Source organism: Polynucleobacter sp. HIN9, assembly GCF_030297635.1.
Lineage (GTDB): Bacteria > Pseudomonadota > Gammaproteobacteria > Burkholderiales > Burkholderiaceae > Polynucleobacter.
In genome coordinates this window covers 514,061-571,731 of the sequence record NZ_AP028140.1, presented here as the reverse complement: position 1 = coordinate 571,731, position 57,671 = coordinate 514,061, and the positions used below count along the sequence as shown (strand labels likewise).

Here is a 57,671-nt window from a genome sequence, read left to right as displayed (position 1 = left end):
ACACCCACATATGGCCTTGGTAGTGTTATTTTTATCGTTTTTATCGTCTGCTTGCTCATGCACATAAACACGCAAGACTTTTGCCATACGCTTCAATTCGTCCTTGTCAAAAATTGGACGTTTCAAAGCCATGTCACCAGCGTCAATAGGCTTTAGCTTTTTAAAGTCAAACGCTTCAATGTAAGTCTCGTTGCGTTTAAACAACCAAGAAATCATTGCATTAATAGTGCTCTGTTCATTAACAATTGTTGATTGACTGATTTTTATTTCATTGCGTTTCTTAGTTTGACGGCGCTCATTAAAGTAGTTCTCACAATCAGTCCTAGCAAGCTCTTTAAGCTTTGTATCCTTACCAATAAATTTAAGGAAATGATTAAGGTGGGTGACGATAGTCTTATAGCGTCCCTCTGTAATCAACTCGGCCTTGATATCTTTCTTGCGTTGCTCAAGCCATAGCTCAACGCCTTGCTTTGTTGTGAGGGAGAAGTAAGTCTTGCCAGCAAGCTCGCCAGCCTTTAGCTCGTGGTAATACTTTTTGGCTTTATCAATAGCCGTGTCACGGTTACGAGTTTTGAGACTAAAACGAGCGTACTTGCCTTCTTTAACAAGCCACATACGCATCTGCCAGTAGTCACCACGCTTGTGTATGACTGCTTCGTCGTAAATTGGAATTTCGTCGTCAGCGTAAAACGTTTTTTTATTTGGCATTTTTGGGCGCAGGAGCACTTACGAAAATCAATAAGCACTTTTTTGTGCAAGTTTTTGTGCAACTATAAAACCTGCGCCCAGCAAAATCAACAACTTATTTTGCTGTGTGTCACTTTTGTGTAACTTGAAAATCTATATAAATCAACAACTTACGTGAGAAAAATTACTCCCACTCGATTGTGGAGGGTGGCTTCCCACTGATGTCAAAGACCACACGATTAATACCGCGCACTTCATTAATGATGCGATTTGATACCTTACCTAGCAGTTCATGTGGCAGATGCGCCCAATGCGCAGTCATGAAGTCTTGGGTTTGGACTGCGCGCAGTGCAACGACGTATTCATAGGTACGTCCATCGCCCATGACCCCAACCGATTTCACAGGTAAAAAGACTGCAAATGCCTGACTCGTCAATGCGTACCAAGATTGCTTGGTGCTTGGATCAATCGTATTACGAAGTTCTTCGATAAAGATGGCATCCGCTCTGCGCAAAAGATCGGCAAACTCAGGTTTAACCTCCCCTAAAATTCGGACGCCCAGTCCTGGGCCTGGGAAGGGATGGCGATCGACCATCTCTTTTGGCAAACCTAGCTCAACGCCCAAGGCTCGCACTTCATCTTTAAATAACTCTCGTAATGGCTCAAGAAGTTTGAGGTGCATATCCTCAGGCAATCCACCAACATTGTGATGGCTCTTAATGGTGTGGGCACTATTTTTACCCTGACCTGCTGACTCAATGACATCCGGATAAATCGTACCCTGGGCAAGCCACTTGGCATTTTTGATCTTGCCAGACTCGCGCTGAAATACCTCCACAAACTCTTTACCGATGATTTTGCGCTTTTGCTCCGGATCGGTCACACCCTTTAACTGGGACAGGAACTCATGCGAGGCGTCCACATGAATCACCCTGACCCCTAAGTTCCGGGCAAACATATCCATCACCATCTTGCCTTCATGAAGGCGCAGCAAGCCATGATCGACAAATACGCACGTTAGTTGAGGTCCAATGGCTCGATGAATCAGGGCTGCAGCCACGCTGGAGTCCACGCCGCCCGACAGACCCAAAATAACTTCATCACTACCGACCTGCTCCTTGATCTTCGCTACTGCTTCAGCAATGTAGTCACCCATCACCCAATCAGCTCGGCATTGGCAAATGTCATGTACAAAACGATTTAAGATCTCTTTGCCCTTTAAGGTGTGAGTTACCTCAGGATGAAATTGCAGGCCGTAGAAATGTTTTTCTTCATTGGCCATTCCTGCAATCGGGCAGGATGGCGTCGAGGCCATTAACTTAAACCCTGGAGGTAGCTCAGTAACTGAGTCGCCATGACTCATCCATACTTTGAGAATTCCATGCCCCTCGGCGGTGCGATGGTCCTCAATGCCATTTAGCAAATCCGTATGGCCCCGGGCACGCACCTCGGCATACCCAAACTCACGTGCTTTTCCCAAAGACTCGGCTGAAGCAACCCGACCGCCCAATTGGGTGGCCATCGTTTGCATGCCGTAACAAATACCTAGAACTGGAACATTAAGTTGAAAAACAATCTCAGGGGCCCTGGGGCTATTTGGCTCCGTTACCGAACTTGGCCCACCCGAAAGAATGATTCCTTTGCAGCGACGCTCTTGAACAAATGTTTTGATTCGTTCCGGATCCGAGTCATACGGCCAGATCTCAGAATAGACTTTTGACTCCCGCACACGGCGGGCAATCAATTGGGTAACTTGCGAACCAAAATCCAGAATCAGAATCGTATCGTGCACAGTTTTGCCCAAGCGACTCTTAGTCAATGTGATAGTTAGGGGCTTCCTTCGTGATCTTCACATCATGGACGTGCGACTCTCGTACGCCTGCAGAAGTAATCTCCACAAAACTGGCCTTCTCATGTAATTCCGCAATGGTTTTGCAACCACAATAGCCCATCGACGAACGAATACCACCACTCAGTTGATGCAAGATACTCAGGACACTTCCTTTGTAAGGCACCTGCCCCTCAATCCCCTCGGGGACTAATTTCTCGGCATTGGCTGCGCTGATATCTTCTTGGAAGTAGCGATCAGCAGCACCATCGGCCATGGCGCCTAATGAACCCATGCCACGATAACTCTTATAGGATCGTCCTTGATATAAAAAGACCTCACCAGGGGCTTCTTCCGTCCCAGCAAACATGCCACCCATCATGACGCTATTGGCACCCGCAGCAAGGACTTTTGCAACATCTCCTGAGTAGCGCACACCGCCGTCTGCAATTAATGGAATACCGCTTCCCTTAAGCGCATTGGCAACATTCACCACGGCCGTAATTTGTGGAACCCCGACGCCCGCCACGATGCGGGTGGTGCAAATCGAGCCCGGACCAATGCCGACTTTTACACCATCAGCACCATGGTCTGCGAGTGCTTTCGCAGCCTCGCCAGTCGCTATATTGCCGCCAATCACTTGAACCTGAGGGTAGTGCTTCTTGACCCATTTCACACGATCGAGAACGCCTTGACTATGGCCATGTGCGGTATCGACCACAATCACATCAACACCGGCCTTCACCAGCAGCTCAACACGTTCATCGTTATCCGGGCCCACACCGACGGCAGCGCCAACGCGCAACTTACCCTCACCATCTTTAGCAGCATTGGGATGCTCGGTCGCCTTCAGAATATCCTTAACGGTCACTAAGCCGCGTAACTCGAAGGCATCGTTCACAACGAGTACGCGCTCTAAGCGATGCTTACTCATTAAGCGCTTGGCCTCCTCAAGGCTTGCGCCCTCCTTCACGGTGATAAGACGCTCACGCGGAGTCATCTTGGTCTTCACGCTTGCATCTAAATCCTCTTCGAACCGAAGATCGCGGTTGGTGATGATGCCAACTACGGTTTTTCCTTGCAGCACGGGGAATCCTGAAAAGCCATGCTCCCTCGATAGAGCAATCACCTGACGGACGGTCATTTCTGGAGTAATCGTGATGGGGTCGCGCAGGACTCCCGACTCAAAACGTTTTACTTTAGCTACTTCTTTGGCCTGCTCGGCAGGCTTGAGATTTTTGTGGATGATTCCGATACCACCCTCACTTGCCATGGCAATCGCGAGCCTACCCTCAGTGACCGTATCCATCGCGGCCGATACCAAGGGAATATTGATCGTAATATCGCGAGTTAACTGGGTGACCAAACTGGTGTCACGAGGAAGGACGGCCGAGTAGGCCGGCACAAGGAGCACGTCATCAAAGGTCAGTGCTTTTTGTATGAGTCGCATGCAAAACCCCTAGTCGCAAAATCCGATTATAAAGGTTCTGGGTCGAGGACTCCTTTAAGGTCTCGGTTTCGCAGCTTGCCGGCGCATGGCTTTGGCCTTTAAAAGGCTATCTTTATCGCGATTGGCCTTCTTTCGTCTGGCTAATTTAGGGTCAATGCGTAATGGTGCATAGAGCTCTAAACGGTCGCCGGCATATAGCGGGCTACTCCAATCCTTGCGCTTACCAAATACCCCATAGCAGCCCTTACGGCTAATCACTGGATCATCTTGATCTTTGGCAATGCCCAAGCTTTGAAGCGCCCAACCCACCGTGGGCTTTGTAACACCATTTAACGGAAGATGATGAATTTGAAGTAATGGCGGATCCTGGCGCGCATCGCATAAAAGTATTTCCATGGTCTGCGCTTTAGTGGCCATAGAGTTGCTCCGCACGCTTTACAAAGCAATCCACAAAGGTGCTGGCGATGTAGGAGAACACCGGACCAATAATCTTATCCAAGATGGCACTTTTGAACTCCCAGTGCAAATTGAACTCAATCTTGCATGCATCATCGCGTAAGGGAATGAAGCGCCACTGGCCAGTGAACTTTTTAAATGGACCATCAACAAATTGCATATCAATCGAATCAGGGCGATGGTTGGCATTTCGCGTATGAAAGAATTGCTCAATCCCTTTAAAGTGGATCTTAATTTTGGCATCGAGAACCGTTTCGGTTTGCTCATAAATATCCACACCGCCGCACCAGGGTAAAAACTCTGGATAGCGCGCAACATCCGTTACTAGGCTGTACATGCGGTCAGCGGATTGACCAATCAAAACCGTCTTATTGACGTCTGCCATAATGAAACCGTGGAACCTATAAAAACTCTAAACCATGAGTATCGTCGATAACAAAAAAGCCTTCTTTGATTATTTTATTGAAGAACGCTATGAAGCGGGCCTTGTCCTCGAAGGGTGGGAGGTTAAGGCAATTCGTGCTGGTCGTGCGCAAATTAAGGAAGCGTATGTCGTAGTGCGTAATGCTGAAATTTATTTGATTGGTTCTCACATCAGTCCACTCTCCTCGACATCGACTCATATTCATGCCGACCCCACCCGAACCCGCAAGCTCCTCTTAAATGAGAGCGAGATTCGGAAACTCATCGGCAAAGTTGAGCAGCGAGGCTATACCTTGGTCCCGCTCAATTTGCACTTCTCAAAGGGTCGAGTTAAATGTGAAATTGGGCTTGCCCGCGGAAAGAAACAACACGATAAGCGCGAGGCAAGTAAAGAGCGCGACTGGGAGCGAGAAAAAGCCAGAATCGTGCGCGGTCAACTCTCATAATCCTGTTTCTTGCACCATTTAGGTGCATATTTGCACCAAGCCATGCCAATCTACGGATGATTTGTCATTCGAGCGTAATACCGTAAAGACTATGAAAACCCCGTATGACGAAATGTTTGATGTGCATGGTGCGGCTAGACCCCACTACGCCATCTTTCAGCAATGGCTAACTGAGCAAAGTGATGCTCTGATGGCCCTTAAACGGGCTGAGGCCGACCTCATCTTTCGTCGGGTTGGCATCACCTTTGCAGTCTATGGTGATGATTTGGGGACTGAGCGCACTATTCCATTTGACCAAGTCCCACGGATATTCACAGCAGAAGAATGGTCGACGCTTGAAGCAGGTCTGCGACAACGCGTGACCGCACTCAATCACTTTATTCATGATGTCTATCACGACGAAGCAATCATTAAAGCTGGGATTATTCCCGGGGAGCAGATTTTTAATAATGCTCAATATCGACCGGAAATGCGCTATATCGATGTACCGCGGAATATTTACGCCCAAATCGCTGGGATTGATATTGTGCGCGCTGGTGCAGGTGAGTTTTATGTCCTAGAGGACAATCTGCGCGTACCATCTGGCGTGTCCTATATGGTCGAAGATCGCAAAATGATGATGCGCCTCTTTCCCGATCTATTCCAGCGCTATCGAGTTGCTCCTGTAGAGCACTACCCTGACCTTCTGTTGGAATGCCTGAAGTCCGTCAAGCCCGAGGGAGTAAAAAAACCAAATGTGGTTGTTCTCACCCCAGGCATGTTTAACTCGGCCTACTTTGAACATACTTACCTTGCTCAACAAATGGGTGTCGAACTAGTCGAAGGTAAGGACCTTTATGTCAAAGATGAAGAAGTGTTCATGCGAACCACCCAAGGGCCTCAGCGGGTCGATGTAATCTATCGACGTATTGATGACGACTTTTTAGATCCCTTAGCATTTCGATCCGATTCTGCTTTAGGCGTAGCCGGCTTACTCAATGCCTATCGTGCGGGCAATATCACTCTAGCCAACGCGATTGGCACTGGAATTGCGGACGATAAATCCATTTATCCGTATGTGCCGCAAATGATTGAGTTCTACTTAGGTGAAAAGCCGATTCTTAACAATGTACCGACTTATCAATGCCGCAAGGCCGAAGATCTGGCTTACACCTTGGCTCATCTTGATGAGCTGGTCGTCAAAGAAACTCATGGCGCTGGTGGCTATGGCATGCTGGTAGGTCCAGCATCCACCAAAGAGGAAATTGAGCGCTTTCGAGCGAACTTAATTCAACATCCAGATCAATATATTGCTCAACCGACGCTATCTCTATCAACCTGTCCAACCTTTGTTGAGTCTGGAATTGCCCCGCGCCATATTGATCTACGACCTTTTGTGCTCTCTGGCAAAACCATCAAGATGGTTCCGGGAGGCTTAACTCGCGTTGCCCTCAAGGAGGGTTCTTTGGTGGTGAACTCTTCACAAGGTGGTGGCACCAAAGATACTTGGGTACTGGAGGATTAATCCATGTTAAGCCGCACCGCCGATTGCCTCTACTGGATGGCTCGCTATACCGAGCGGGCTGAGAATACCGCGCGCATGCTCGATGTGAACTATCAAACCTCTTTGCTACCGCAACCCTCTGAATACCGAGACCAAAGTTGGCGTAAGTTATTGACCATCTCTAAATTAGAACCGGCATTCCTCGCGAGCCACTCGCAGATGAATCAGGAATCCATTTTGCGGTTCATGATCGCTGATGCGAATAATCCATCGAGTATCGTGTCTTGCTTGCGCGCCGCGCGTGAAAACGCACGAGCGATTCGTGGACGGATTACATCTGAGCTGTGGGAAACCCAAAACACGACCTGGCTGGAGTTAACGCAATTACTTGCTAAACAGGATTATGCGGATCCCAGCAGCCTCCTAGACTGGGTTAAATATCGCTGCCACCTCTCGCGGGGGGTCATGCATGGCACGATGCTGAAAAATGAGGCCTATTACTTCATGCGCATTGGCACCTTACTAGAGCGCGCCGATAATACTGCTCGCATCCTAGAAACCAAGTACCAAGATCCAGCAAGCTTGCGTCAATTAAAACCCATTCAAGATATCCATGAGGAGGCGGATTCAGCATTCTTTGATTTCTATCACTGGGCTGCCCTGTTGCGATCTGTATCTGCTTTTGAGATCTACCGCCAAATTTACTCAGACCAAATTACCCCGCAAAAGGCAGCAGAGTTGCTAATCTTTAATCAACAAATGCCCCGTTCATTGCGCTATTGCGTGGGTGATTTAATTGTGCTGTTAGGTGAAATTCGGAATCAGAACTCCAAAGAGATTGAACGCCTTATCGGCAAACTCCAAGCAGACCTTGATTATTCTGATATCAATGAAGTCTTTCATATGGGTCTTGAAGAGTTCACGAAGCAGTTTTTAAAACGAATTAATCACATTGGTGACGAGCTCAGTAATGCATACCTCATCCCCCTTGCCGTTGCCTAAGATGAAATCGATGCACTTACAAATTGAGCACCATACCGAATACCAATACGACAATCCAGTTCGCTATTCGATTCAGGAGTTAAGACTAAGCCCACTAGATAACAAAGGGCAAACGATTGTAAAGTGGCAAATTCAGTCGCCCGTCAAAGCCAAGTCCACTCAAGACACTTTTGGTAATACCTGCCAAACATTAGTACTCGACACGCCCTATAAATCAATGAGCATTACTGCCAAAGGAGAAGTCAAGAGCCATGGATGCTATGAGTACCAGGATGATACCCATGCCGTGTCCCCTTACTATCTGCTACAGCCAACCACCCTCACACAAATATCAGAACCAATGCAATCGTATTTTGAATCGGCACTTCCTAAAAAACGTGACATTGATTCTGTTTTGGCTCTAGCCGATGCGATTCGTGCCGGCATTCGTTATCAAGCAGGTGTCACGACCTTTGCAACGACAGCAGCTCAATCATTTGCGATGCAGACTGGGGTCTGCCAAGATCATAGTCACATCATGCTAAGTCTATGTCGGTTTGCCAATATTCCAGCGCGCTATGTTAGCGGCTACTTCTTTGCCGAAGAATCTCCAAACCTAGCAAGTCATGCCTGGGTAGATGTTTGTTTGGATGCAGATCAAGGTCGCTGGATCAGTATTGATGTAACCCATGCCTGCCTGACGGATCAACGGCATATTCGCTTGGCCATTGGAAGGGATTATTATTCAGCTGCACCCATCAAAGGAATCCGTTCCGGTGGTGGCCAAGAGGAGCTACGGGCTCGCATTGCCATACAACAAGTGAAAGTGCTGTAACCATGACCTATTGCGTTGCCCTTTGCCTCGATGAAGGCCTAGTGTTCTTAGCCGATACTCGAACGAATGCGGGAGTTGACCAAATCGGCACCTTTCGTAAGATGGCCCTCTTTCATCAAGACCGAGAGCGTTTTTTTGTTCTCATGAGCTCGGGTAACTTAGCCATTACCCAAGCAGTCAAAGAAATTCTCCTCCAAGGTGAAATGTTCGATGGCATCAATCTTTGGAATGCCAAAAGCTGTCATGAAGCAGCGACGGTGGTTGGTTCGGCCGTCAAAAAAGTACGGGAGCGTGATTTTGAGGATCTGCAAAAGTCAGGAATTGAGTTTAATTGCAACTTAATTTTTGGTGGACAAATCCAGGGTGAGAAACCTCGTTTATTTAATATTTACGCTGCCGGTAACTTCATTGAAACTACGCCGGAGACTCCGTACTTTCAAATTGGAGAATCCAAATACGGTAAACCCATTCTCGATCGGGTGATTCGTTTTAATACCCCGCTTAATTTAGCGACCAAATGTGTCCTGATCTCGATGGACTCGACTATTAAAAGTAATATTTCCGTTGGCTTACCGCTCGATCTCTTGGTCTATGAGAAAGACTCTTTCAATTTAGATAGATTAATCACGATTGATGAAGATAATCCCTACTTCGAAATGATGCATCGAATTTGGGGTGAGAAACTAAAAGAAGTGGCACTCAGCATTCCAGAACCCAGTTGGAATGGCTCTAAGAAAAGTATTTCGATTCTATCGCCGTCAAAGAAGCTGGGCAGCGTACCTGTCCATAAACCTAAAACTAAACCATTAGGTCGCTCTAAACCAACAAAAAAGGTATTAGGATCAAAAAAATAAGGCGGGGAGCGGCCGCCTTATTGGTCTCATTGGATCGAGCCTAGGATCCGTTATTCGCCAAAAACTCCCAGGTTTGTACGACACTATCTGGGTTGAGTGAGATTGAGGTGATTCCTTTTTTGACCAGCCACTTGGCAAAGTCTGGATGATCAGACGGGCCCTGTCCACAAATACCGACATACTTGCCTTGTTTGACGCAGGCATCAATCGAGCGCTCGATCATGAACTCCACCGCAGGATCGCGCTCATCGAAATCAATCGCTAAGAGCTCCATGCCAGAGTCGCGATCAAGCCCCAAGGTTAACTGGGTCATATCGTTTGAACCAATCGAGAAGCCATCAAAATACTCCAAGAATTGATCGGCCAGAATGGCATTCGATGGAATCTCGCACATCATGATCAATTTCAGGCCATTCACTCCACGTTGCAGACCAAACTTAGCCATCATGTCAATCACGCGCTTTGCCTGGGCAATCGTGCGCACAAATGGCACCATGATCTCAACATTATCTAAGCCCATTTCCTCGCGCACCCGCTTCATCGCCGCGCATTCAAGAGCAAAGGCCTCGCCAAAATCCTCCGACACATACCGCGATGCCCCCCGAAAACCGAGCATGGGATTCTCTTCATCTGGCTCGTAACGAGACCCACCAATCAACTTCTTATACTCGTTGGACTTAAAGTCTGACAGGCGCACAATCACTGGCTTGGGATAGAAAGCCGCAGCAATCGTTGCCACACCTTCAACTAATTTATCCTCATAAAATGCTCGAGGACTTGAATAGCCACGCGCTACACTCTCCACTGCTCGCTTTAGATCAGCGTCAATATTGGGGTATTCCAACACTGCGCGGGGATGCACGCCAATGTAATTGTTGATAATGAATTCCAGACGAGCTAGGCCAACCCCTGCATTCGGCAGTTGGCAGAAATCAAACGCTAATTGAGGGTTGCCGATGTTCATGGTGATCTTGACTGGTATGTCTGGCAGAACTCCGCGCTTTACCTCAGTAACCTCGGTTTCAATCAGACCGTCATAAATGCGTCCTTCATCACCCTCGGCGCACGAAACAGTAACAACCGCACCATCTTGTAAGACATCGGTTGCATTACTACAGCCCACAACTGCAGGGACCCCCAACTCGCGCGCAATAATCGCGGCATGGCAGGTTCTGCCACCTCGATTGGTAACAATCGCTGAGGCCCGCTTCATGACGGGCTCCCAATTTGGGTCGGTCATATCAGCCACCAAAACATCGCCAGGCTGAACCCGATCCATTTCGCTGGCGTCCCGAATCACACGTACCGGACCGCCTCCAATTTTTTGACCAATGGCTCGGCCGGTTGTAATGACTTTTGAATTTCCCTTTAAGCGATAGCGAAGTTCCACTTGATCTGCCGCTTGGCTCTTCACGGTCTCTGGACGGGCTTGAAGGATGTAGATCTTGCCATCCACACCGTCTTTGCCCCATTCGATATCCATGGGTCGACCATAGTGCTTCTCGATAATGACTGCATACTTGGCAAGCTCAGTAACATCTTCATCAGTAATCGAGAAACGATTGCGTTCTTCAGGGCCCACCTCAACAGTTTGTACACGCTCTGCGGATCCCTGGGGAGCAAATTGCATCTGAATTAATTTCGATCCTAACGACTTCCGGATAATCGCTTTTTTACCTTTTGCAAGAGTCTCTTTGAAAACATAAAACTCATCGGGATTAACTGCACCCTGCACGACGGTCTCGCCCAAGCCATAGCTTGAGGTAATAAAAACCACTCCTGGAAAGCCAGACTCTGTATCGAGAGTGAACATCACGCCTGCCGCTCCAAGGTCTGAGCGCACCATACGCTGCACACCCGCAGAAAGAGCCACATCTGCATGGGCAAATCCTTTGTGGACACGGTAGGAAATCGCACGATCGTTATACAGGGATGCAAACACCTCACGGATCTTTTTTAATACATCATCAATACCCGATACGTTCAAAAAGGTTTCTTGCTGACCTGCAAATGAAGCGTCAGGTAGGTCCTCAGCCGTTGCCGAAGAGCGGACCGCAAACGATCCTTTGCCGGATGCATCGAGTTTTTGAAAAGCTGCTCGTATTTCGGCCTCTAACTGAGGTTGAAAGGCAGCTCCTTCGATCCACGAACGAATCTGCGCACCCGCTTCTGCCAAAGCACGAACGTCATCAACATTGAGCTTGGCAAGCCGCTCTGAAATTTTTTGATCGAGTTGATTGTGTTTTAAGAAATCCCGAAATGCGATGGATGTGGTGGCAAAACCGGTTGGCACACGGACCCCTGCAGATGCCAATTGTGAAATCATTTCACCCAGTGAGGAATTTTTACCGCCTACCGACTCAACATCGCCGACACGCAGCTCCTCAAAAGGCAAAACATAGGCGTTTTGCTTATTTTGCATAGACATAAAGACTCTCGTAAAGTTAAAAAACTGACTAAAGCGTTGCCCCTAAAATCGGGCATACTTGAATGATCAATATTGTATTACTGGACCTTAATTTGCCTATTTTTTAATCAATCTTTATCGCAATAACCACCATGACTCTTCCGGCCAATACTCTACCTCGCATTGTTTACATCGTCTCTGATGGAACGGGTATTACCGCTGAAAACTTTAGTCAATCGATCCTAGCGCAGTTCGAGGCTAGCTTTCGACAGGTTCGTATTCCTTTTGTCGATACTGTAGATAAAGCGCATGACGCGGTATCTCAAATTAATGGCACCGATCCCAAGTATGGCGAAGCGATTGTTTTTACCACCCTTGTCAATCCGGAGGTAAATCAGATCGTTGGGCAAGCCAAAGCCCTGGTGCTTGATATGTTCCAAACCTTTGTGGCGCCCCTTGAACAAACACTAGGAATGCGCTCAACCCATGCAATCAATCGCCTACATCACAATGCTGATACGGATGCTTATAAAAACCGGATTGAAGCGATTAATTATTCCTTAGCCCATGACGATGGCCAGTCCAATCAAAATCTGGTCGATGCGAATGTAATTCTGGTGGGCGTATCTCGGGTTGGTAAAACACCAACTAGCCTTTATTTGGCGATGCAGTATGGATTAAAGGCAGCCAACTACCCCTTAATCCCCGAAGATTTTGAGCGCGGCCAGCTGCCCAAAGATCTTCTCTCTCATAAACAAAAGATTTTTGGTTTAACGATCGACCCCGAACGCCTCTCTGAGATCCGGAATGAACGCCGGCCGGGAAGCAACTATGCCAAGCTAGAAAACTGTCGATATGAGATTAATGAAGCCACTGCCATGATGCGACGCGAGTCCATTCCGTGGGTCTCGACCACTAGCAAATCAATTGAAGAGATTGCAACCACCATCCTTCAGGCCATTCGTTCTGATAAAACCATCCTTGGCTAGCAAGGCTCAGGAATTAAATTGCCCTCGGGCCCGCAGGGTTTCATACAAACAAATGGCGGCGGTGCTCGCCACATTTAAAGACTCCAGCTGTGGATTTTGGGGAACCCGAATTGGAGTGGCTTGTCCCAAGAGCTCTGGGGAGACCCCTTGTCCCTCATTACCAAATACCCAAGCAACCGGCTTTTGTAGACGCGCTTCAATAGAGTACAGTGAGCGCTCGGCAGTCATGGTCGTTGCCAATAAGGGTGCCTCAATATTACTGGTCACATCATCGATGCTTTGTGCCTCATAAAAAGTCAGGTAACGATGTGCTCCCATGGCCGCACGAAGCACCTTCGGCGACCAAATATGGGCGGTTCCAACCGTACACACAATTTGATTGAAATTACAAGCCAAAGCGGTACGCAAAATCGTTCCGACATTCCCAGCATCCTGAATAGCATCCAGAATTACAGTGTCACCGAGCAGATTCTTTGCAGTAGACTTTGGAGATTCAAGGCGAACTAAGCCCATGATTTGCGGAGCATTCTCTAGCTCGCTGATAGAGGACCATAAAGACTCATCAAGCAGCTGGATCTCAACTTCTGGGCATTGCTCACAATGAACATCAATAATCGCTGCAATCTCTGTATTTGCGAGTGCTGATGGAGTAGTCAGGATGCTCTGTAAACGCGGGTCGCCTTGCCAGACTTGGAGTAAATGGATGCCTTCCATGACCGCAAGCTGATACTCCTGGCGAGCCTTCTGCCCCTTGCTACCCGCTTGCTGAAGTTGACGAATGCGCTTGAGCAAATGATTTTCTTTAGAAGAAATAACACCCTTGGAGTTATGCATTGATGAGCTCCCGAACCGGCCCAAAGGAGCGTCGATGATCCGCGCATGGGCCATAGTGTTTAAGGGCTGCAATATGGGCCTCGGTGGGATAGCCCATATGCTGATTAAAGCCATATTGAGGAAATTGTTCATGCAGGATTTGCATCTGTTGATCGCGATGCACTTTAGCCAAGATCGATGCAGCTGAAATGGCCGGCTCTTTTGCGTCTCCCTGAATAATTGCACGCGCTGGTATAGGTAGGGATGGGCAACGATTACCATCGATGAGCGCTTCGCTTGGCCACTCACCCATTCGATCAACTAGGGACTGTATCGCTCGTTGCATGGCTAACATGGTCGCTTGCAAGATATTGAGCTCATCAATCTCTTGGGGGGATGCTTCGCCAATACCCCAAGCCCTTGCCTTTGACACAATTTCAGCATAAAGCACTTCACGCTTGGCAGGGCTTAACTTTTTTGAGTCTTTAAGTCCAATAATGGGTTGCCGGGGATCCAGTACGACCGCTCCAGCGACAACTGCACCAACCAATGGACCGCGCCCTGCTTCATCAACTCCGCAAATCCAAATACTCATGGTGAACTATGCTCTCTCACGCAGAGTTTGCTCAACTGCTTGGGCCACTAAAAGCCCAGTTGGCCTCTTCAGTATTCGATGCAGCTCTTCAAAACGCTTTTGAAGTTTTTGAACGGCTGCGGGGTGGCTCAGCCAATGCATCACTTCACGAGCCAAGGCCTCGGGTTTGGCTGCATTTTGTAAAAGCTCGGGCACCACAAACTCGCCACACAGAATATTAGGCAAACCCACGTATGGCAAGTACCCTTGTCGTTTCATAATCTGGGCAGTTAGCCAAGGCACCTTATATGAAATCACCATGGGTTTTTTCCAAAGCGCCGCTTGTAGGGTTGCGGTCCCGCTGGCGATCAAGACCACATCGGCAGCGGCTAATGCCAGGTTAGCATCTCCGTCCAATAGGATCAATTGGACATCGGGATGACTGGCTAGGAGTTGCTGCTGTAAACGCTCAATGGCAGGTCGTAAATGAGGTGCGGCAATAGGAAGAACAAAATGAACCTTCTGGCCCTCCAATTGCTTTGCAAGAATGCTGATGGTCTCAAAAAATAGTGGGCCGATTAACTCAATCTCCGACTGACGACTGCCTGGTAACACCGCAATAGTGATGCCATCAATACCTAAATCGTTCTTTGCTGCAGCTTGATCCACAATTTCTGGGATCTCGCTGGCTAAGGGGTGACCAACATAGCTTGCAGCAATCCCAGCCCTCTCATAAATCTCTGGCTCAAATGGAAACAGGCACAGAACCCGATCGACCGCACGAGCAATTTTATGAATGCGGCCACCTCGCCAAGCCCAAATGGATGGGGAGACTAAATGAAGCGTTGGGACTCCATGCTGCTTTAAGCGGGTCTCGACCCCCAGATTAAAGTCAGGCGCATCAATGCCTAGAAAGATATCAGGCCGCTCGACCTTTAAAAGATAGTGCAGCAACTCGGAGCGTAATCGCAAAATAGCAGGTAGTTGCGCAAGCGCTTCAACATATCCACGCACACTTAAGGTCTCCATCGGCCAACGGGAGATAAAACCTTCTGCTTGCATCGCTGGCCCGCCAATCCCAAACATCCTAAGATCGCGAGTGTACGGTATTTGCTTTAGGGCTGAAAGCGCAGGGGCTGCGATTAAATCCCCAGACGGCTCTCCTGCAACACAAGCCAGACTCGGCAAAATCAGTTACCGGATAATGCCGCGACTGGAGGCGGCTAAGAATTGATGAAACTGAAGCAAGGCTTCTTGGGTTTTGACATCCGCTTGCTGCTTTGCCATGGCGTCGATCGCAACTTTTGCCTCTTCAAAACTCAGCCCATCTTTGTATAAAACCTTATAGGCATTACGGAGCTCCATAATCGCCTCCGGTAAATAGCCGCGGCGCTTTAAGCCCTCGACATTGATTCCATGGGGTCCAGCTTTATCGCCCGCCGCCATCACAAATGGGGGGATATCTTGTACAAGTGCCGAGGCCCCACCTAACATCGCATGCGCCCCAATACGAACAAACTGATGAACACCCGACATTCCACCCAGAATCGCCCAATCTCCTACTTCAACATGCCCGGCAATTTGGGCGTTACTTGAGAAGATGGTGTGATTACCAATTTGGCAATCATGCGCAATATGTACATAAGCCATGATCCAATTGTCATTGCCGATTCGAGTGATGCCCTGATCTTGCGCAGTACCCGTATGAATGGTCGTGAACTCCCGAATCGTATTGCGGTCACCAATGATCAATTGGGTTGGCTCGCCACGGTATTTCATGTCCTGCGGTTCGCCGCCGATGGCTGCAAAGTGACCAATCCGGTTATCTTGTCCAAGGCTTGTATGCCCTTCAATCACGGAATGCGAACCAACCGTGCAACCTGAACCCATGGTGACATGAGGCCCAATCACAGCATAAGGTCCGATAACGACGTTATCGGCTAATTGCGCCTTGGAATCAACGATGGCACTTGCATGGATTGTGGCCATTACACACTCTTCTTTCGAACCGCACAGGTAATGGATGCCTCAGCTGCTAATTCATCTTGGACGGTCGCTTTAACCTGAAACTTATAAATACCAGCCTTACCGCGCTCAAATGTAGCGTGCATGATGAGCTGATCACCAGGTAATACGATCCGTTTAAAACGCGCGCCATCGATTCCAGCAAAGTAATACACATCCTCCGGGTCATGCTCTTCAGAAAACGTCAAGAGTGCTGCGGTTTGAGCTAGCGCTTCAATAATCAGGACACCTGGCATCACCGGAAAATCTGGAAAATGACCCTGAAAGAATGGCTCATTCATCGTGACATTTTTCAATGCTTTGATGGTTTTTCCGGGATCTAACTCAATGACCCGATCGACCAACAAAAATGGATATCGATGGGGGAGTAGTTTCAGAATCTTGTGAATATCAATCACTGCTTGACTCATAGCATGTCCATAAAAGTTACTAATCGGGTTTACTAACCGAATCGGATGCTTTACCTTCAAGGCTTCGAATCCGCTCCCGTATTTTATCCAGTCCGCGCAAAATCGCTGCATTTCGCTCCCAGGCAGAATGGGGCATTGATGGGAATACACCGGTAATGTGCGTACCGGGCTCCGTTATAGAACGAATCACGGGAGTGCCACCCGATACGGTGGTGCGGTCTGCAATCTGAAGATGACCGGCAAAGTTCGCATTGCCACCAATCACACAGTAATTACCAATCGTGGTACTGCCAGCGATGGCAGCACAACCAGCAATCACGGTATGAACACCAATCACTACGTTGTGCGCAATTTGGACTTGGTTATCGATCTTGCAACCATCCCCAATCGTGGTATTCGCCATTGCACCACGATCAATCGTCGTGCAGGCCCCCACTTCAACATCCTGACCAATCCTTACCCCACCTGTTTGTGGGATTTTGAGCCATTGACCACCCTGTGCTGAAAAGTCAGGGGCAAAGCCAAAACCATCAGCCCCTATCACGGCACCGCTATGAATAATGCAACGATCGCCAATTGTGCAATCGTGATAAATCGTGACGTTGGGGTAAATGAGGCAATCATCACCTAATGTAGTGCCCTCACCAATACTAATTTGACCCAGAAGAACCACACGCTCTCCTAAACGAACACCGGGGCCAATTTGCACAAAGGGTCCAATATGGCATGAGGCAGGTATCACGGCCGTTTTATCCACGACCGCCATGGGACTAATTCCAGGGGGGTAGATTGGAGCACTTTGCTTTGCAAACCACTGCGCCATCTTAGCGAAGCTGGCATAAGGATTTTTTGATACCAGATAACTAGTCTTTGTAGTCTGAGAGTGCCCTTGCAGGAACTTTAGGTCTGCTTCACTGACGATTAATGCACCCGCACCACTATCAAGTGCCTGTTGGCGATAGAGAGGGTTCGATAAAAAAGAAAGCTCGTCAGATTGGGCTCGCTCAAGCGGAGCAAGCCCGCGCAATAATCGGGAACCATCCCCCACCAAGCTAACTTGAAATTGTTCGGCTAGCTCGATGGCAGTTGGCATGTGAATTACTTCAGATTATTTAATACCCTGATAACCTCATCGGTCACATCAAGTCTTGGATTGAGGTACGCTGGGGGTTCTTGAAAAATCACATCGATCTTACGCTGTTCAGCCACCTGCCGAATGGCAAGATTAGCCTTTTCAGCAATTTTTGCTCGCTCTTCCGCATTACGTTGATTGGCATCATCGTTTAACTCGCGATTCTTGCGTTGCAACTCACGGTCAAAGTCGGCCAACTCCCTCTGCTTGCGAATTCTCTCAGCCTCAGGCATCACGGCAGCCTCTTTATCTAATTTCTCAGCAGCGGCTTTAATTTTCTGAGCACCATCCCGAATTTCATTCTGACGTTTCGCAAACTCATTTTGCAAACGCGATTGGGCTGCTTTTGCCATATTGGACTCAACAAAAATCTTTTCGGCGTTCACAAACGCAATGCGAGGAGCAGTCTCTTGGGCAAAAGCAACAGAACAAATACCCGTTAAGAATGCAGTTATAACTAATTTAGACCCTTTGGTCATTAATCCCTGAATCATCATCATTTTCCTTACAATTAAAACGCTGTACCCACTTGGAACTGCAATCTTTGGATTCTATCAGTAGGCTGTGCATTTACCGGTATGCCGTAGCTAAATTTTAATGGTCCCAATGGGGAAATCCAAGACAAGCCAACACCGTAAGAGTATTTCAGGACTAAATTGATGTCCTGAAAGGCATTACCGCCGTCCGCAAAGGTAAAGAGGCGTAAGGTTTTGTCTGCCCCCGAACCCGGGACTGGGAAGGTATATTCCACATTGGTAACGATCTTCGATTGACCGCCGGTTGGCAAGAAGGTACCGGTTGTGGTGTTGAAATAAGTTGGACCCAAGGAACCCGGGGCATAACCCCTAACTGATCCAATACCGCCGACGAAATAGTTCTTGGTAATGGGGTATGGCTTATTACCGTAGGCTTCTCCATAACCAACCTCGCCATTAAAAGACAAGATATTACCTTTAGAAAATGAGTGGTATTGCTGATATTGGGCATTTAACTGATAGTACAGAAGATTGCCCAATGGTGTTCCAACCTCTGCAGACAAGCGTTGCAATGAACCTTTTGATGGAATGAGTGCGCTATCACGACCATCACGCGCCCAGCCCACATTCACTGGAATATTGTAGGTTTGCAAACGACTGGGGATGGTTTGACCCCAATCCTGTACATAGGTTTGGTAGGGTTGCGGGGTATTTTGAGTGACGTAAATATCAAAAAACTCGAGCGCCGTTCCATAGAACACCCGATCAACCTCAGTGTAAGGCACCCCAAACTTCAAGTTCGTACCAAAAGACTTGATCTGATAGTCAGGATCACCCACGTAATACAGCGGCTTATTGGAGCGATAGAAAAAGTCGGTGTAACGACTAATACCATCCTCAGTAAAATAAGGGTCAAATTGTGATAGTGCCAAGGATTGATTAATTTTACCGAGCGAGAAATTAAGACCAATACTGGTTCCAGTTCCAAACGCATTCTCTTGGTTAATACCTGCACTCAGAATTAACTTTTCAGTAGAAGAAAATCCAGCACCAATCGAAATCGCACCCGTTGGCTTTTCCTCAACCTTCACGTTCACATCGACTTGATCGGGGGAGCCGGGAACATCGGAAGTGGTGATTTCACTATCCTTCACATAGCCGGTTCGACCAATCCGCTCCTTCGAAATTCGGATCTTTTCACTATCAAACCAGGCACTCTCAAACTGTCGCATTTCTCGCCGAATTACCAGATCCCGTGTCTTTGAGTTCCCTGTAATTTCGACTTTGCGCACATACACGCGCCGACCGGCATCAATGACCAGCGTAATATCCACCTCGTTTAAATCACGTCGGATATCGGGCTGCGGATTAATCACCGCAAAGGCATAGCCATACGAACCCAACTTCTCAGCGATGGCCTTGGTACTTTCCGCTAGTTTTGCAGAGGAGAAAGTATCGCCAGCTTTGATCTTCAATAGAGACTGGAACTCTTTTTCCTTGCCAAGTAATTCCCCAGCAAGACTAATGTTCTTGACAGTAAATTTATTGCCTTCACGAATACTGATGGTTAGATAGATATCGCGCTTATCGGGGGTAATAGAAACCTGGGTGGATTCAATCACAAACTCGAGATAGCCCCGATTGAGGTAATACGAACGAATGGTCTCGAGGTCAGCGGTTAGCTTTTGCTTTGAGTACAAATTATCTTTGGAGTACCACGATAACCAACCACCGGTTTGAAGCTGCATCTGACTGCGTAAAGTACTCTCACTAAATACCTTATTGCCGATGAAATTAATCTCTTTAATCTTGGCTACTGGTCCTTCATCAATATTGAAGAAGATCGTCACTTGATTACGAGCTCCTGGGGTAACCGTTGTAACCACCTCAGCAGCAAACAATCCCTTACTCACATATTGACGCTTGAGCTCCTGCTCTGCTTTATCAATTAAGGCCTTGTCATAAAAACGTGCGTCAGCTACCCCGACGCTTCGCAATGATTTGCGGACCACTTCAGGGTCAAACTCCTTCATACCCGTGAACTCAATACGAGAAATCGTGGGGCGCTCGTCCACAATCACAATTAAGACATCACCTTGCGCCTGAATCTGTACATCCCGAAAAAATCCAGTGGCATACAAGGCTTTAATTGAATCAGCTGCCTTTTCAGGGGTAAAACGCTCACCCACTTGGACGGGGAGATAGCTAAATACGGTACCAGGCTCAACCCGCTGCAAACCCTCAATCCGAATGTCTTTGACGATAAATGAGTCCGCAGCCAATGCTGACTGAGTCAATCCTGCAGTGGCCAACAAAATGATGCAAAAGCACGAGGCTAAATATTGCATCAGGCGATTAGGAAGTGACGAAAAACGGATCATGAAGACAGAAATAAGCGTTGTAGATCGTTAAATACAGCAAATAGTGTGAGCGCAATAATTAATATAAAGCCAAAACGCTGGAAAACCGCTTGCAACTGAGTGGATAAGCGCTTTCCAGAGACCAACTCCCATGCATCATACAGGAGCTGACCACCGTCCAGCATTGGTAAAGGGATGAGGTTTAGCAATCCAATACTAATACTGAGAAGTGCTAGAAAAGAAACGAAGGATTGCCAGCCAAACTGGGCCGATTTGCCCGCCATATCGGCAATACTAATCGGACCACTTAGCTGTTTTAAGGAGGTCTCCCCGGTAATTAAGCCAATCATCATTCGGGTCGAGACTTTGGTAATCAACCAAACCCGTTCACTGGCATAAACCAGAGAATCGATTGGACCGAGCTGGAGCTCAAACCACGTAGACTCTCCATCGGCATCTTTGCCTGGAATGGGTAGGATGCCCAAACGCGCAAAGGGATCTGTACCCGGTGACAGACGAGGCAGAGCATCTGCCTTAAATTCCACGATGTGGCGCTTACCAGACTCCGCCTCCAGCTCCAATGAGAAGCCACGCTCCGCAGTGATTGCATCCAATAAACGCCAGCGTAAATCATTCCAGCTCACAATTGGTATAAATTCGTCATCGCCTGCAGTCTTCCAAGCCAAAATCTCATCACCCTTTTCCATATCCAACTGGGCTGCCATGGTTTGCTCAGCAGGCGCCTGTATTTGTGCAGGTAATTGGGGTACGCCATTGATATAGATGAACGCCAGCAGAATGATTGCCAATAAGAAGTTCGCCAGCGGACCGGCAGCCACAATGAATGAGCGCTGCCATAAGGGCTGAGTATCAAAGGCAAACGCTTGTTCCTCGGCCGATATCCGCTGCTCCGAATCACGTCCATCCAAAAGCTTCACATAGCCGCCCAAAGGAATCGCGGCAATGACCCATTCGGTTCCAGATTTTGATTTCAGAGTTAGAAGTGGCTTGCCAAAGCCAACTGCAAACCGCAGCACCTTCACCCCGCACATCCGAGCGGCGCTGTAATGGCCAAATTCATGAAAACTCACCAAGATCCCAATGGTGATTAAAAAATAAAGAAGTGTTGAAATCGCTTCCATGCTTAATGGCGTGCAATCCAGTCACTGGTTCTAAGGCGAGCCTCTCGATCAACCGTTAAAACCTCATCCAAGGATCCTGCCTTTTGGCCGGGAAACTGATTAAGCGCGAACTCAACGGCCTGCGCAATTTTCAAGTATGGCAAGCGGCCTTCTAAAAATGCAGCGACGGCAATCTCATTCGCAGCATTTAGAACCGTGGGGCTTGTCCCCCCTTGCCTCGCAGCAGCAAAGGCAAGACCTAAGCAGGGAAAACGCAAAAGATCAGGTTCGGTAAAGTGCAAACCAGATAACTGAGTCAAATTGAGAGGCGCAACACCAGCATCAATTCGATTAGGCCAAGCCAAGCCAAATGCGATGGGTGTGCGCATATCTGGCTGTCCGAGCTGAGCCATGACCGAACCATCTCGATAGCGCACCATGGAGTGCACTACGCTCTCCGGATGAATGAGCACCTTAATTTGCTCGAGGGGCAATCCAAATAACCAATGCGCCTCGATTACCTCAAGGCCCTTGTTCATCATGGTTGCAGAATCAACTGAAATTTTGCGGCCCATTACCCAATTTGGATGAGCGCATGCCTGATCTGGCGTGATATTAGCCAACTGATCAATTGGGGTATTTCGAAAGGGTCCACCAGAAGCCGTTAACCAAATTTCCTCAACCCCCAAACGTTCTTTCATGCTCGAAGTATTTTTTGGACTGGTAAAGTGCGGCGGCAAGCACTGAAAAATTGCATTGTGTTCACTATCGATTGGCAATAACTCTGCGCCACCTCGGATTGCGGCATTCATAAAAATATCTCCGGACATCACTAGAGATTCTTTATTCGCAAGCAGTACCCGCTTACCGAGCTCAGCCGCGCGTAAGGTGGGCAAAAGACCCGCAGCACCAACAATAGCCGCCATCACGGTATCGCAGTCGCTCTCTGAGACTGCGGCAATGAGACCCGCCTCACCATGATGCACAGCAATCGTTAGGCCTTTACCTTCGAGTAATTCTTTTAGGGTGTTGGCATCAGCGGCCGAGTGAACCACTGCGATCTTGGGTCTGAACTCCAAGCACTGCTCTGCCAAACGTTCAATTTGCCGACCAGCAGTGAGCGCGCTTACCCTAAATTGATCACGATGAGCCCGAACCACATCAAGCGTATTCATCCCGATTGATCCGGTAGATCCTAAAATACAGAGATTGCGGGCGATAGGGTCGTGCATAAGCAAAGTCTTTTTTTAGCTTCTCACTATTATCGAGAATAATGCAGCAATTGGCATGACCGGCAGTAAAGCATCGACACGATCTAAAAATCCACCATGCCCTGGCAATAAATGGCTGCTGTCCTTTACTTTTGCGATCCGCTTGAGTTGCGACTCAAATAGATCTCCCATAATGCTGTAAGCCACCAAAACTGCAGTCATGAGAAGCATCCAGCCCCAGCCCCATTTCGATTGATACGATCCAAATAGGGTGTCGTTCACCGGTAAATAGTGTGCGCAGCCAATGGCGTACGCCAAACATATGGCTAAGCCACCGAGAGCCCCTTCCACAGACTTACCTGGACTAATTTGGCTTGCAAGCTTTCGTCGACCAAAGGACTTGCCAACAAAATAGGCGCCAATATCAGCGAGCCAAACTAATATCAAAGCACTTAATAACCACCCCAAGCCGATTTCACGAAGCAAATCCAAAGATAGCCATGCGCTCGGCAAAATAATGAAACCAAGAACGCTAAAAATAAATCGCCACCGTGACAGCGAAAGATGAATCCCTTGGGACAAGATCATTGGCATACCAATGATCCAAAACGCAAGCGCGATACTCAGTAATGCGATTTCTACCGTAGGGATTGCAAAGAGCCATAGGAAAAGAACAACCATGGCGCACACCAGTGCATAAAAATAGGCTGCATACGATGCATTGGGAGCAATCAAGCGACTCCACTCCCAAGCCGCTGCCACTAGGATTAATAAAAATAATCCAGAGAGATAGATTGGGGGTAGCAAAAACAATACTGGCAACAAAATGGCCAGCATGATGATGGCAGTTACGATCCGAGTTTTAAGCATGCCAATTAGACGGCATCGGAGAGGGAAATGGGGTTGGACCCTTCCGCTAGCTGGGCACTGGTGCGACCAAAGCGACGCTCCCGCTGGGCATACCAAAGAAATGCTTTTTGTAATTCAGCGGCATCAAAGTCTGGCCAAAGAATATCTGTGAAATACAGTTCGGTATATGCCAATTGCCACAAGAGGAAATTACTAACCCGCTGCTCACCACCCGTACGAATAAATAAATCAGGCTCGGGTGCATAGGCCATCGAAAGATGGGGGGCCAACCACTCCTCAGAAATGCCATCTGGATCAAGATGTAGGTTTTGCGCTAGTGCTTTTTGCATCGCTTGCAAGATATCCCAGCGCCCACCGTAATTAGCGGCAATCGTCAGGGTTAAGCGATTGCAATCTTTCGTTTTTTCTTCCGAGAACTCGACCATTTCGGTAATCGCACTTCCAAAGCGACTAAGGTCACCAATCATCTTCAGACGAATATTATTTTCAGCAAGGCGAGCAACCTCTTTACGAAGGGATTTCAGAAAGAGTTTTGTTAAAAATCCCACTTCCTCAGGGGGTCTACGCCAGTTCTCTGAACTGAAGGCAAATAAGGTCAGGTATTCAACGTTTTGCTTGACGCACTCCTCAACCACCTTACGCACCGCCTCAAGCCCTTCTGAATGCCCAGCTACGCGCGGCATAAATCTTTTAGTTGCCCAACGACCATTGCCATCCATGATGATGGCTACATGCCTGGGAACACTACCAACGGCAGGAACTGCAAGCGTAGAGCTGGTAGCTGCTTGGGTCATGTGACCAAATCATGACGGTTAAACCGTCATGATTTCCTTTTCCTTCTCAACGACCAATTTATCCACATCTGCCACAAATTTATCGGTCAGTTTCTGGATCTCATCCTGAGCACGACGCTCATCATCTTCCGAGATCTCTTTATCTTTGGTTAAACGTTTTAAATGCTCATTGGCATCACGTCGCAAATTCCGAATTGCTACTTTAGTCTCTTCGCCTTCTGCTTTCACGACTTTGGTCAGCTCTTTGCGACGCTCCTCAGTTAAGGGGGGCATTGGCACTCGAATCACCGTACCCTGAGTTGCTGGATTTAGACCGAGGTCTGATTCGCGAATCGCTTTCTCAACCACCGCGACCATATTTTTTTCCCATGGGGTCACATTAATGGTGCGTGCATCGGCTAGCCCTAGATTAGCCACTTGCGAGATTGGCGTGGGATTACCGTAATAATCCACCATCAGGTGTTCCAAAATGCCTGGGTTGGCACGACCCGTTCTGATTTTTGCGAGATTAGCTTTAAATGCCTCAATTGACTTTTGCATTTTTTGATCTGCATTGGTCTTTATTTGTCCAGCCGACATGCCACTCTCCTTTTAAACGTGAACTAGGGTACCTTCTGGCTCGCCCCGCACAACACTTAATAATGCACCTGGTTTTAAGATCGAAAATACGCGGATAGGTAATTTTCGATCGCGGCATAAAGCAAATGCAGTTGCATCCATCACCTGAAGATTTTTAATGAGGCACTCATCAAAAGTAATAGTGGAATACAACGTGGCACTTGGATCTTTATTAGGATCGCTGCTGTAGATACCATCCACCTTAGTTGCTTTGAGCATCACCTCGACACCCATTTCGGCGGCACGCAATGCGGCAGCAGTATCAGTTGTAAAGAATGGGTTACCGGTACCAGCAGCAAAGATCACAACCTTGCCCTCTTTCATGGCTCGAATGGCTCGCGGCCGAATATAAGGCTCGACCACTTGATCCATTCGCAAAGCAGACTGCACTCTTGCCTCAACGCCTTTTTGTCTTAGCGCATCTTGTAAGGCCAACGAGTTCATCATGGTGGCCAACATCCCCATGTAATCAGCCGTGGCCCGATCCATCCCAGCTGCACCGCCTGCTACACCACGAAAGATATTTCCGCCACCAATCACGATGGCGATTTCAACGCCCAATTGAACCACCTCAGCGATTTCGGTGACCATGGAATCAATCGTTTTCGGATTGATTCCATAGGCATCATCACCCATTAGGGCCTCGCCCGATAACTTCAGTAGAACGCGTTGATATCCCGGCATATACCTTAGGCAGTTGCCTTTGCAGCAGCAACTTGGGCAGCAACTTCTGCAGCAAAGTCATCTTGACGCTTTTCAATTCCTTCGCCGACAACGTAAAGGGTGAAGGATTTAATCGTCGTATTGGCTGCTTTTAGCATTTGCTCAACGGTTTGCTTGTCGTTCTTTACAAAAGCTTGGTTCAATAAAGAGACTTCCTTTAAATACTTTTGAACCGAACCCTCAACCATTTTGGCAGCGATATCAGCTGGCTTGCCAGACTCCAAAGCCTTTTGCTCAGCAATCTTACGCTCGGTTGCAATATTTTCTGCGGGAACGTCAGCAGTCGATAGAGAAACAGGCTTCATTGCGGCAATGTGCATGGCAACATCTTTCGCTGCTGTTGCATCACCCTCATACTCCACCATCACACCGATTCGGTTGCCATGAAGATAAGAAACCAGTTGGCCACCACCAGCAAAACGTTTGAAGCGGCGGGGGTTCATGTTCTCACCGATCTTTCCGATCAGTTCGGTGCGCACAGCCTCGACAGGCTTACCATTGAGTTCTAAAGCGGCCAAAGCGGCGACATCTGCGGGATTTTTCTCGGCAACCAGCTTGGCGCAGCCATTACTAAATGCCAAGAAGTCATCGTTTTTGGATACAAAATCAGTCTCGCAGTTCACTTCCAATAAAGCTCCGGTTGTTCCATCAATATGGGAAACAATTACACCCTCTGCCGCAATCCGTGATGCAGCTTTACTGGCCTTGCTTCCCAACTTTACACGCAGGATCTCTTCGGCTTTAGCTAAATCACCATCGGCTTCCGTTAATGCTTTTTTGCACTCCATCATGGGAGCGTCGGTTTTGGCGCGGAGTTCGCCAACCATTGCTGCGGTAATCGCGGGCATCAGTCTTCCTTCCCTTCTTCAACAAACTCTTCTTCGCCCTCTTTAACAGACTCGAGGACTTGCTGTACCGCATTTGCTTTACCTTCTAGGATGGCATCTGCAATACCGCGAACATAAAGAATGACTGCTTTACTCGAGTCATCGTTACCCGGAATAATGTAATCAACGCCCTCTGGTGAGTGATTGGTATCCACTACGGCAATCACAGGAATACCCAATTTGTTGGCTTCGGTAATTGCAATTTTGTGATAGCCCACATCCACAACAAAAATAGCATCCGGTACACCGTTGAGGTCTTGAATACCACCAAGTGATTTTTGTAACTTATCAAACTCACGCTCATTGGTGAGGGCATCTTTTTTCGAGAGCTTCTCCCAATCGCCCGCCTCTTTTGCAGCGGCCATATCTTTTAAGCGCTTGATCGAACCCTTTACCGTTTTGAAATTGGTCAGGGTGCCTCCAAGCCAACGGCTATCAACATAAGGCATACCTGCACGAGTTGCCTCTTGGGCAATAATTTCGCGAGACTGGCGCTTAGTACCAACAAAGAGAATTGTGCCGCGGTTGGCAGCTACCTGACGCACAAATTTCAGGGCATCCTGAAACATGGGCAAGGTCTTCTCTAAATTAATGATATGAATTTTGTTGCGATGACCAAAAATGTAAGGGGCCATCTTGGGGGACCAGAAGCGCGTTTGGTGGCCAAAATGGCACCCAGCTTCCAGCATTTCACGCATTGTCACTGACATTACAATCTCCTAAGGGTTGGTTCTAAGATCAAGTCCTGACTGCGCTCAAAAGCGCCACCCTGGATGGCTTGATCTGGGATTTCAGTCTCACCATGAGACCGATCTGTGAATTATACCTTAAATATCAATCCACTAGTGATTTAGCAGTTACTCGAAATCGACCAGATTCGGCCATAATATGCGCTATGCACAGCGTATTTACTGATGAAAAAGATCTAAATGGGATGCGAGAGGCTGGCCGCCTTGCAAGCGAGGTTCTCGATTACATTGGCCCCTTTGTCAAACCCGGCGTGAGTACTGGGGAATTGGATCGTCTTTGTCACGCCTACATGCGTGATGTGCAAAAGACTATTCCCGCCCCATTAAATTATCAACCTCCAGGCTACCCCCCTTTTCCGGCATCAATCTGCACGTCGGTCAATGATGTCATTTGCCATGGCATTCCAGGTGACAAAGTACTTAAAAATGGCGACGTGGTTAATCTCGATATCACGGTCATTACCCAAGCTGGCTACTATGGCGACACCAGCCGGATGTTTGCAGTCGGCGACATCTCGATCTTGGCTGCCCGATTGAACCAAATCACGTTTGAATGCATGTGGCTTGGCATCGCCCAGGTAAAACCTGGAGCGCGTTTAGGCGATATTGGCTTTGCGATTCAGTCGCATGCCGAGCAGGCTGGCTACTCGGTGGTACGCGAATACTGTGGCCACGGTATCGGTAAAGTATTCCATCAAGATCCTCAGATTCTTCATTATGGAAAACCAGGTACCGGGGAAGTATTAGAAGAAGGCATGACCTTCACGATTGAACCAATGATTAATGCTGGTCGACGCGAGATCCGAACCATGCCCGATCAGTGGACCGTGAAAACAAAAGATCGTAGTCTTTCAGCCCAGTGGGAACACACTGTTTTAGTCACTCACCATGGCGTTGAGGTCTTAACTTGGTCTGCAGATACACCAAAGGCTCCTGCTTGCGTTGGCAGCCTAAACTACCGACCCAGCGTAGTCGCTGCTTAGATTCTTCTCATCTTTAGAACGCGCTCATGAGTTCGGAATCCCATCCACTCAAAGATGCACGGAGCTTAGCGTGTTCTGATTTTTTAGTTCACCAGAATGTTGGCAAGTTAATGCAGCGTTTAACCCAAGCAACCGATCAACAGTTGCTGGATTTATGGAATCGCTGCAATCTTAGTACAGATGCTGCCTTGCTAGCCGTTGGTGGCTATGGTCGCTCTGAATTATTTCCCCACTCCGATATTGATATCTTAATTTTGCTTGATGATGCACGCAGTGAGGATCCGCAACTGCAGTCCAACCTGGAATCCTTCATTGCGCTGTGTTGGGACTCGGGTCTAGAAATCGGCTCTGCGGTTCGCACGCTGTCCGAGTGTTTATCAGAAGCCCAACAAGATATTACCGTGCGTACCTCGGTTTTAGAGGCGCGCTTACTTGGTGGTCATCGCGGCTTATTTAAGTTATTCAAGCGCAGTCTTGATGAAGCGATGGATCCCAAGGCATTCTTCCAGGCGAAGTTATTGGAGCAGCAGCAGCGTCACTATAAGTTTCAAGAAACACCCTATGCACTCGAGCCAAATTGCAAAGAGAGTCCAGGGGGATTGCGTGATCTACAAATCATTCTATGGGTCAGTAAAGCTGCATCCCTTGGCAATAGCTTTACTGATTTATTCAAAAAAGGGTTAATCACAGAGCGCGAGCTCAAAGAACTCAATCGCAATCAGAAGTTATTGCAAAACATTCGAGCTAATTTGCATTTGCTTGCAAAACGTCGTCAAGACGTTCTGGTATTTGATCTTCAAGCCGGTCTGGCTAAGCAGATCGGGATTGATCAAGAATCAGGCAGGCTGGCCAGCGAAGAGCTGATGCGACGTTATTACTGGGCGGCCAAGGCCGTGAGCCAGCTCAACATGATTCTGCTTCAAAACATCGAAGCAATCTTATTTCCCAATGAGTCACGCACGACCTATCCCATCCCAGGTCCCGATAACACAATGTTTATCGAGCGCCAAGGTTTATTAGATATTGTTGATCCCCAGCTTTACCAAAAACATCCCGAACAAATATTGCGGACATTTTTAGTGTTTGCCCAAAACCCAGCCATCAATGGTTTGTCAGCAAGCGTCTTTCGGGCCCTCTATAACGCACGGCAGCTTATGAATGCCTCGTGGCGCAAAGACCCACGAAATCGTGCTGTGTTTATGGAATTACTCAAATTACCGGATGGTGTGACCACGGCGTTTCGCCTAATGAATCAGACCAGTGTTCTGGGACGTTATTTGCCATCCTTCCGTCGTATCGTCGGTCAAATGCAGCACGATTTATTTCATGTGTACACCGTTGATCAACACATCTTGATGGTCTTGCGCAACGTGCGACGCTTCATGATTCTTGAGCATACCCATGAGTTCCCATTCTGTAGCAACCTGATTGCAAGCTTTGACAAAAACTGGATTATTGTCTTGGCTGCCCTATTCCATGACATTGCTAAGGGGCGCGGGGGCGATCACTCCGAACTCGGCAAACGCGATGCCCGTACCTTTGCCAAAGACCACGGCTTAGCCAACGATGAAACCGAGCTATTAGTTTGGTTAGTTGCCGAACATCTGACAATGAGTCAAATTGCTCAAAAGCAGGATATTACGGATCCTACGGTCATTACTGCCTTTGCAAAACGCATGCGCGATGAACGGCATTTAACTGCACTCTACTTGCTGACCGTTGCGGATATTCGGGGTACTAGCCCTAAGGTCTGGAACGCTTGGAAAGGTAAGTTACTAGAGGACCTCTATCGAGTAACTCTTCGGGTCCTAGGGGGCGCCAAACCCGATCCATCGTCGGAGTTAATTCAGCATAAGGAGGAAGCGTTAACCCAACTGCGTCTAGCAGGAATTGATGACGATGCACCTCAAGCCTTATGGCAGAAATTAGATGTGGCATTTTTCTTGCGCCACGAGGCTAATGATATTGCGTGGCTTACACGACACCTCTATGCAAACGTCCATACGAATGAACCAATTGTCCGTACCCGTCTCTCACAAGCGGGCGATGGTTTACAAGTCGCGGTTTATGTCAAAGATCAATTGGATTTATTCGCCCGCATCTGCGCCTATTTTGAGCGCCATCATTTTTCCATTTGGGATGCGCGGATTCATACAACAAAGCATGGCTATGCCTTAGATACCTTCCAAATATCTGGCAGTCATTTAGTTGATGAAGGTGGCAGCTATCGCGACTTGATTCAGTTAGTTGAGTATGAACTTGCGGAGTCCATCAAAAAATCGGCCCCTCTACCAGAACCCAATATGGGTCGTTTATCTCGACAATCGAAAAGCTTTCCAATCCAAGCTAGGGTTAATTTGCAGCCAGATGAACGCAATCAATACTTTGCTCTCACCCTCTCGGCAGCAGATCGCTCGGGTCTTCTATACGCAGTCGCTAAAGCGCTTGTTAAGCACCAAATCTCACTTCATACCGCACGTATTAATACCTTGGGTGAGCGCGTTGAAGACATCATGTTGCTTGATGGTAGCAATCTTAGTAAGAATCCAAAGCTGCAAATTCAGCTCGAGACTGAGTTGTTGGAAGTGTTAGCGGCCTAGAAGTTTCAGTAAGCCAAGCTCATCCAAGATCGGTATACCAAGCTCATTCGCCTTATCAAGCTTACTTCCCGCTTCGGAGCCAGCAACTACGAATGAGGTTTTTTGAGAGACTGAGCCTGCCACTTTAGCTCCGGCTGCCTCGAGTAGTTCTTTTGCTTGATCTCGAGAGAGTGTTGGGAGTGTTCCGGTCAGAACAAAGGTCTTACCACTTAAATCAACGGCTGCGATTCGTTCTTCTTTCTGAAATTCGATACCAGATGCGAGTAGTTGCTCAATGACCTCGCGGTTATGCGGTTCTGACATAAAACTAACAATTGAATCAGCAACCACCGGTCCAACATCATTGACCATTAATAATTCATTCATTTGTGCATCCATTAAGGCGTGGATGCCTCCAAAGTGCTTCGCAAGATCTTTGGCAGTACTTTCGCCAACATGACGAATCCCCAATCCAAAAATAAATCGCGCTAAGGTGGTTTTCTTGGATTGAGCAATGGATTGCAGAAGGTTGTCAGCGGACTTCTCTCCCATGCGCTCCATGTTGACTAAAGCGGTAAATCCCAAGCGATAGAGATCTGCTGGTGTTCGGACCAAATTGAGATCAACCAATTGATCCACAATTTTGTCACCCAAGCCTTCAATATCCATCGCGCGGCGTTGTGCAAAATGCAATAGTGCCTGCTTACGCTGTGCTGCACAAAATAGGCCGCCGCTACAGCGGGCAACTGCTTCATCCGATAAGCGCTCAATATTGGACTCACATACTGGGCAGCGGGTTGGCATGATAAATACTTGTGCATTGACTGGCCTACGATCCAAAACGACCGATACCACTTCAGGGATTACATCACCCGCCCGACGAACGACCACCGTGTCACCAATGCGAACATCTTTGCGTCGTACCTCATCTTCATTATGTAAGGTGGCGTTGGTTACAGTAACACCGCCTACTAAAACAGGTGCTAAGCGAGCCACAGGTGTAATCGCTCCAGTTCTACCCACTTGCACATCAATTCCTAGGACCGTGGTAATTTCTTCTTGCGCAGGATATTTATGCGCAATGGCAAAGCGTGGCGCGCGTGATACATAACCTAGTTGCGCTTGTTCAGCAAAGGAGTTCACCTTATAAACCACACCATCAATCTCATACGGTAACTGTTGACGCTTAGCAGCAATCTCAGTGTAGAACGTCATCAAGCCCTCGAGCGAATCCACTACCCTGCGCTCTCTGCATACAGGTAAACCAAGTGATTCATATTGATTGAGTAACTCACTATGGGTTGAGGGTAGCCATTGACTTGGCTCTAAAGTACCCAGGCCATAGGCAAAAAAACTTAAGGGACGTTTTGCAGTGATCTTTGAATCTAGCTGACGCAAGCTTCCTGCAGCCGCATTTCTAGGATTGGCAAATTCCTTCTCACCATTGGCTGCAGCCATTTTGTTCATCTTCTCAAAATCCGTTCGATGCATAAACACCTCACCACGAACTTCGATCACCTTTGGAAGATTGGGTCCCAACAAACGCAATGGAATTGCCCGAATCGTTCGGATATTACTCGTTACATCCTCGCCACTTGCCCCATCGCCGCGGGTTGCTGCCTGGACCAAGACACCGTTCTCGTAGCGCAATGAGATTGCCAAGCCATCAAACTTCAGTTCACATGCGTACTCCACGCGATCTAAACCTAGACCCTCACGACAACGTCGATCAAACCCAATGAGTTCAGACTCCTCAAAGGCATTGTTTAAAGAAAGCATGGGGACCGAGTGCTTGATCTCCATAAATTCTTTAAGGGGAGCACCTCCTACCCGCTGCGATAAGGAGTCAGGGGTTACCCAGTCAGGGTGTTGGGCCTCAAGTTCCAATAACTCGCGATACAAACGGTCATACTCAGCATCGGGGACCAAGGGCTGGTCTAAAACATAATACGCATGCTCAAGACGAGCAAGTTCTTGCTGTAAATAATGATAACGATCCGCGGCCGAGGATCTACCTTGACTCAAGATCTTGTCCTAAGAGAATAAACGGAGTGCAGTGCCGGACCCTGCAGGGATGCCTGCTTTGTCAAGCTGAGCATAAAGAGAATCAAGTTGTTGGCGAATCACATACACCGAGTTCTCAGTCAAGTGAACTCCGTTGTCATCAACCAAGCGTCCTTGCAAGGTCTGTGCCACATCCGCAGCCTCATTGAGCATCAGCTCAAAGGGTCGCAAATGTTGTGCAACCACAGGCACTTCCAGTAAGAAAGTAATTTGTCCAATTGGCGCTTGCCGATCAAATGTCCCTGTCCGAAATACTGGCTTACCATCTACTGCATATTCAAAGGCATATCCCTGAGGGCTCATGCGGTAGCCTCTTTGGGTAAGGGCTGACTCAATATGGGGCCAAGACCATGTTTGCTGATCAAACACAATGTTCATTCCCAACAAAATATCGCTTTGCGCAGCAAGGGCATCCAGTTCTTTTGCACTCTCTAGCATAGTATTTACAGCTGGCATATCAATTTGGGCATCCAAGGACTCCGCCAATACCTGAACACGGGAACAAAAGTCCGATAACTCAAGAACCCCAATGGGACCACGCCGACTGGCGAGTTGAACCGCGAGCTGAATTTCTAAGTACGAATGATCTGCCTCTAGGGGCTCCCAAATACCCTCATTTGCACCGGTTGCATGAAGCCCATCGGCCATCCACGCAATTGGCAGATCGCTCCACGATTTAAGAGCCTCCAAAATCTCCAACCCAGAAATGGCTTGGTTAAAACGCAGAGTGATCACGCAATCGATCCGGGGATCAATCGTTTGAGGTGCTGGGCCTTGGTTTACTGTATCGACAGAAACGGGGGAAGCCTCAATTGGAACGTCATTAGAGACATTGGAATCTGGCTCAACACGTTCTTCAGTTACTTTAGATTTTGCTCGAGCATTGCGAATGTTATAGATCACCACCCAAGTTAGGAACAGAACCCCAACCGCTCCAAGCGCTAGTTGAAGCTCTGATAAACCCAACTGAGATGCAAACTGATCAAGCGGCATTAAGCCGCCTCCACCATCGAAACAGCCGACGCAATATCAACAGCAACAATCCGCGATACGCCTTGTTCCTGCATCGTAACGCCAATTAATTGGCTGGCAATTTCCATGGTGATCTTGTTGTGTGAAATAAAGACGAACTGAGTTTTATCCGACATCCGTGCGACCATCTCAGAATAGCGCATTGTATTCGCATCATCAAGGGGTGCATCCACCTCATCGAGCAAACAGAACGGTGCTGGATTTAGTAAGAATAAGGAGAAGACTAAGGCGATAGCTGTCAGAGCCTTCTCCCCACCGGAGAGTAAATGAATTGTGCTATTTTTCTTACCGGGCGGCTGCGCCATCACTTGGACACCTGCATCTAAGATCTCTTCGCCTGTCATAACGAGCTGCGCATTACCACCACCAAAGAGCTCAGGGAACAATCGCCCAAAATGGGTGTTCACCTGATCAAATGTGCCTTGCAATAGATCACGTGTCTCAGCATCAATCTTTGCAATCGCATCTGTCAATGTCTGGATCGCCTCATTTAAATCGGCTGATTGCGCATCTAAGAATGACTTGCGCTCACGGCTACTCGATAGCTCATCAAGAGCAGCCATATTGACGGGTCCCAATGATTGAATCTCATTATTAAGGCGAGTGACCTCTCCTTGCAGACTGCTCGCACGCAGATCTGGGCTATAGCGCTCAGCAAGTGCTTGGTAATCCGCCTCATCGTCATTCAATAAAGTTGTGAACTGCTCATAACTCAAGCGAGCTGCTTGCTCTCGCAACTGCAGATCAACCACTCGGTCGCGCATCGGCTGTAGGGTTTGCTCAAGCATTAAACGCGCTTCATCCGCCTGACGTAACTGGTGCTGCATCGCCTCTTGCTCGGTTCTAGCCTTTGCTAACGAAGCCTCGCGCTCAGAACGGGTGACCAACAAGCTTTGTAGTTTGTTTTGTGCTGCCTCATCACTCAAGGTCTTTAGCTCGTTTTGATTAGCATCAAAGCGGTCCTGAAGCTCCATAATTTGGGTTCTAGCAGTACTTTGATCACGCTGTAGATCATTGATGCGTTGCTGTAAGGAGCGAGTATTAAATGTGGCTTCTTGGGCGGTCATTTCTGCTTGACGCAAGGTAAGGCGCAATTGTTCGCGCGCAGCACTCGCTTGCTCTAGGTCATTCTGAGCTGTTGAGAGCTGAGATTCCAGGTCTAATTTTTGTGCGTTCGCATCACGGAGCTGCTCTTCAGTTTGAGTCTTCGTCACAGAAATACTATTTAACTGTTGATTAATTTCCGATAACTCAGAATCGATTTGTGCAGCCCGAGTACTGTACTGCTCTTTAGCTTGCACTAATTGCATTTTTTCAACTTCAAAGGCATGCGCCTCTTGAACGGCTTGCTCTGCGGCAACTCGGGATTGATCGGCAGCAGCAAGTGCAGCCTGATAGTTCGCATTAGCTTGCTCGAGCTCGCTTTGCAACTCGCTCTGAATTAACTGTTGCGCCTTAAGTTGCTTCTCAAGGCTTGCCATCTCTTGTGCACGAGCCAACATTCCCGCCTGCTCAGAATCAGGTGCATACAGCTGGACACCAGCGCGCGTCACCAAATGTCCTTGTGCGGTGACCAAAGCAGCGCCACGGGTGAGTTGTGTACGTCGCCGTAACGCATCCTCTAAGGTATCAGCGATATAAATATTGCTCAACCACTCTTGCAAAACATTGGCGATGACACCAGATGCCTGCACACGTGAGATAAATGGCACAAATCCCGATGGAGCCTTAATCTCCCCAGACTCCAAATCATCGGTCAAAAGAATGGCTAAGCGACTTGGTGGCGCCTCTTTAGCAAGGCTTAGAGTCTCATTCAGACTTTTACCGGTTAATGCCGCTAGGCGCTCGCGTAATACTGACTCCAGAGCGGGCTCCCAACCCTTTTCAACTTTAAGCTCCTGCCATAAGCGTTTACTCTCTTTTAAGCCTTTACTTTCTAACCAAGGGCCAATCTTGCCTTGTGCTTGAACACTTGCTTGTAAAGCAGCCAGTGCGCTGAGTTTGGCCTCGCTTTGCTGCACATCCTGATTGGCTTTTTGAATCTGATCCAATGCAGCTTGCCGCTTGGCATCGGTGACAGGCACGTGCTCTTGGTTTTGAAGCGCCTTAGCTTTTGCCTCTTCCGCTTTGCGCAAAGCCATGATGTGACGATCTGTAGCCATTTGCAATGCTTGGTCATCTGGTTTACGCATCGTCGCTAACTCATCCTGTAAACGAGTCGACCGTGAGGTAGCGTCTTCAAACTGGGCTTCACCAGCATGAATCCGTTCTTGCAGACTAACAAGTCGCTGCTCAAGGCTTGCTAATGCAGCACGCGCGCCATCGAGTGCTTGGGTTGCCGACTGCAAACGTTCATCATAAGAAGGTGCTTGCGATTGCAGAGCCCCAAACTCTGCTTGCAATTTTGTCTCGTTCTCACTCGCAGCCCGGAACTCTTGCTCAGCCTGGCGCTGCGCTTGAGCGGCCTCCTTCTCTTGCGTAGTCCAGCGATCAAGCTGGGCCTGCAAATCAGCGACTTGCTCTTGAAGGCGTTGGCGGGATTCATGAACGTATTTAATCTCGGCTTCAACTTGACTGATTTCCGCATTGGTTTCGTATAAATCGCCCTGTGCTTTGGATACCACGTCCTGCAGTGCATACTGCTGCGTGCGCATCGTTTCTAGCTCGGACTCTGCGTGACGCAGCTTTGCAGTTTCTTCTTCTAATTTGACCTGGGTTTCCCGAATCGAGTTGGCATGTTTCTCTTGTTCCTTGCCCGACTCTGTTTGCTTTACAAACCACAGCAATTGCTGCTGGGATTTCATCTGAGTCAGCAGTTCGTTATGACGACTAGCCACCTCAGCCTGTGCTTCCAAACGTGCTAACTGCTGTTCTAGCTCCCGCAAAATGTCCTGAACGCGAACGAGATTCTCCTGAGTATCTTCTAAGCGGGCAGCGGTTTCTTTGCGGCGCTCCTTATATTTCGAGACGCCAGCAGCCTCCTCTAGAAAAACGCGTAACTCCTCGGGCTTGGACTCCAAAATACGAGAAATAGTGCCTTGGCCAATAATCGCGTATGCACGCGGTCCAAGGCCGGTTCCAAGAAAAATATCTTGTACGTCTTTACGGCGTACCACCTGATTGTTGATGTAGTAACTTGAGTTACCGTCGCGGGTTAAAACACGCTTAACTGAGAGCTCAGCAAAACTAGACCATTGACCTTGTGCACGACCATCGGCATTATCAAAAATGAGTTCTACGCTGGCCCGACCAGATGGTTTACGTAAGCCAGAGCCATTAAATATGACGTCTTGCATCGACTCACCGCGCAACTCGCTCGCCCGTGACTCTCCTAGAACCCAGCGAACCGCATCAATAATGTTCGACTTACCACAACCATTCGGACCAACCACACCAATTAACTGGCCAGGTAACTCAAAATGGGTTGGGTCAACAAAAGATTTAAAGCCAGATAATTTGATTGATTTCAGTTGCACGGATGTTCTTCTTAGTAAGGCAAATTAGGGGATTAATGGTCTAAACGTTCTAATCCAAGATGATAACAATCCCAGGACCATTTAACCCTTCCGTACAAGCCCCAATATAATGACTATTAAGTATTTATATTTCAGTTTTTTCTAAAAATCCTTATCAATCCTATAGTTATCTACACCTTATGACGCAAGCCCTCCAAAACACTATTGAACAAGCCTGGGAAAACCGTGGGAATTTATCTCCGAGCTCAGCACCGGTCGAGATTAAACAAGCAGTTAGCACTGTTTTAGAGGGTCTCAACAATGGCTCAATTCGGGTTGCCGAAAAACGAGCCGTCGGTCAATGGGATGTCAATCAGTGGGTCAAAAAAGCGGTATTGCTTTCGTTTCGCCTTGAAGACAACCAGCCAATGTCAGCCGGTGGCTTTACCCAGTTTTACGACAAGGTACCCAGCAAATTTGTAAATTACTCATCCGAAGACTTTGCCAAAGGTGGGTTTCGGGTGGTGCCACCCGCTTTTGCTCGTCGCGGCTCATTCATTGGCAAAAATGTTGTACTCATGCCCTCCTATGTCAATATTGGCGCCTATGTGGACGAAGGTACGATGGTCGATACCTGGGCCACGGTTGGATCATGTGCGCAAATCGGTAAAAACGTTCACCTCTCTGGCGGCGTAGGTATTGGTGGTGTCCTAGAGCCCATTCAAGCGGGTCCTGTCATCATCGAAGACAACTGTTTTATTGGCGCTCGCTCCGAGGTGGTTGAAGGAGTGGTGATTGAAGAAAACAGCGTTCTCTCAATGGGAGTCTATATTGGCCAGAGTACCAAGATTTATGACCGCGAAACTGGTGAGGTTCATTATGGTCGTGTTCCGGCAGGATCCGTCGTGGTTCCAGGATCGATTCCAGCAAGCAATGGTAAATACAGCTTGTATGCGGCAGTGATTGTGAAAAAGGTTGACGCTCAAACCAGAGCGAAGACGGCTATTAATGAACTCTTGCGTGACTAATTGATGAATACGGCCCTTACGCTGACTAAAGAGCTAATTGCATGTCGCTCGGTGACTCCTGCGGATGGCGGATGCCAAGAGCTGATTGCAAAGCGCTTGGCAGCAATTGGCTTTGAGGTCGAAACCATCGTCAGCGGTCCAGAACACTTTCAAGTGACCAATCTTTGGGCAATCAAACGAGGTAAAAACTCCCAAGGCAAAGTATTAGCCTTTGCTGGACATACGGATGTTGTTCCAACCGGACCACTCGAGCAGTGGACTAATGACCCGTTTGTCCCTACTGAGCGTGATCAATTTCTGTACGGTCGTGGCGCTGCGGATATGAAAACTTCCCTTGCCGGTTTTGTAGTGGCAACCGAAGAATTTGTACAGACGCACCCGAATCACTCTGGATCAATTGCCTTCTTAATTACCAGCGATGAGGAAGGGCCTGCCCATGATGGGACCGTAGTCGTATGCGACCTCCTTAAAAAACGGGGTCAAAAACTGGATTACTGCATCATTGGTGAGCCCACCTCCGTAGAGCGCTTAGGCGACATGATCAAAAATGGGCGACGCGGATCGCTTTCGGGGAAATTAAAAGTCAAAGGGATTCAGGCGCATATTGCCTACCCTCATTTAGGTCGTAATCCCATTCATGAAGTTGCCCCGGCCCTTGCGGCACTGGTTGCCAAAGAGTGGGATCGCGGCAACCAATACTTTCAGCCGACTAGTTTTCAGATCTCAAACATTCATGCCGGTACCGGTGCAAACAATATCATTCCGGGTGAGTTGGTAATTGACTTTAATTTCCGCTTCTCCACCGAAAGTACGCCAGAGCAGTTAAAAGCAGGGGTTGAATCGATCTTGCGAGACGCCAAGCTTCAGTTCAGCATTGATTGGACCTTGGGTGGCGAACCATTTTTAACCGGCGATGGCGAATTAGCGGGTGCGATGCGCGAAGCCATTTTGGCTGAAACCCAAGTTCATACAGAGCTTTCAACTACCGGTGGCACCAGCGATGGTCGATTCATTGCAAAGATTTGCTCCCAGCTGATTGAATTTGGACCTGTGAACGCAACTAGTCACAAGATTGACGAACGCGTGGCGCTCGACTCCATTGAGCCACTGAAGAATATCTATCGTCGCGCACTTGAAAAACTAATTGCCTAAGGATTTGCTGGGTAAGCTATTGCCCATGGACCCCATTCCCATAACAACCAATTTGCCCAGCATGACAATTGATGCGTGTTGTCAACGCATTCAAAGTCTTCTGGAATCGGCTGATCTTCATTACGGACATGGTGCGAGTAATGCAGAGGCCGAGGCATTGTGGATTGTCAGCAAACAATTAGAGCGATCGCCTTCAGAAACTCTTGAGCATCTAGACTCCATGATTTCTGGAGAGCTTAGCCAAAAGGCTTTCGCGGTGGCTCAAAAACGAATTGAATCACGTCAACCTCTCGCCTACCTTTTGGGAGAAGCATGGTTAATGGGGGTACCCTTTGATTGCACTACGCAAAGCATCATTCCGCGTTCATTCATCGCTGAGTTAATCGCTCATGAATCCCTTGAGTCTTGGTTACCCGCAGATGGCAGGGTGCTTGATTTATGCACCGGCAATGGTTCACTGGCAGTTCTCATGGCCCTTCACTATCCTGACTTGCAGGTTGTGGCAAGTGATCTCTCTTTGCCGGCTCTCGCTCTGGCCGCTCGCAATCTTGATCGCCATCACTTAAGCGATCGCATTGAATTACTGCATGGCGATCTATGGGAACCGATTGCAGAGCAGGATTTACGATTTGATTTAATTGTTTGTAATCCACCCTATGTAAATGAACAGTCAATGCAAGCACTGCCTCCAGAATATCGTGCTGAGCCGCGTGAGGCGCTTGCTGGTGGATCAGATGGTATGGATCTGATTCGTGAGATCATTCGCTCCGCTGGCGAATACCTTCATGAACGCGGCGCATTAGTGCTTGAGATTGGCAATGAATATGATCATTTCCAAAAAGCTTTTGGGCATCTTTCCCCGATTTGGATGGATGTATCAGCGGGTGATCGGCAGGTATGCTTGATTGAGGCAGAGGATTTACGCCGCTAGCATTTTCTAATACAGGTCGTTGATAGCAGCGATGGCCTCATCAATCCGCTCAACTGCGATCATTTGTAAATCGGTAATTTTGGATTTTGGCAAATTAGCCTTTGGAATAATTGCAATCTTGAATCCCAATTTAGCGGCCTCCTTGAGTCTCTCCTGACCGCGCGGACATGGGCGAATTTCTCCAGCCAAGCCAACCTCACCAAATACCACCAAATGTTTTGGTAGAGCACGATTACGAATTGATGATGTGATCGCAAGCAAAACCGCAAGATCGGCAGCTGGTTCGGTAATTTTGACACCACCCACTGCATTTAGGAACACATCCTGATCAAAGCAAGCGATTCCAGCATGACGGTGCAAGACCGCTAACAGCATGGCCAAACGCGCCTGTTCTAAGCCAACCGCTAGGCGTCTAGGATTAGGAATATGCGCCGTATCAACCAGCGCCTGAATCTCAACTAACAGTGGCCGACTCCCCTCCTGCGTTACCAATACACAGGAGCCAGGCACCGTTTGCGGATGTTGCGATAGAAAAAGAGCGGACGGATTGTTGACACCCTTGAGACCTTTCTCGGTCATCGCAAAGACGCCGAGCTCATTGACCGCCCCAAAGCGGTTTTTAATCGAGCGCACTAAGCGAAATGACGAATGCGTATCGCCCTCAAAATATAAAACGGTATCGACAATGTGCTCAAGTACGCGTGGGCCAGCCAAATGACCATCTTTAGTCACATGGCCAACTAATAAAACACAGATGCCACTTGACTTCGCCAAACGTGTTAACTGGGCGGCACACTCCCGAACTTGCGCAACCGATCCAGGAGCCGATGTAAATGCCTCGGAATACAAAGTCTGGATGGAATCAACTACCAATACCTGCGGCTGCGCAGCCTCAACCGATAGTAATAACTTTTCTAACTGAATCTCTGCCAAGATTTCAAGCTGAGGTGCATTTAAAGAAATACGTTGAGCACGCAAGGCAATTTGAGCAGCAGACTCCTCTCCGGAGCTATATAAAACATCAATCCCTTGCATACTGAGCTCGGCGAGGGCTTGCAATAGCAAAGTGGATTTACCAATTCCAGGATCACCGCCGAGCAAAACTACTCCACCGGCTACCAATCCCCCACCCAGCACGCGATCGAGCTCCGTAATTCCTGTGGGCAAACGAGGCGAATCCTGCGCTTCAATGCTCACTAATTTTTGTCGCGGGATTGACTTGGCCAATCCCTGAAAACGATGGTTGGCGGTCTCAGCCAAAGACTCTTCAAGCGTGTTCCATGCATCGCATGCAGGACATTGGCCCTGCCATTTAGGAGAACTGCCTCCACACGCTTGGCAAACATAGAGGGTTTTGGTCTTTGCCATATCAGTCTAATTTCACACCAGATTTATTTTCTTGTGCACGTCGTGGAGCATCTTTACGACGCTCCTCTAAGTCTGCAGCACGGGCTGCCGCATCCTTTTGTTTTTGTAAAAATGCTTTTTCATTCTCAGCGCGTTCTTGTGCACGTTTTGGATCAGCTCGCTCAGCAGCCCTGCGAGCATCGCGTTCAGTCTTGATACGCTCTTTTATAATGCGTTGGTTTTCATTGAGCAATACTTCTTGTGCCCGAATCGGATCGATTTCTTTCCGATACTTAGCTCTTGCATCGCCAAGACAGGAGTTTACGAAAAACTTCTCATAACACTCCGCACTCGTTTTCTTCCAACGATATTCAACCCATTCACGCTGCAACGTTAGTTGAGCCTCGATTTGATTCAACTTTTCAAGCTCAAGTTCGTCACTTGTTGACGCATTGACCGGAACAATCGTCAATCCAAAAAGAATAGCAACAGTTAAAAATCGATTGGCGTACTTCATTAAATCTCGACCTTGGCACCCAACTCGACTAAGCGATTAGCCGGAATGTTATAAAAATCCGATGGCTTAGTAGCATTTTGCATCATCCAAGCAAAGAGACGCTCGCGCCAAACGGCCATTCCTGGAGATTTAGATGGCGTAATGGCATCTCGCGCGAGGAAGAAGGTGGTATCCATTAGATCAAATGGCAACCCATACTGCTTGGTAATTAATTCAAGTACTTTATTGATATCAGGGGTTTCTTTAAAGCCATGCACACTGCGAACAACATAAACATTTCCACCAAGGTCTTTCAGAGATAAGCGATCTTCATCTCGGACAAAAGGCACGTCCCAGGTACTCAGCTTTAAGAAAAAGACACGTTCATGCATGACATGGTTGTGCTTTAAGTTATGCAGCATTGCCGCCGGTACAAAATCAATATGCGGGGTCAGAAAAATAGCGGTGCCCTCGACTCGATGCGGCGGATGAGCCAACAGGTTCTTAATGAATCCCTCAAGTGGAATTGATTCGGCAATCAGTTTATCCCGCAAGAGTTTACGGCCCCGATACCATGTGATTGAACAAGTAAACATGACCATACCCAGTGCTAATGGATACCATCCGCCATCTTTGATCTTGATTAGGGTAGCAGTCCAGAAACCAATATCAATTGCCAAAAAAACTACGATCATGCACAAAATGATGATCGGATTAATATGCCACTCACGACGCATCACAATACTCAATAAAATAGTTGTTACAAGCATTGTTGAAGTAACCGAAAGTCCGTATGCGGCTGCTAAGCTCACAGACTCCCTAAACTCCAAAACGGTCACGATGACCATGATCAATAGGGCCCAGTTGACAGCTGGTATGTAAATCTGACCCCGCTCAGAGACTGAGGTATGCAAGATATTCATACGCGGTACAAAACCCAGAAGAATGGCTTGATTAATGAGAGAGAAGGCGCCAGAAATAACTGCCTGAGAGGCAATCACAGTTGCGGCAGTCGCTAAACCGATGACGGGCCACAAAGCCCACTCTGGAACCATGAGATAAAACGGGTTTGATATTGCTGTTGGGTTTGCCAATAACAGTGCGCCCTGCCCAAGATAATTGAGCAACAAACAAGGCAACACGATAAATAACCAGGTTAATCGGACCGGGCTCTTGCCAAAATGTCCCATATCCAGGTAAAGAGCTTCTACGCCCGTAACAACAAGAACAACTGCTCCCATCACAATAAACGCGGTTAGAGGATGATCGATCACAAAATGTATGGCGTATATGGGATTGAATGCCAAAACTATCCCGGGTGAATGGGTTATGTTCATAACCCCTAAAATCGCCAAAACAAGAAACCATGTCAAAGTAATAGGCCCGAATAATTGCCCCACAGCGGCAGTGCCATATTTCTGAATTAAAAATAGACAAACCAAAATTAGTAATGAGATTGGGATTACTGCGTCTGCCAAGTTGGGGGTTGCTACCGCAATACCCTCAACAGCAGAAAGCACTGAAATCGCCGGGGTGATCACAGACTCACCCAATAACATACAGGCACCCAGCATCCCAAGAACCATCACCATGAAATACTGCTTTGAATCACTTTTCATAGAGCGCAGGGCAAGTGCCATTAAAGATAAGACACCACCCTCGCCTTTGTTATCGGCACGCATAACGACAAAGACATATTTGAAGGTCACCACAATCAGAAGCGCCCAGATCATCATGGAGATCACTCCAAATAGCGCTTCGTTCGAGAATGCAATGCCATGATCTGGACTAAAGCATTCTTTGAGAGCATACAGCGGGCTTGTACCAATATCTCCAAAGACGATTCCCAAGGCCGCAAGCATCATGATTGGCAAACTCTTCTTCTGATGCTCACCACTACTCGAGATTTCGACTGGCTCTAATAGGGATGAATTGGAGTACTCAGGCTTACTAATCGTCATTCAACAATTGGGTAAAAATGATCTTGTGGCTATGATACGCCCTTTAAACCACTTAAAACAGGGAAAAGCTCGACAGGTGAAAGTAAAAAATGGTAGAATCTAAGGCTCAGGCGCGGGGTGGAGCAGTCTGGCAGCTCGTCGGGCTCATAACCCGAAGGTCATAGGTTCAAATCCTATCCCCGCAACCAATCTCTCAAGCCTTTCCGACTCAGAATGCCTATCTTTAGGTATTCACTGTGATTGACTAGTCGTGATGCCACAATCGCTTTCGCTTCTGTCTCACGAAATCAACAATCAGCTTGTCTGTCATAGCATGCCAATGTTGAGAACCAGTAGTGGTTGTTTCTAGAAACGGGATTTGATTATCCCGATATCGTTCTTTCACAACACGATGTGGATGACCATATCGGTTTCGATATCCGTGCTGAGAAAATGCCACAGTTGGTTGGATGGCATCTAGCCATACTCGAGATGATGATGTTTTGCTACCATGATGCGGGGCCATGACCACCACTTTATTGGGCCTTTGATAACCCATTTCCTTTAGGCGTCGAGCATGCTCATGCTCTCCACGTTTTTCAATATCGCCTGTTAACCAGAAGCTTGTGTTGGCATTGCGGATCTCTAGCACGCAACTATTTTCATTGGGCTTTCCGCGATGGGACTCTGCTTTAAAGTCTACCTCCTCAGACGGATGCCAGACTTTAAAGTCCACACCATCCCATTGCCATTCTTGACCATACTGACAGGGCAATGCTGGTATGGCTGATTGTTGGATGTCATTCATTAACGGATGATGCTCCGGCATCGTTCCCAAGAATGATTGAATATTTAAGTTCTTCATCAGAGTGTTTGCACCCCCTATGTGATCTGAGTCTTTATGGCTTATAACCAATCGGTCTAATCGATCAATTCCCTCTCCGCGAAAGTAAGGAAGCAATACCCGTTCTCCAGCATTGTCATTTTTTCCAGAAAGTGGGCCGGCATCATATAAGAGCCGATGTGATTTGGTCTCAACTAGGACTGCGGTGCCCTGCCCAATATCAAATACATATGCCTTAAATTGACCATGATTAATGGTATCGGTCACTTGCCAAAATAAAGGGATGCAAAGGGCAAGCCCCACAATACGACTCATTCGATGGCTTGTCATCGGACCGGGACGAATATGCCAATAGATTCCAAGAGATGACAGCGCCATTACCCAGAGCGTTGGTTGATGAGACCAATGCACTGCCCAGTCAAATTTTGCAAGCCAGTTCAGGTATTTCGCCGTCCATTCCATTGCCTCATGAGCGAGCTGGAGAGGGATGGGTGCAAACCACTCAGGAAGAATCGCGCCAGCAATCGCCAAGGGGGTCACAACAAAACTAATCACTGGGATTGCCAGTGCATTCGCTAGTGGCGATACGATAGATACTTGGTAAAACCAATATAAAGTACAAGGAATGAGTGCAATGGTCACAATCCATTGCAAGCGGCAGGATTCAAAAAAGGCTTGTTTGAGCCGTTCGAGTCGGCTACGCTCCCACTCACCTCCATTCGGGATGCCAATGAGGCTTGATGAGGAACCCATCCCATACAAGATGATGGCTACCGCTCCAAACGACAACCAAAATCCCGGGGTGTAAGGGGCCATGGGGTCAATTACCAGAACCAGTAATAGTGCGATCCACCAAATATCAAAGGCGCGTGGAATTCTGGAGGTCCAGAGTGCAAAAGCCACAATCCCAACCATGTAGAGCGTTCGTTGGGCTGGTATTTGAAATCCAGCTAACCATGCGTATAAAAACGCAGTCAATAACCCAGTGGCAGCTGCAACTTTTTGAACAGGAATGATGAGCGGCCATTCACGACGACGCCATATCCATGCCCCTAATAAGGCGCCCAATCCAGAGAGCATCGTGACATGTAAGCCCGATATGGAAATTAAGTGGCCGACACCGGTAGCATTAAATACCCGCCAATCAGATTGCGCAATGGCATTTTGATCGCCAATCACTAAGGCAACTAATACCCCAACATAGGGAGCAGAAGGCTCAAGAGCCGCTTTGATCTTATTGCGAAGTCGCCAGCGTTGATACTCGATGGCTGTTTTTAATGAAATCCATCGAGACTCTTGAATTCGCTTACCCGACCTAACTGAACCATGTGCTCCAAAGCCTTGATGAAACATCCATCGTTCAAAATCAAAGCCATGGTCATTCATTAAGGTATGTGGTCTTTTGAGTTTGACAACAAATTGCCACTCTTCGCCCGGGGCGAGCTCTGGAATCAAACGATTTTTTTGCCACGCCCCACTCCAACTCAAGTAGATTTTTCTTGGCAAGGTCTCAGATTGATCATCATTCCATTCAACCACGTCAAAAGCAAAGCGCTGATGTTGATGATAACCACTAGGTAGTTGATCGACGTATCCCCGGATCGTTAATTCTTGATCTTCAAGAGAAACTGGTAAGGGCGATGAAAGTCTCTCCTTTGCATAATGAAAGTGATATCCCCACCCCAATAATCCCAAAGCTAGCACAAGTGCTACGCATGCGAAGGTGCGATTACGATCTCGCAAGTAATAGCTAACGCTCAGCAAAATAATTCCGGAAATAATGCTGATCTCGAGGCCGTGATTCGGTAATTTGGGTAAAAAGAAAAAAGCCGACCCTCCGGCAATCCATGCCGTAATTGCGATGCGGAGCACGTTATTGGTTCAGAAGCTGGCCCCAGCGCGGTAGGGCCTGACTGACGTTACGGATAACTGCTTGTGAAAGGGTGTTTGGCTGCACGCTACGGATTTCTGCCAACACCTGCGCAATACGAGGTAAAAATGCCGGCTCATTGCGACGCCCTTGTTCAGAGCGTAACCATGCTGGTGGAATATCTGGCGAATCGGTCTCGGTCACGATAGCTTCTAGTGGCAACTCTTGAATAAGCCTACGAATTTGTAAAGCACGCTCATAAGTTGCCGCGCCTCCAAAACCCAGTTTGAATCCAAGATCAATAAATTGGTGGGCCTGCTGAAAACTACCATTAAATGCATGGGCAATGCCGCCACTTAAATTTCGTTGGCGAAGCGCCTTCAAAATCATGTCCTGAGAGCGACGAACATGCAAGATCACCGGCAGTTGATAGTGTTGGGCTAAGTCTAGTTGCGCATGAAAGAATAGAGCCTGTCGATGCGGATCTAACTCAGCAACAAAATAATCGAGGCCAATTTCACCAATACCGACAAAGTGAGGGTCATTTTTAGCATTGGCTACTGCAGTCTCTAACGTTTTTAGATCACTTTCGCTAGCACGATCGGTAAACAGGGGATGAATCCCTAAGGTATAGACTAAATATGGAATGTCGCCCTTAAACCGATGGGTAAGCTCTTGAACGGCCTCAAAATCTTGGGCTCGTACTGCAGGCAATAAGATACCGGCTACGCCAGCACATTTTGCACGCTCTACGATGCTCTCGATATCACTCAAAAATTCTGGGGCATCGAGGTGGCAATGGGTATCAAGCCACATCACTTACTATTCCCCAAATGGCTCGAGTACACCGCGGGTTAAGCGCAAAATACGATCACAGCGTTTAGCACGAATCGGATCGTGGGTCACAATTAAAAATGCGGTGCCCTGCTCTTTGGCAATATCGAGCATTAAATCAAATACCCGATCAGCAGTCTCCGTATCCAAGTTACCAGTTGGCTCGTCGGCCAACACACAATCGGGTTTTCCAACTAAGGCGCGCGCCACTGCAACGCGTTGACGCTCCCCACCCGATAACTCTGCTGGGGTGTGATGCAGACGTTTTCCTAAGCCAACCGCATCCAATAGGATATGGGCTGGGGCTTCTGCCTCTTCCTGACTCAGGCCTCTAATACGTAAAGGCAAGGCGACATTCTCAAGCGCTGTTAATTCGTCAAGCAGATGATGAAACTGATATACAAAGCCCAGGCGTTCATTACGGATTTGATCAAGCTCCTTCGGGCTCATCCGATTGAGTAATTGACCTGCTAGCTCTACCTCACCAGCGCTTGCCGTATCCAATCCCCCCAAAAGGTGAAGCAAAGTACTCTTACCCGAGCCGGAGGATCCCACAATCGCAACCTTCTCGGCCGGACTTAACTCCAAATCAACTGCTTTCAATACTTCAACGGCATTAACGCCCACCCCATAGGTTTTAGCAAGTTTGGACGCTTTCAGAACTGGCTTACTCATAGCGCAATGCCTCGGCTGGTTTGACCTGCGCTGCTCTACGGCTTGGGTAAATAGTCGCAAGAATCGATAGAACAAAAGCCATGATTCCTACCTTTAGTACATCATCGAGACGCACATCCGATGGCAGCTGGCTAATGAAATAAATATCTCTTGGCAAGAACTGTACTCGGAAAAGAGTCTCAATAAATGGCACGATCACATCGATGTTAAGAGCAATAAGTAATCCAAATGCAACGCCTAGGAGCGAGCCCAACAAGCCAATCGCCAAACCTTGCACTAAAAATATACGCTGTACGAGTCCCGCGCTCGCTCCCATGGTTCGAAGAATCGCAATATCGGCCTGCTTATCGGTCACAGTCATTACTAGAGTGGAAACTAAGTTGAATGCTGCTACCGCAATAATCAAGGTCAAAATAATGAACATCATTTTTTTCTCAGTTTGGACTGCAGCAAACCAATTGCGATTAGAGCGTGACCAATCGCTAACCCAGAGCGCTTGCGGTACGACCTGAGCTAGACGCACCGCAATTTCAGGAGCTTTTTGCATGTCATCAACTTTTACCCGCAAACCGGTCGGATCGGTCATTCGTAACAAGGCAGCAGCATCCTTCCAGTGCATCACTGCCAAAGTACTATCGTATTCATAGTGACCACTATCCACCATGCCAACTACCTGGAGAGCGCGCATCCGCGGCATCATGCCGGCGGGAGTCAAATCACCTTCCGGAACTAATAGGTTTACGCGATCACCCACCCTTACACCAAGCGTACCTGCCAGTTGGGTTCCTAATACAACCCCAAATTGCCCGGGCTTGAGATCGCTCATTGAACCCACAATCAATTGCTTGGGTAGATCAGATACTCGACCCTCTAAGGCTGGATCCACGCCTCGCAACGAAACCCCGCGCATTGATTCAGCTCGAGATAAAAGACCCTGGGAACTTACCATTGGGGCAACCCCGAGAACATGAGCTTGTTTTGCAAGTGTCTCGGCGATTGGCTCCCAATCGACCAAACCACTTGGGGAGGTAATCTCAATATGGGAGAGAACCGAAAGCATACGGTCTCGCACCTCTTTCTGAAATCCATTCATGACAGAGAGCACTACGATTAGAGCCGCTACCCCTAAAGCGATCCCAGCCATGGAGATCCCAGAAATAAAGGATAGAAACCCATCACGCTGACCAACCGCTTTCCTGCGTCGTGAGCGCGTGTACTTAAGACCTATCTCTAGCTCAATCGGAATCTTCCACATCTTCACAGTTTAAGCAATTGGCAACGCCTACTAAGCAAATTGAGTAATTGCCACCTAAAATTAGGGTCATGAATCATCACATTAGCATTCTCCTGCCTGGCGAAGATCAGATTAATCACGATGTTGAGCGTGCGCCCAAAGCTTTGCCGCATGAGCGCTATCTGATTGGCAACTCCTTTGCACTTGGTAGTGCCCTGCATACAAATCCGAATAATCAAGTTCAGCTATGCATTGAGCCGGTTCATTTACACGCGACGCGCGACCATCTCGTCCTACTTCCGTTATCGGAATTGACTGTATCTAGTGATGAAATCATGATCTTGATGGAGGAGGCAAACACCATCTTCGGCGAAGAAGGAATAATCCCAATTTCAAATAATAGCTATGCCTGGGTTTATGCAGCAAGTGATTATCAATCACTCTACACCCATAGCCTGGCACAAGCTACAGGCCGTAATATCGATTGGTGGCTCCCAAAAGATACCGTCGTGTCAGGTTTAGCCAAGCGTTGGCGCAGGGTTCAGAACGAAATCCAAATGCGCTGGCATATTCACCCCATTAATGAGGCACGGGAGGCGCAAGGATTACCCCGAATTAATTCAGTTTGGGTATATGGGATTGGTAAAGCAACCGATATTACTTATTCGCCTGAATTAACTAATGCTACGCAAATTATTAGTGATCATCCCTGGATGACATCGATTGCTGCACAGTGTGGCATCCCTCTTCTGAAATCCCAAACTGTTCAGTGGGAACAACAAGCAAGCGATATCTTTGTGTGGTTAAAGGATATTGACAAACAATGGCCAAGACTGGTGCAAGCGATGTTCGAACTTGACCTAGAAATCACGCTAATTGATTTTCCGCAAGGCATTCGCAAGCGCACGCTTCGAGCCAAAGACTATCGAGGACCTGCATGGAAGTTTTGGCATAAAAATCAGCCACCGACCTGGGAGGAATTACAGGCATGAGTGTTTTCAGCCAACGCGCCTACCCAAATGAAGTTACTACAAGCTTAGAGGGGCATGGCATTGATCCGCTCTTTGCCCGCTTATACGCTGCTCGAGGCATTCAGGAGTACTCCGACTTAAGTCTTGAGGCAAAGCATTTACTACCACCCTCGTCACTGAAGGAATGCGAGACAGCCGCGAGATTATTAGCAGATGCAATAAGCTCTAAACGATCGATGGTGATCGTCGCTGATTACGACTGTGATGGCGCAACCGCCTGCGCTGTTGGCCTGCGAGGATTACGCATGCTAGGGGCATCTGACCAGCAATTGGGTTACTTGGTTCCCAATCGCTTTACCATGGGATATGGGCTAACCCCCGAGGTGGTTGATATGGCGCTTGAACTCAATCCAAGACCATCGCTCCTAATTACGGTTGATAACGGAATTGCTAGCCATCAAGGAATTGACTATGCCAAGACACACGGCATCGATGTTCTGGTCACTGATCATCATCTACCCGGCGAGGAACTTCCAAATGCTCTAACAATAGTCAACCCCAATCAGCCAGGATGTCTATTTTCCAGCAAAGCACTAGCGGGCGTTGGTGTGATGTTCTACATTTTGATTGCCTTACGAGCCCTGTTACGAGAGCGAGGCGTATTTACTGTCGAGACCCAGCCAAAACTCGAGCAGCTCTTTAGCTTAGTAGCGCTTGGCACAGTGGCAGACGTTGCCCAACTCGATCGCAATAACCGCATCCTGGTCTCACAAGGTCTCAGAAAAATACGTCAGGGTCTCGCTCCGGCAGGATTGCTCGCCTTATTTGAGGTGGCCGGACGAGATCCCAGGGCTGCCAGCCCCTTTGATCTAGGATTTGCAATTGGGCCCCGCTTAAATGCTGCTGGTCGCTTAGCCGATATGAGCCTAGGAATTCAATTGCTCCTATGTGATGATGAGCTTCGCGCAAGATCCCTGGCACAAGAGCTTGATCGCATTAATCGAGAGCGGCGCGTGATCGAGTCCGGCATGCAAGAATCCGCGCTTGCGAGCCTTGCTAATTTATCCGTGAATGAACAACCCGCACTTTGCTTATGGCACCCTGATTGGCATCAAGGCGTGGTGGGCATTGTCGCCTCGCGACTGAAGGAGCGCTTTAATCGCCCAACGATTGTTTTTGCACCTGCCGATGATGACTCTGGCGCTCGATTGCTGCGTGGCTCTGGTCGGTCGATTCAGGGCTTTCATCTGCGTGATGCGCTTGACTTAGTTTCAAAAAAATACCCTGGGCTCATTTTGAAGTTTGGCGGTCATGCCATGGCCGCAGGCCTAACCATTCGCCAATCCGACTTTGATGACTTTGAGAATTACTTTCGAGAGATCAGCGCAAGCCTGCTCGATGATGAAATTTTACAAAGGCGCTGTATCCATGATGGCTCCTTGAGCCCAGATCAATTTACTGTTGAAATTGCTGACCGCCTGGTGCAAGAGATCTGGGGACAAGGTTTTCCGCAACCGCTCTTTTATGGCGAATTTCAGGTACTACAGCAGTCGTTAATGAAAGATAAACATTTACGTCTCTTACTACGCCCAATTGTGCAGGACGAAAGTGATACCTCCGTCGTATCAGCAGTTTGGTTTAATCGCACCCAAACACTACCGCAGCTCGCATTTTTGGCATTTCGTCTAGTGAGTGATCGTTTTCGCGAAGAGGCCCGTATCCAATTGATCATTGAGGCCATCGACGACCCACTCCATTAGGCGCTTACCCGTATAATTCGCTAATGGAAGCCGAACAACTCAATCAAATTACCAACGCCTTCAAAGATCTCCTCGCTCGCGAGCACGCCCTTCGGGGGTATCTTTGACTTTGATGCTAAATCAAATCGCCTAATTGAAGTCAATCGTATTTTGGAGGATCCCAAAATTTGGGATGATCCAAAACAAGCACAAGCCTTTGGGAAAGAAAAAAAGTTACTTGAAGGCGTAGTGAGCACCCTAACTGATTTGCAGCAAAACATTATTAGTAGCATGGAGCTAATGGATCTTGCTCGCGCCGAGAATGATTTAGATACCCTGCTATCTCTTGAAGCGGATGCAGGTACTTATGAAAAAATTATTGCCGATCTCGAATTTAGGCGGATGTTTCATAATGAAATGGATCCTTGCAATTGCTTTATTGATATTCAGGCGGGGGCCGGGGGTACCGAAGCATGCGATTGGGCCAGTATGCTGTATCGCCAGTACCTAAAATACTGCGAGCGCAAAGGCTATAAAACCGAGATTTTGGAAGAATCTGACGGTGACGTCGCTGGCATCAAAAGTGCCACAATCAAGGTGGATGGTGAATATGCGTATGGTCACCTCCGCTCCGAAACGGGTGTACACCGCTTAGTCCGTAAATCACCATTCGACTCCTCGGGTGGTCGCCATACCTCATTTGCCAGCATTTATGTCTACCCTGAGATTGATGACTCGATCGAAATCGAGATCAATCCTGCCGATATTCGTACTGATACCTATCGCGCCTCTGGCGCTGGCGGTCAACACATTAACAAGACTGACTCTGCGGTTCGTCTTACTCATATTCCAACGGGCATTGTGGTGCAGTGTCAAAACGATCGTAGCCAGCATCGCAACCGAGCTGAGGCAATGAGTATGCTCAAATCACGCCTATATGAACATGAGATGCGTAAACGACGTGCCGAACAAGATAAGTTAGAGGCTAGCAAAACCGATGTCGGCTGGGGGCATCAAATCCGCTCTTACGTGCTTGATCAAAGTCGCATTAAAGATTTACGAACCAATGTTGAGATCTCGAATACCCAGAAAGTCTTGGATGGTGATCTCGACGCATTTATTGAGGCCAGCCTTAAACAGGGCGTGTGAGATTCCATTATGAGTAACTTAGACCAACAAGACCCGCTATTTCCTGCGCAAGATGAAAATCACATCATTGCCGAGCGACGTGAGAAGTTAGCAAAGCTACGCCAAGCAGGCATTGCATACCCCAATGATTTTGTACCAACTCACTTGGCGGCTGACCTTCATCAGCATTACGACTCATTGAACAAAGAAGAATTGGCCAGCAAACGTGTTCATGTAAAAGTTGCTGGTCGGATGGTTCTAAAGCGAGTGATGGGCAAAGCCAGCTTCGCGACTATTCAAGATCGTAGTGGTCAAATTCAGTTTTACATCAGTGATGATGTCACTGGCAGTAATGTTCATGCGGCCTTTAAGCATTGGGATTTAGGCGACATCATTGCTGCCGAAGGCTATTTATTTAAAACGAACAAGGGTGAGTTATCGATTGAGTGTTCAACACTGAGACTTTTAAGCAAGTCTTTACGCCCCCTGCCCGATAAATTCCATGGTCTTGCCGATCAAGAATTGAAGTATCGGCAACGCTATGTGGATTTGATTGTGAATTCAGATAGCCGAAATACGTTCTTGGCGCGCAGCAAAGTGATTACTTCGTTGCGTCGTCATATGACTGACGCACAGTTCATGGAAGTCGAGACGCCCATGCTTCATCCGATTCCGGGTGGAGCTGCAGCTAAACCATTTATTACCCACCATAATGCACTTGATATGCAAATGTTTTTGCGTATCGCTCCAGAGTTATATCTAAAGCGCCTAATCGTAGGTGGTTTTGAACGGGTTTTTGAGATCAATCGTAATTTCCGTAATGAAGGTGTAAGTCCTAGGCATAACCCCGAGTTCACCATGATGGAGTTTTATGCAGCCTATACCGACTATCGGTGGCTCATGGATTTCACTGAAAATCTCATTCGTAGCGCTGCCATCGATGCACAGGGGACTGCAACCCTAACCCACCAAGGTCGTCCACTGGATCTTGCCAAACCCTTTGACCGTCTGACCATTACCGAGGCGATCTTAAAGTACAGTCCTCTTTCGAAAAAATCCTATACCGCGACTCAACTAGAGGATCCTGAATTTATTCGCAGCGAGCTTAAAAAAGGTGGTGAAGACCTGAACGCTCCGCCACTAAAAAACGCTGGTTTGGGAGCATTGCAGCTTGCCTTATTTGAACTGGTAGCTGAAGAGCACCTTTGGGATCCGACGTACATTATTGACTACCCCATCGAAGTGAGTCCGTTGGCGCGCGAGTCTGACACTCGCAAAGGAGTAACCGAGCGTTTTGAGCTTTTTATTACAGGCCGTGAAATTGCAAATGGTTTCTCGGAACTCAATGATGCCGAGGATCAAGCCGAGCGTTTTCGAAAACAAGTGGCGCAAAAGGATGCCGGCGACGAGGAGGCCATGTATTTTGACCACGACTTCATTCGGGCACTTGAATATGGCATGCCCCCTACCGGAGGGTGCGGTATTGGTATTGATCGATTAGTGATGTTACTGACCGACGTACCCAATATTCGTGATGTGATCCTGTTTCCTCATTTACGTCGGGAAGACGAATAAACCTAATACTCTTTTAAGCGAGAGCTTTTAGCAACTCGCTCATAAAAGCCATCTGGCTTATTTTTCACCCACTCAATGAAGCGTTGCATCTGCGGATGTTGGCGAATCGCTTCTGCTGAATTCAAACGTCTTGCTAATTCGGTCTCGGTAAATAAAGCGTGGATCTGACGATGACAGATTCGATGTAAATACTGTGTTTCCCTGCCACCCTTAGAGCGCGGAATCAGATGATGCGCATCCATTTGAGCGGGAGGAATCTCGCGCTCGCAAATAGGGCAAATCATAGGGTTGGGGGTTACTGACACCGCATCGATTGAATCAATTTGCTTTTGGCGAATCCGACCCAACATAGAATTTAGAGCTAATGATTTTCTTTAGCGTGATTGATCGAATATTTTGGGATTTCAATCACTAAATCCGTTTTGGCCACAATCGCCTGACATGATAGACGGGATTGTGGGGAAAGGCCCCAAGCACGATCGAGCATATCCTCTTCATTTTCATCAGGCTCATTAAGACTTGCAAATCCTTCGCGCACAATGACATGACAGGTGGTGCAAGCGCACACCATATCGCACGCATGTTCAATTTCAATATCATTAGCAAGCAAGGTCTCACAAATACTGGCCCCTGGTTCAGCTTCAATCACTGCGCCATCAGGGCAATACTCAGAGTGGGGCAAGACAACAATTTGGGTCATTACGTTTATCTCAAGGGTTAAATTTCAGCAACATTTTTTCCAGTCAGTGCACGCTGAATGCTGGCATTCATGCGTTTTTCAGCAAACGGATCGGTAGTCTTGGCGGCTTTTTCAATCGCTTTACGCAACACATCACTGTTTGTTTCCACTTCTAAAAGTGTCTGTAACTGAGTCATTTCCTTACGAATCAGGGCACGCTCGACATCGGTTAGCAGATCACCATCCTCCTGCAGTGCTACAGTTACTGCCTCTAATAAGCGCCTTGCTTCCACCTGCTCTTCACGTAATGCACGAGCGCGCATATCATCCCCGGCGGCCTGGAATCCATCTTGCAGCATGCGGGCAATCTCAGAATCACTTAGCCCATAGGATGGCTTGATTTCAATGGATGCCTGGACCCCAGAGCTTTGCTCGATCGCATGCACCGATAAAAGTCCATCTGCGTCGACCTGGAATGTCACTCGAATACGCGCAGCACCAGCAACCATCGGAGGAATACCCTTGAGCTCAAATCGCCCTAGGGACCGGCAAGCATCAACGACCTCGCGCTCCCCCTGCACAATGTGGAGCGATAAACCGGTCTGACCATCTTTAAAGGTCGTGAAGTCTTGTGCCCTGGCAACAGGAATTGGCGTATTGCGCGGAATTATTTTTTCTACGAGTCCACCCATGGTTTCCAAACCAAGGGATAGCGGGATAACATCAAGTAATAACCACTCATTGTTCTTGCTTTGATTGCCCGCTAGAAGATCGGCCTGCATTGCTGCGCCAAGAGCAACCACCTGATCGGGATCAAGGTTGTTTAAGGGCTGAGTCTTAAAAAATGCCCCAACCGCTGCTTGTACTTGCGGCATACGGGTGGCGCCACCAACCATCACGACACCCTTTACTTCATCCACTTGGAGTTGAGCATCACGCAGTGCTTTACGAACCGAAACCATAGTCTTATCCACCAATGGCTTTGTAAGCGCTCCGAACTTGTCGCGAGTCAGAATTAGGGAGATGGACTGTCCGTTCGTGAGCGTGAGCTCAATAGGGGTTTCGGTCACATTGCTTAACTCTTCTTTGGCGCGCTTGGCTGCGCTCAGAAGCGCCCGCTGATCCTGAGGCTCAAGGCTTATCAGCTTAGCCTCATTAATAACCCAGTCATATACCGATCGATCGAAGTCATCACCACCCAAGGCAGAATCTCCACCGGTGGATAAAACCTCAAACACGCCCTTACTCATTCGCAGAATCGAAATATCAAAGGTTCCGCCGCCAAGATCATAGACGGCATAAATACCTTCCGAGGCATTATCTAGGCCATACGCAATCGCAGCCGCTGTGGGCTCGTTTAATAGCCGCAGGACGTGGAGCCCGGCAAGCTTAGCAGCGTCTTTCGTAGCTTGACGTTGGGCATCATCAAAATAAGCGGGAACTGTGATGACCGCCCCGACGATTTCATCCTGTACGGAATCTTCGGCTAACTGTCGTAATCGCGCCAAGATCT

At 48.0% G+C, this 57,671-nt stretch carries 50 protein-coding genes and 1 tRNA gene (2 of these 51 running past the window's edge); 16 read left to right on the top strand and 35 right to left on the bottom strand.

The features are described 5' to 3' along the window. From QUE62_RS02945 to QUE62_RS02925, 5 genes are all read right to left on the bottom strand, one after another. Positions 1-708 carry the 5' portion of a tyrosine-type recombinase/integrase gene (locus QUE62_RS02945; protein ID WP_286262165.1) on the bottom strand. The gene continues 642 nt to the left of window position 1, outside the view, so only the first 708 of its 1,350 coding nucleotides appear in the window; it begins with the start codon at positions 706-708; the stop codon falls past the left edge of the window. 163 nt (positions 709-871) lie between these two features. Beyond that, positions 872-2,479, bottom strand: coding sequence for a glutamine-hydrolyzing GMP synthase (gene guaA, locus QUE62_RS02940; RefSeq protein ID WP_286262549.1), 1,608 nt, complete (start codon positions 2,477-2,479; stop codon positions 872-874). 19 nt (positions 2,480-2,498) lie between these two features. After that, positions 2,499-3,965 carry an IMP dehydrogenase gene (gene guaB, locus QUE62_RS02935; protein WP_286262163.1) on the bottom strand — a complete coding sequence of 489 codons (1,467 nt, stop codon included), beginning with the start codon at positions 3,963-3,965 and terminating at the stop codon, positions 2,499-2,501. A 54-nt stretch (positions 3,966-4,019) separates the two neighbouring features. Next, entirely contained in the window at positions 4,020-4,382 is a 363-nt protein-coding gene (locus QUE62_RS02930; protein ID WP_286227174.1) for an RnfH family protein, read from the bottom strand. Continuing rightward, positions 4,372-4,806 carry a type II toxin-antitoxin system RatA family toxin gene (locus QUE62_RS02925; protein WP_286224351.1) on the bottom strand — a complete coding sequence of 145 codons (435 nt, stop codon included), beginning with the start codon at positions 4,804-4,806 and terminating at the stop codon, positions 4,372-4,374. The genes QUE62_RS02930 and QUE62_RS02925 overlap by 11 nt, the downstream gene beginning before the upstream one ends. Before the next feature lie 34 nt (positions 4,807-4,840). Here QUE62_RS02925 and smpB point away from each other — a divergent pair, with 34 nt between their 5' ends. The 5 genes from smpB to QUE62_RS02900 all read left to right on the top strand — a co-directional run bounded on the left by smpB (position 4,841) and on the right by QUE62_RS02900 (position 9,443). Beyond that, positions 4,841-5,290 (top strand): SsrA-binding protein SmpB, encoded by a 450-nt coding sequence (smpB, locus tag QUE62_RS02920; RefSeq protein WP_286224350.1) that lies wholly within the window; start codon positions 4,841-4,843, stop codon positions 5,288-5,290. A 91-nt stretch (positions 5,291-5,381) separates the two neighbouring features. Further along, positions 5,382-6,794 (top strand): circularly permuted type 2 ATP-grasp protein, encoded by a 1,413-nt coding sequence (locus QUE62_RS02915; protein WP_286227173.1) that lies wholly within the window; start codon positions 5,382-5,384, stop codon positions 6,792-6,794. 3 nt (positions 6,795-6,797) lie between these two features. Further along, positions 6,798-7,775 carry an alpha-E domain-containing protein gene (locus QUE62_RS02910; RefSeq protein WP_286227172.1) on the top strand — a complete coding sequence of 326 codons (978 nt, stop codon included), beginning with the start codon at positions 6,798-6,800 and terminating at the stop codon, positions 7,773-7,775. Positions 7,776-7,785: 10 nt separating this feature from the next. Then, a complete protein-coding gene (locus QUE62_RS02905) occupies positions 7,786-8,589 on the top strand; it encodes a transglutaminase family protein (protein WP_286262161.1) in 804 nt (267 codons plus the stop codon). Positions 8,590-8,591: 2 nt separating this feature from the next. Next, complete coding sequence (locus QUE62_RS02900; RefSeq protein ID WP_286227169.1) at positions 8,592-9,443, top strand: peptidase; 852 nt, start codon at positions 8,592-8,594, stop codon at positions 9,441-9,443. Between the two features lie 40 nt (positions 9,444-9,483). Here the strand turns inward: QUE62_RS02900 and ppsA are convergent, their stop codons facing one another. Then, entirely contained in the window at positions 9,484-11,871 is a 2,388-nt protein-coding gene (gene ppsA, locus QUE62_RS02895; protein WP_286262159.1) for a phosphoenolpyruvate synthase, read from the bottom strand. Positions 11,872-12,002: 131 nt separating this feature from the next. On the opposite strand from ppsA, the gene ppsR reads away from it, so the two are divergent. Beyond that, positions 12,003-12,839 (top strand): posphoenolpyruvate synthetase regulatory kinase/phosphorylase PpsR, encoded by an 837-nt coding sequence (gene ppsR / locus QUE62_RS02890; protein WP_286262158.1) that lies wholly within the window; start codon positions 12,003-12,005, stop codon positions 12,837-12,839. 6 nt (positions 12,840-12,845) lie between these two features. Here ppsR and QUE62_RS02885 read toward each other — a convergent pair whose 3' ends face one another. Genes QUE62_RS02885 through rpsB form a run of 16 tightly spaced genes read right to left on the bottom strand, consistent with a single transcriptional unit; the run spans position 12,846 to position 27,563 of the window. Then, positions 12,846-13,673: a TrmH family RNA methyltransferase gene (locus tag QUE62_RS02885; RefSeq protein WP_286224343.1), complete on the bottom strand. Its 828-nt coding sequence runs from the start codon at positions 13,671-13,673 to the stop codon at positions 12,846-12,848. Beyond that, on the bottom strand, positions 13,666-14,247 hold the full coding sequence (gene rnhB / locus QUE62_RS02880) for a ribonuclease HII (RefSeq protein ID WP_286224342.1): 582 nt from the start codon (positions 14,245-14,247) through the stop codon (positions 13,666-13,668). Before rnhB ends, QUE62_RS02885 begins: the two co-directional genes overlap by 8 nt. Before the next feature lie 6 nt (positions 14,248-14,253). Next, a complete protein-coding gene (gene lpxB / locus QUE62_RS02875; protein WP_286224341.1) occupies positions 14,254-15,414 on the bottom strand; it encodes a lipid-A-disaccharide synthase in 1,161 nt (386 codons plus the stop codon). A 6-nt stretch (positions 15,415-15,420) separates the two neighbouring features. Then, entirely contained in the window at positions 15,421-16,215 is a 795-nt protein-coding gene (lpxA, locus tag QUE62_RS02870; RefSeq protein ID WP_286225855.1) for an acyl-ACP--UDP-N-acetylglucosamine O-acyltransferase, read from the bottom strand. Further along, complete coding sequence (gene fabZ, locus QUE62_RS02865; RefSeq protein ID WP_286224339.1) at positions 16,215-16,661, bottom strand: 3-hydroxyacyl-ACP dehydratase FabZ; 447 nt, start codon at positions 16,659-16,661, stop codon at positions 16,215-16,217. Before fabZ ends, lpxA begins: the two co-directional genes overlap by 1 nt. Positions 16,662-16,680: 19 nt before the next feature. After that, positions 16,681-17,754, bottom strand: a complete 1,074-nt coding sequence (gene lpxD / locus QUE62_RS02860) for a UDP-3-O-(3-hydroxymyristoyl)glucosamine N-acyltransferase (RefSeq protein WP_286262156.1) — start codon at positions 17,752-17,754, stop codon at positions 16,681-16,683. Between the two features lie 5 nt (positions 17,755-17,759). Beyond that, positions 17,760-18,293 (bottom strand): OmpH/Skp family outer membrane protein, encoded by a 534-nt coding sequence (locus QUE62_RS02855; RefSeq protein WP_286224336.1) that lies wholly within the window; start codon positions 18,291-18,293, stop codon positions 17,760-17,762. 11 nt (positions 18,294-18,304) lie between these two features. After that, complete coding sequence (gene bamA, locus QUE62_RS02850; protein WP_286262154.1) at positions 18,305-20,617, bottom strand: outer membrane protein assembly factor BamA; 2,313 nt, start codon at positions 20,615-20,617, stop codon at positions 18,305-18,307. Between the two features lie 29 nt (positions 20,618-20,646). Further along, positions 20,647-21,771: a M50 family metallopeptidase gene (locus tag QUE62_RS02845; protein WP_286262152.1), complete on the bottom strand. Its 1,125-nt coding sequence runs from the start codon at positions 21,769-21,771 to the stop codon at positions 20,647-20,649. A gap of 2 nt (positions 21,772-21,773) precedes the next feature. After that, complete coding sequence (ispC, locus tag QUE62_RS02840) at positions 21,774-22,982, bottom strand: 1-deoxy-D-xylulose-5-phosphate reductoisomerase (RefSeq protein WP_286224333.1); 1,209 nt, start codon at positions 22,980-22,982, stop codon at positions 21,774-21,776. 15 nt (positions 22,983-22,997) lie between these two features. After that, the gene (locus QUE62_RS02835) at positions 22,998-23,831 is read right to left on the bottom strand and encodes a phosphatidate cytidylyltransferase (RefSeq protein ID WP_286262147.1); all 834 of its coding nucleotides are present in this window, start codon (positions 23,829-23,831) and stop codon (positions 22,998-23,000) included. 5 nt (positions 23,832-23,836) lie between these two features. Then, on the bottom strand, positions 23,837-24,625 hold the full coding sequence (uppS, locus tag QUE62_RS02830; protein WP_286227163.1) for a polyprenyl diphosphate synthase: 789 nt from the start codon (positions 24,623-24,625) through the stop codon (positions 23,837-23,839). A gap of 18 nt (positions 24,626-24,643) precedes the next feature. After that, positions 24,644-25,204: a ribosome recycling factor gene (gene frr / locus QUE62_RS02825; protein WP_108508077.1), complete on the bottom strand. Its 561-nt coding sequence runs from the start codon at positions 25,202-25,204 to the stop codon at positions 24,644-24,646. Between the two features lie 12 nt (positions 25,205-25,216). Then, positions 25,217-25,927 (bottom strand): UMP kinase, encoded by a 711-nt coding sequence (pyrH, locus tag QUE62_RS02820; protein WP_286224330.1) that lies wholly within the window; start codon positions 25,925-25,927, stop codon positions 25,217-25,219. Between the two features lie 5 nt (positions 25,928-25,932). Further along, positions 25,933-26,814, bottom strand: coding sequence for a translation elongation factor Ts (gene tsf, locus QUE62_RS02815; protein ID WP_286224328.1), 882 nt, complete (start codon positions 26,812-26,814; stop codon positions 25,933-25,935). Beyond that, the gene (gene rpsB / locus QUE62_RS02810) at positions 26,814-27,563 is read right to left on the bottom strand and encodes a 30S ribosomal protein S2 (protein ID WP_286224327.1); all 750 of its coding nucleotides are present in this window, start codon (positions 27,561-27,563) and stop codon (positions 26,814-26,816) included. The genes tsf and rpsB overlap by 1 nt, the downstream gene beginning before the upstream one ends. 185 nt (positions 27,564-27,748) lie before the next feature. Here rpsB and map point away from each other — a divergent pair, with 185 nt between their 5' ends. Both map and QUE62_RS02800 read left to right on the top strand, forming a co-directional pair. Next, positions 27,749-28,585, top strand: coding sequence for a type I methionyl aminopeptidase (gene map, locus QUE62_RS02805; protein ID WP_286227162.1), 837 nt, complete (start codon positions 27,749-27,751; stop codon positions 28,583-28,585). A 26-nt stretch (positions 28,586-28,611) separates the two neighbouring features. Beyond that, the gene (locus tag QUE62_RS02800) at positions 28,612-31,185 is read left to right on the top strand and encodes a [protein-PII] uridylyltransferase (RefSeq protein ID WP_286262145.1); all 2,574 of its coding nucleotides are present in this window, start codon (positions 28,612-28,614) and stop codon (positions 31,183-31,185) included. Here the strand turns inward: QUE62_RS02800 and ligA are convergent. The 3 genes from ligA to smc are packed head-to-tail and all read right to left on the bottom strand — an operon-like array spanning position 31,174 to position 37,736. After that, entirely contained in the window at positions 31,174-33,189 is a 2,016-nt protein-coding gene (gene ligA / locus QUE62_RS02795) for an NAD-dependent DNA ligase LigA (RefSeq protein WP_286227160.1), read from the bottom strand. The genes QUE62_RS02800 and ligA overlap by 12 nt on opposite strands. 9 nt (positions 33,190-33,198) lie before the next feature. Continuing rightward, positions 33,199-34,221: a cell division protein ZipA C-terminal FtsZ-binding domain-containing protein gene (locus QUE62_RS02790; RefSeq protein WP_286227159.1), complete on the bottom strand. Its 1,023-nt coding sequence runs from the start codon at positions 34,219-34,221 to the stop codon at positions 33,199-33,201. After that, positions 34,221-37,736 (bottom strand): chromosome segregation protein SMC, encoded by a 3,516-nt coding sequence (gene smc, locus QUE62_RS02785; protein ID WP_286262143.1) that lies wholly within the window; start codon positions 37,734-37,736, stop codon positions 34,221-34,223. Before smc ends, QUE62_RS02790 begins: the two co-directional genes overlap by 1 nt. Before the next feature lie 179 nt (positions 37,737-37,915). On the opposite strand from smc, the gene dapD reads away from it, so the two are divergent. From dapD to prmB, 3 genes are all read left to right on the top strand, one after another. Beyond that, positions 37,916-38,743 carry a 2,3,4,5-tetrahydropyridine-2,6-dicarboxylate N-succinyltransferase gene (gene dapD / locus QUE62_RS02780; RefSeq protein WP_286262141.1) on the top strand — a complete coding sequence of 276 codons (828 nt, stop codon included), beginning with the start codon at positions 37,916-37,918 and terminating at the stop codon, positions 38,741-38,743. A gap of 3 nt (positions 38,744-38,746) precedes the next feature. Beyond that, on the top strand, positions 38,747-39,895 hold the full coding sequence (dapE, locus tag QUE62_RS02775; protein WP_286262139.1) for a succinyl-diaminopimelate desuccinylase: 1,149 nt from the start codon (positions 38,747-38,749) through the stop codon (positions 39,893-39,895). A 61-nt stretch (positions 39,896-39,956) separates the two neighbouring features. Further along, a complete protein-coding gene (gene prmB / locus QUE62_RS02770; RefSeq protein WP_286262137.1) occupies positions 39,957-40,826 on the top strand; it encodes a 50S ribosomal protein L3 N(5)-glutamine methyltransferase in 870 nt (289 codons plus the stop codon). Positions 40,827-40,832: 6 nt separating this feature from the next. On the opposite strand, the gene radA is transcribed toward prmB, so the two are convergent. Genes radA through QUE62_RS02755 form a run of 3 tightly spaced genes read right to left on the bottom strand, consistent with a single transcriptional unit; the run spans position 40,833 to position 44,534 of the window. After that, positions 40,833-42,194 carry a DNA repair protein RadA gene (gene radA / locus QUE62_RS02765; RefSeq protein WP_286262136.1) on the bottom strand — a complete coding sequence of 454 codons (1,362 nt, stop codon included), beginning with the start codon at positions 42,192-42,194 and terminating at the stop codon, positions 40,833-40,835. Between the two features lies 1 nt (position 42,195). Continuing rightward, the gene (locus tag QUE62_RS02760) at positions 42,196-42,690 is read right to left on the bottom strand and encodes a hypothetical protein (protein ID WP_286262133.1); all 495 of its coding nucleotides are present in this window, start codon (positions 42,688-42,690) and stop codon (positions 42,196-42,198) included. Next, entirely contained in the window at positions 42,690-44,534 is a 1,845-nt protein-coding gene (locus tag QUE62_RS02755; protein WP_458574833.1) for a potassium transporter Kup, read from the bottom strand. The genes QUE62_RS02760 and QUE62_RS02755 overlap by 1 nt, the downstream gene beginning before the upstream one ends. 207 nt (positions 44,535-44,741) lie before the next feature. Between QUE62_RS02755 and QUE62_RS02750 the strand changes: the two genes are divergently transcribed. Then, positions 44,742-44,818 (top strand) — tRNA-Met (locus tag QUE62_RS02750). Between the two features lie 56 nt (positions 44,819-44,874). Here QUE62_RS02750 and QUE62_RS02745 read toward each other — a convergent pair. From QUE62_RS02745 to QUE62_RS02730, 4 genes are read right to left on the bottom strand one after another with little or no spacing between them, the layout of a single operon-like run. Next, complete coding sequence (locus tag QUE62_RS02745) at positions 44,875-47,325, bottom strand: DNA internalization-related competence protein ComEC/Rec2 (protein WP_286262131.1); 2,451 nt, start codon at positions 47,323-47,325, stop codon at positions 44,875-44,877. Between the two features lies 1 nt (position 47,326). Continuing rightward, positions 47,327-48,139, bottom strand: a complete 813-nt coding sequence (locus QUE62_RS02740) for a TatD family hydrolase (RefSeq protein ID WP_286262545.1) — start codon at positions 48,137-48,139, stop codon at positions 47,327-47,329. A 6-nt stretch (positions 48,140-48,145) separates the two neighbouring features. Then, positions 48,146-48,832, bottom strand: a complete 687-nt coding sequence (locus QUE62_RS02735) for an ABC transporter ATP-binding protein (protein ID WP_286262129.1) — start codon at positions 48,830-48,832, stop codon at positions 48,146-48,148. Continuing rightward, complete coding sequence (locus tag QUE62_RS02730; protein ID WP_286262543.1) at positions 48,825-50,087, bottom strand: lipoprotein-releasing ABC transporter permease subunit; 1,263 nt, start codon at positions 50,085-50,087, stop codon at positions 48,825-48,827. The genes QUE62_RS02735 and QUE62_RS02730 overlap by 8 nt, the downstream gene beginning before the upstream one ends. 68 nt (positions 50,088-50,155) lie before the next feature. Between QUE62_RS02730 and QUE62_RS02725 the strand changes: the two genes are divergently transcribed. From QUE62_RS02725 to lysS, 4 genes are all read left to right on the top strand, one after another. Continuing rightward, entirely contained in the window at positions 50,156-51,058 is a 903-nt protein-coding gene (locus QUE62_RS02725) for a hypothetical protein (RefSeq protein ID WP_286262126.1), read from the top strand. Further along, positions 51,055-52,797 (top strand): single-stranded-DNA-specific exonuclease RecJ, encoded by a 1,743-nt coding sequence (gene recJ / locus QUE62_RS02720; RefSeq protein ID WP_286262124.1) that lies wholly within the window; start codon positions 51,055-51,057, stop codon positions 52,795-52,797. Before QUE62_RS02725 ends, recJ begins: the two co-directional genes overlap by 4 nt. Positions 52,798-52,820: 23 nt before the next feature. Further along, a protein-coding gene (gene prfB, locus QUE62_RS02715) for a peptide chain release factor 2 (protein WP_286224309.1) occupies positions 52,821-53,925 on the top strand; the annotation gives its coding sequence in 2 pieces (ribosomal slippage) (positions 52,821-52,901 and positions 52,903-53,925; 1,104 coding nt in all). A gap of 9 nt (positions 53,926-53,934) precedes the next feature. After that, entirely contained in the window at positions 53,935-55,479 is a 1,545-nt protein-coding gene (gene lysS / locus QUE62_RS02710) for a lysine--tRNA ligase (RefSeq protein WP_286262122.1), read from the top strand. A gap of 2 nt (positions 55,480-55,481) precedes the next feature. On the opposite strand, the gene QUE62_RS02705 is transcribed toward lysS, so the two are convergent. The 3 genes in view from QUE62_RS02705 to hscA are tightly spaced (at most 17 nt apart) and all read right to left on the bottom strand, a layout consistent with a single transcriptional unit that may run on beyond the window. Continuing rightward, positions 55,482-55,829: an HNH endonuclease gene (locus QUE62_RS02705; RefSeq protein WP_286224305.1), complete on the bottom strand. Its 348-nt coding sequence runs from the start codon at positions 55,827-55,829 to the stop codon at positions 55,482-55,484. An 11-nt stretch (positions 55,830-55,840) separates the two neighbouring features. Continuing rightward, a complete protein-coding gene (gene fdx / locus QUE62_RS02700) occupies positions 55,841-56,179 on the bottom strand; it encodes an ISC system 2Fe-2S type ferredoxin (RefSeq protein WP_286224304.1) in 339 nt (112 codons plus the stop codon). 17 nt (positions 56,180-56,196) lie between these two features. After that, positions 56,197-57,671 carry the 3' portion of a Fe-S protein assembly chaperone HscA gene (hscA, locus tag QUE62_RS02695; RefSeq protein ID WP_286224302.1) on the bottom strand. It continues 388 nt past the right edge of the window, so only the last 1,475 of its 1,863 coding nucleotides appear in the window; the start codon falls outside the window, past its right edge; it ends in the stop codon at positions 56,197-56,199.

Excerpts from the sequence above, each read along its gene's own strand:
- guaB (WP_286262163.1), bottom strand. The coding sequence starts at position 3,965 with ATGCGACTCATACAAAAAGCACTGACCTTTGATGACGTGCTCCTTGTG.
- QUE62_RS02930 (WP_286227174.1), bottom strand. The coding sequence starts at position 4,382 with ATGGCCACTAAAGCGCAGACCATGGAAATACTTTTATGCGATGCGCGC.
- QUE62_RS02925 (WP_286224351.1), bottom strand. The coding sequence starts at position 4,806 with ATGGCAGACGTCAATAAGACGGTTTTGATTGGTCAATCCGCTGACCGC.
- smpB (WP_286224350.1), top strand. The coding sequence starts at position 4,841 with ATGAGTATCGTCGATAACAAAAAAGCCTTCTTTGATTATTTTATTGAA.
- QUE62_RS02915 (WP_286227173.1), top strand. The coding sequence starts at position 5,382 with ATGAAAACCCCGTATGACGAAATGTTTGATGTGCATGGTGCGGCTAGA.
- QUE62_RS02910 (WP_286227172.1), top strand. The coding sequence starts at position 6,798 with ATGTTAAGCCGCACCGCCGATTGCCTCTACTGGATGGCTCGCTATACC.
- QUE62_RS02905 (WP_286262161.1), top strand. The coding sequence starts at position 7,786 with ATGCACTTACAAATTGAGCACCATACCGAATACCAATACGACAATCCA.
- QUE62_RS02900 (WP_286227169.1), top strand. The coding sequence starts at position 8,592 with ATGACCTATTGCGTTGCCCTTTGCCTCGATGAAGGCCTAGTGTTCTTA.
- ppsA (WP_286262159.1), bottom strand. The coding sequence starts at position 11,871 with ATGTCTATGCAAAATAAGCAAAACGCCTATGTTTTGCCTTTTGAGGAG.
- ppsR (WP_286262158.1), top strand. The coding sequence starts at position 12,003 with ATGACTCTTCCGGCCAATACTCTACCTCGCATTGTTTACATCGTCTCT.
- QUE62_RS02885 (WP_286224343.1), bottom strand. The coding sequence starts at position 13,673 with ATGCATAACTCCAAGGGTGTTATTTCTTCTAAAGAAAATCATTTGCTC.
- rnhB (WP_286224342.1), bottom strand. The coding sequence starts at position 14,247 with ATGAGTATTTGGATTTGCGGAGTTGATGAAGCAGGGCGCGGTCCATTG.
- lpxA (WP_286225855.1), bottom strand. The coding sequence starts at position 16,215 with ATGGCCACAATCCATGCAAGTGCCATCGTTGATTCCAAGGCGCAATTA.
- fabZ (WP_286224339.1), bottom strand. The coding sequence starts at position 16,661 with ATGAGTCAAGCAGTGATTGATATTCACAAGATTCTGAAACTACTCCCC.
- lpxD (WP_286262156.1), bottom strand. The coding sequence starts at position 17,754 with ATGCCAACTGCCATCGAGCTAGCCGAACAATTTCAAGTTAGCTTGGTG.
- QUE62_RS02855 (WP_286224336.1), bottom strand. The coding sequence starts at position 18,293 with ATGATGATGATTCAGGGATTAATGACCAAAGGGTCTAAATTAGTTATA.
- bamA (WP_286262154.1), bottom strand. The coding sequence starts at position 20,617 with ATGCAATATTTAGCCTCGTGCTTTTGCATCATTTTGTTGGCCACTGCA.
- QUE62_RS02845 (WP_286262152.1), bottom strand. The coding sequence starts at position 21,771 with ATGGAAGCGATTTCAACACTTCTTTATTTTTTAATCACCATTGGGATC.
- ispC (WP_286224333.1), bottom strand. The coding sequence starts at position 22,982 with ATGCACGACCCTATCGCCCGCAATCTCTGTATTTTAGGATCTACCGGA.
- QUE62_RS02835 (WP_286262147.1), bottom strand. The coding sequence starts at position 23,831 with ATGCTTAAAACTCGGATCGTAACTGCCATCATCATGCTGGCCATTTTG.
- uppS (WP_286227163.1), bottom strand. The coding sequence starts at position 24,625 with ATGACCCAAGCAGCTACCAGCTCTACGCTTGCAGTTCCTGCCGTTGGT.
- frr (WP_108508077.1), bottom strand. The coding sequence starts at position 25,204 with ATGTCGGCTGGACAAATAAAGACCAATGCAGATCAAAAAATGCAAAAG.
- pyrH (WP_286224330.1), bottom strand. The coding sequence starts at position 25,927 with ATGCCGGGATATCAACGCGTTCTACTGAAGTTATCGGGCGAGGCCCTA.
- tsf (WP_286224328.1), bottom strand. The coding sequence starts at position 26,814 with ATGCCCGCGATTACCGCAGCAATGGTTGGCGAACTCCGCGCCAAAACC.
- rpsB (WP_286224327.1), bottom strand. The coding sequence starts at position 27,563 with ATGTCAGTGACAATGCGTGAAATGCTGGAAGCTGGGTGCCATTTTGGC.
- map (WP_286227162.1), top strand. The coding sequence starts at position 27,749 with ATGCACAGCGTATTTACTGATGAAAAAGATCTAAATGGGATGCGAGAG.
- QUE62_RS02800 (WP_286262145.1), top strand. The coding sequence starts at position 28,612 with ATGAGTTCGGAATCCCATCCACTCAAAGATGCACGGAGCTTAGCGTGT.
- QUE62_RS02790 (WP_286227159.1), bottom strand. The coding sequence starts at position 34,221 with ATGCCGCTTGATCAGTTTGCATCTCAGTTGGGTTTATCAGAGCTTCAA.
- dapD (WP_286262141.1), top strand. The coding sequence starts at position 37,916 with ATGACGCAAGCCCTCCAAAACACTATTGAACAAGCCTGGGAAAACCGT.
- dapE (WP_286262139.1), top strand. The coding sequence starts at position 38,747 with ATGAATACGGCCCTTACGCTGACTAAAGAGCTAATTGCATGTCGCTCG.
- prmB (WP_286262137.1), top strand. The coding sequence starts at position 39,957 with ATGACAATTGATGCGTGTTGTCAACGCATTCAAAGTCTTCTGGAATCG.
- radA (WP_286262136.1), bottom strand. The coding sequence starts at position 42,194 with ATGGCAAAGACCAAAACCCTCTATGTTTGCCAAGCGTGTGGAGGCAGT.
- QUE62_RS02760 (WP_286262133.1), bottom strand. The coding sequence starts at position 42,690 with ATGAAGTACGCCAATCGATTTTTAACTGTTGCTATTCTTTTTGGATTG.
- QUE62_RS02755 (WP_458574833.1), bottom strand. The coding sequence starts at position 44,534 with ATGATGCTTGCGGCCTTGGGAATCGTCTTTGGAGATATTGGTACAAGC.
- QUE62_RS02740 (WP_286262545.1), bottom strand. The coding sequence starts at position 48,139 with ATGTGGCTTGATACCCATTGCCACCTCGATGCCCCAGAATTTTTGAGT.
- QUE62_RS02735 (WP_286262129.1), bottom strand. The coding sequence starts at position 48,832 with ATGAGTAAGCCAGTTCTGAAAGCGTCCAAACTTGCTAAAACCTATGGG.
- QUE62_RS02730 (WP_286262543.1), bottom strand. The coding sequence starts at position 50,087 with ATGTGGAAGATTCCGATTGAGCTAGAGATAGGTCTTAAGTACACGCGC.
- QUE62_RS02725 (WP_286262126.1), top strand. The coding sequence starts at position 50,156 with ATGAATCATCACATTAGCATTCTCCTGCCTGGCGAAGATCAGATTAAT.
- recJ (WP_286262124.1), top strand. The coding sequence starts at position 51,055 with ATGAGTGTTTTCAGCCAACGCGCCTACCCAAATGAAGTTACTACAAGC.
- lysS (WP_286262122.1), top strand. The coding sequence starts at position 53,935 with ATGAGTAACTTAGACCAACAAGACCCGCTATTTCCTGCGCAAGATGAA.
- QUE62_RS02705 (WP_286224305.1), bottom strand. The coding sequence starts at position 55,829 with ATGTTGGGTCGGATTCGCCAAAAGCAAATTGATTCAATCGATGCGGTG.
- fdx (WP_286224304.1), bottom strand. The coding sequence starts at position 56,179 with ATGACCCAAATTGTTGTCTTGCCCCACTCTGAGTATTGCCCTGATGGC.